This window comes from Pseudomonas sp. MWU13-2517 (genome assembly GCF_023242545.1).
GTDB lineage: Bacteria > Pseudomonadota > Gammaproteobacteria > Pseudomonadales > Pseudomonadaceae > Aquipseudomonas.
In genome coordinates, this window is sequence record NZ_JALMFA010000017.1 from 56814 (window position 1) to 114484 (window position 57671).

4 protein-coding genes and 3 pseudogenes (2 of these 7 cut by a window edge) are annotated in these 57671 nt (G+C 64.4%); all 7 read left to right on the top strand.

Going from position 1 to position 57671, the window contains the following annotated elements; translation table 11 throughout:
- Nucleotides 1-196, top strand: partial view of a cyclic peptide export ABC transporter gene (locus tag M5B97_RS23165; RefSeq protein WP_248732761.1) — the 3' portion only. It extends 1502 nt beyond the left edge of the window; 196 of the gene's 1698 nt are visible here — the last part of the coding sequence; the start codon falls outside the window, past its left edge; its stop codon occupies nt 194-196.
- Nucleotides 197-559: 363 nt separating this feature from the next.
- Nucleotides 560-685, top strand: coding sequence for a hypothetical protein (locus tag M5B97_RS27675; protein ID WP_283101086.1), 126 nt, complete (start codon nt 560-562; stop codon nt 683-685).
- Complete coding sequence (locus M5B97_RS23170) at nt 682-10341, top strand: non-ribosomal peptide synthetase (protein ID WP_248732762.1); 9660 nt, start codon at nt 682-684, stop codon at nt 10339-10341. The genes M5B97_RS27675 and M5B97_RS23170 overlap by 4 nt, the downstream gene beginning before the upstream one ends.
- Nucleotides 10342-10352: 11 nt before the next feature.
- Nucleotides 10353-20168 (top strand): annotated as a pseudogene (locus M5B97_RS23175) (amino acid adenylation domain-containing protein); the annotation flags it as partial.
- Between the two features lie 188 nt (nt 20169-20356).
- Nucleotides 20357-28150 (top strand): annotated as a pseudogene (locus tag M5B97_RS27680) (amino acid adenylation domain-containing protein); the annotation flags it as partial.
- Between the two features lie 183 nt (nt 28151-28333).
- Nucleotides 28334-39670 (top strand): annotated as a pseudogene (locus M5B97_RS27685) (amino acid adenylation domain-containing protein); the annotation flags it as partial.
- 307 nt (nt 39671-39977) lie between these two features.
- On the top strand, nt 39978-57671 hold the 5' portion of the coding sequence (locus M5B97_RS23185) for a non-ribosomal peptide synthase/polyketide synthase (protein ID WP_283101087.1). It continues 3465 nt past the right edge of the window; 17694 of the gene's 21159 nt are visible here — the first part of the coding sequence; it begins with the start codon at nt 39978-39980; its stop codon lies beyond the right edge, outside the window.

Consider the following 57671-nt stretch of genomic DNA (forward strand, 5'->3'; position numbering starts at 1 on the left):
GGCGGCGGATCAAGACCCTCCGTTCAAGCGCTTCTTCTATGAAGAGTTGCTGCCGGAGCTGAAACGTCGCGGAAAGACCGTGCTGATCATTACTCACGACGATCAATACTTCCAATTGGCCGATCGTATCGTCAAGTTGGTCGATGGCCATATCGTCTCCGATGTAAGTCTTGTTGCCGAGGACCGCCGCGCCTGATTCCGGCGCCGCCGACGCCTTTCCCCCCAGCACGACGCCCAACGCTTTTCCAGCACTGGGCTTCGTGCTTTTTTGTTTTAAAAAAACATTGAATATCAACAAGATAATCATGAATTAGCAAAATATTTGCCTGTCCCGTGGTTGTCCGGGATTCGGGTGACATACAGCCAAAAACGCCGGTGCTTAAATTTGCCAATGCGCTTATCAGGTAACGCTGTGGGCGGCTTTTCTATCCGGCGTACAAGGCCGCATCGGCACCTTGAGTTGTCCATTGGCCTGACGTTTTTAACGATTTTTGCCTCAACCTCCCTCGCTGCTGCGCTGTGACCCAGGTGGCACTGACAAAACTCTGAGAAGGCTTTTATGAAACGTTTTTCTGCAGTGGCCGTGGGCGACCTGGTCGCGAAAAAAGTCGCGAAAAAAGTCGCGGGAAAAATTCCGTCAAACAACCCGGCCCATGCTGGGTTCACCGTGCAGGTGATCGCATGAGTTCGCCCGTGCAGTTGCCGCAGACGTTCCCTCTGACCGCTGCGCAGAAAGCCATCTGGCTGGACCAGATCACTCAGGGTGAATCGCCGCTCTATAACATCGGCACCTACCTGGAACTCAACGCGCCGGTCGACGCCGAACGGATGCAGCGCGCCGTTGACGTGCTGGTGGTCAAGCATGACGCCCTGCGCCTCACCTTGGTGGACGCCACCGATGCCGATGGCGTGCCGCTGCAATTCATCGCGCCCACCCTGGCGGTGACGGTGCCGCTGTTTGACGTGTCTGAACAGGCCGACCCCGTCAGCGCAGCGTTGGCGTTGTTGGAAGAACACATGGCTCGCGCGTTTTCGCTGACCCAGGCGCCACTGTTTCGCTTTTTCCTGATCAAGTTGGGGCCGGCGCACTACTACTTCGCCAGCCAGGCGCACCACATCATTCTCGACGGTTGGGCCTTCGGTGAAATGGTGCAATCGCTGGGTGGCATCTACAGCGACCTGACCGAGGCGCGGCAGCCTGAGACGGAGGCCAGCTCCTATGTCGACTTCATCCATGACGACCTGCGCTACCGCGAATCGGCACGTTATGAAAAGGACCGCGAGTACTGGCAGCACAAATATCAGACCCTGCCCGAAGCATTATTTGCCCCGCGCTACCAGGACCAATATGCCAAGGGCAAGGCCCCCGGTCGGCACCACATCCGGCCGTTCCCAGTGGTATTGCATGATCGGATGGGGGAGTTGGCGAAAGCTTGCCAGGCCTCGACCTACCACGTTCTGCTGGCGGCCATGTATGTCTACTTCACGCGCGTGACCCAGCGCGATGAGTGGGTGGTGGGCCTGCCATTGCTCAATCGCTCGGCCAAGTTCAAGACCACCCTGGGCATGTTTACCCAGGTCAGCGCGGTGCGTTTCAGCCTCGGCCGTGAGCTGGCCTTCAGCGCTCTGGTCGGCGCCGTGCGCGATGCACTCAAGCAGGATTACCGCCACCAGCGCTTCCCGCTCAGCGGCATGAACCTGCGCACCGAAGGTGGTCAACTGTTCGACCTGACCCTGTCCTATGAACAGGACGACCACCTGTATCAGTTCGCCGAGCAGCGCGGGCATCAGGTCAAAGTCACCAACAACCACGAACAGATGCCCCTCGCGTTTCACTTGCGGGCGAGCAATCACAAGGACAAGGCGTGGGCGCACTACGTTTACAACGAGGCGTATTTCAACGCCGATGACATCGAGGCCCTGGCCGAGCGCTTTACCCACGTGCTGGAGCAGGCGCTGGAGAATCCCGAGCTGGGCGTGGCAGATTTTTCCTTGACCACCGAGGCCGACCGCGCGCTGTTGCAGCATTGGAACGCCAGCGTTGGCACGTACCCTTGCGATGGCACGATTCATGGGCGGTTCGAGGCGCAGGCGGCATCCCGTCCCACTGCGACAGCGCTGATTTTCGACGGCCAACGCCTGAGCTACGGCGATTTGAACTGCCGCGCCAACCAGGTCGCGCACCGCTTGCTGAGCCTGGGCGTGCGCCCGGATGAGCGCGTGGCGATCTGTGTCGAGCGCGGCCTGGACATGATCATCGGCCTGCTCGGCATTCTCAAGGCCGGTGCCGGTTACGTGCCGATCGACCCGGCGTACCCGCAGGAACGCATCAGCTACACCCTGCAGGACAGCGCGCCGGTGGCGGTGCTGGTGCAGCAGGCGACCCGTGCCCTGGTGAGCGAGGTGTCGGTGCCAGTAATCGAACTGGACGGCGGCGATTGCCAGGCCGAATCCACCGATAACCCGCAGGTCCCGGGCCTGACCTCATCCAGCCTGGCCTACGTGATCTACACCTCCGGCTCCACCGGCCTGCCCAAGGGCGTGATGATTGAGCACCGCAACGTAGCGCGGCTGTTCAGCGCCACCGAGGGCTGGTTCAACTTCAACGAGCAAGATGTGTGGGCACTGTTCCACTCGTTCGCCTTCGACTTCTCGGTGTGGGAAATCTGGGGCGCGCTGATGCATGGCGGGCAACTGCTGGTGGTGCCGCAGCTCACCAGCCGTTCGCCGGACGAATGCTATGCGCTGCTGTGCAATGCTGGGGTGACGATCCTCAACCAGACGCCGAGTGCTTTCCGTTCGTTGATTGCGGCCCAGGGCCAGAGCGAACTCAAGCACTCCCTGCGTCAGGTGATCTTTGGTGGCGAGGCCTTGGAACCGGGGATTCTCAAGCCGTGGTATGCGCGGATGGGTAACGCCGGTACGCAACTGGTGAACATGTACGGCATCACCGAAACCACTGTGCATGTGACCTATCATCCGCTGACTGCCGCTGACGCCCAGCGGGTCGGCACCAGCCCGATTGGCGGGCGTATTCCGGACCTGCGCCTTTACATCCTCGATGCCCAGGGCCAGCCCGTCCCGCACGGCGTGGAAGGCGAGTTGTATGTGGGCGGCGCGGGGGTGGCCCGTGGCTACCTGAACCGGCCTGAATTGAATGCCGAGCGCTTCCTCGACGATCCCTTCGACACGGCCCCGGGCGCGCGCATGTACCGCACCGGCGACCTCGGCCGCAGGCAGGCGGGCGGCAGCATTGACTACCTGGGCCGCAACGACGACCAGGTGAAGATCCGGGGTTTCCGTATCGAACTGGGTGAGATCGAAGCGCGCTTGGCGGCCTGTGAAGGGGTACGCGAAGCAGTGGTGATTGCCCGCGAAGATGAGCCGGGCGACAAGCGCCTGGTGGCCTATGTCATCGCCGCAGAAGGGGCCGAACCGTCGGCTGGCGAATTGCGCACGCAGCTGCTGGTGTCGCTGGCCGAGTACATGGTGCCCAGCGCCTTTGTGATGTTGGCGGATTTGCCGCTGACCACCAACGGCAAGCTGGACCGCAAGGCACTGCCGGCGCCGGATACCAGCGCTTTTGCACGGCGCGAGTACGCCGCGCCGCAGGGGGAACTGGAAACCACCCTGGCGCGCCTGTGGAGCGAACTGCTGGGCGTCGAGCGGGTAGGGCGCCACGACCAGTTCTTTGAGCTGGGCGGCCATTCCTTATTGGCGGTCAAACTGATCGAGCGCATGCGCCAGGTTGGCCTGAACGCCGATGTGGGTGTGCTGTTCGGTCAGCCGACCCTGGTCGCGCTGGCCGCTGCCGCCGGCAGCCGACACCAGGTGCAAGTGCCGGCCAACGCAATCCCGGCCGATTGCACGCGGATCACCCCGGCCATGCTGCCCCTGGCGAGTTTGCCCCAGGAACAGATCGACCGTGTGGTCGCCGCTGTCCCGGGTGGTGTCGCCAACGTACAGGACATCTATGCGCTGGTGCCGTTGCAGGAAGGCATCCTGTTCCACCACCAGACCAGCACCGACGGCGATCCCTACCTGCTGCAGGCGGTGTTGCGCATGCACAGTCGCGAGCAACTGCAGAGTTTTGTCGACGCCTTGCAACAGGTTATCGATCGTCACGACATCCTGCGCACCTGCGTGGCCTGGCAAGGACTCGACGAGCCGGTGCAAGTGGTCTGGCGCGAGGCGCGCCTGCCCGTGCAGGAAGTACAGTTCGAGCCGGCGCTGGGAGCGATTGCCACGCAACTGTCCGAGCGCTTTGACCCGCGCCACACGCGTATGGACCTGACTCGCGCACCGATGATGGCGCTGCATTTCGCCGAGGACCTTGCGGGCAGCGGCTATGTCGCGGTCCTGCAATTCCATCACCTGATCGATGACGCTACCTCGCTGGCGCTGCTGGGTCAGGAAATCGAGGCGGTGATGCAAGGTCGCGGCGATCAGTTGGCACCGTCGGTGCCGTATCGCAACTATGTGGCGCAGACCCGCCTGGGCATCAGCCAGGCCGCCCACGAGGCATTTTTCCGCGAGATGCTGGGCGACGTCGATGAGCCGACCCTGCCGTTCGGCTTGCAGGATGTGCAGGGCGATGGCCAGGGTATCGACCAAGCCAGCTTGCCGGTGGCGTCGCTGCTCGGGCAGCGCCTGCGTACTCAGGCCCGCCGCCTGGGGGTGAGCAATGCCAGCCTGTACCATTTAGCCTGGGGGCAGGTGGTCGGGCATCTGGCGGCGCGCCGCGACGTGGTGTTCGGCACCGTGTTGATGGGCCGCCTGAGCAGTGGCGAGGACGCCGACCGGGCCTTCGGCATGTTCATCAATACGCTGCCGTTGCGCGTTGAAGCGGGCGACCAGGGCGTCGAACGCGCGCTGAAAACCACCCATGCACGCCTGGCCGCCTTGCTCGGCCATGAACATGCGCCACTGTCCCTGGCGCAACGTTGCAGCGGCGTGGCGGCACCGACCCCGTTGTTCAGCGCCTTGCTCAATTACCGGCATGCCGCAGTCGGCGCACAATCGGCCGAAGAGGCCGGCCAGGCGCTGATGTGGGCCGGGGTGGAAATGACCGGCGGCGAAGAGCGCACCAACTTCCCGCTGATGTTGTCGGTGGACGACCTCGGCGATTCCTTCGGCCTGAGCGTGCAGGCCGTGGCCGGCGTCGATCCGCAGCGCGTCTGCGGCTACATGCACCGCGTGCTGGAAGCCATCGCCGACGCCCTGGAACACCAACCGGATCAAGCGTTGCACAGCCTCGCGATCCTGCCGGACGTTGAACGTCAGCTGCTGCTGGCCGACTTCAACGCCTTCGACAGGCAATACCCGGCCACAGCGACCGTGCACACGCTGTTCGAAGCACAAGTGCAGCGCCAGCCTGACGCAATCGCCGTGACCTACCCAGGCCAGTCCCTGAGCTACGGCGACCTGAACGCGCAGGCCAACCGGATTGCCCACCGCCTGATTGCCGACGGCATCGGCGCCAATGACCGTGTGGCGATCTGCGCCGAACGCAGCCTGGAAATGGTCGCCGGCCTGCTGGCGATTCTCAAGGCCGGCGCAGGTTACGTACCGTTGGACCCGGCGTACCCGGATGAGCGCCTGGCGTACATGCTGCAAGACAGCGCGCCCAAGGCGTTGTTGACCCAGCAGCGCCTGGCGCAACGTTTCGACGCGTCCAGCGTGCCGACCCTGTTGCTGGATACCACCGAGGGTCTGGATGCACAGCCCGCGCACAATCCGCATGTACCGGGCCTGGATGCCGAGGCCCTGGCCTACGTGATCTACACCTCCGGTTCCACCGGCCAGCCCAAAGGCGTCGCCATGCCCCACGGGCCGCTGGTCAACCTGATGCAGTGGCAGATTGCACAAACCCTGGCCGATGGCCGTCCGGCCCAACGCACCTTGCAATTCGCCGCACTGGGCTTTGACGTGGCCTTCCAGGAAGTCTTCAGCACCCTGTGCGCCGGCGGTGAGTTGTCGTTGATTCCGGGCGATTTGCGCCTGAATTTCCGCGAACTGTTCCGGCATATCTGCGAGCAGCGCGTACAGCGCCTGTACCTGCCGTGCATCGCCCTGCAAGCACTGGCCGAGGCCGTGGCCGAGACGCCTGAGCTGGGGCGTTTGCCCTGTGCGCTGCAGGATGTGATCACGGCCGGTGAGCAACTGCGTATCAGCGAACCGATGCGTGAACTGTTCCAGGGCCTGTCCGGCTGTCGCTTGCACAACCACTACGGGCCGACCGAATCCCACGTCACCACGGCCCTGACCCTGGAGGGGGATGCGCGGTCCTGGCCGGTGCTGCCCTCGATTGGCGTACCCGTGGCCAACACGCGGATCTACCTGCTCGATGAACACCTGCAACCGGTGCCGCTGGGTGTGGCCGGCGAAATTTATATCGGTGGTGCCTGTGTGGCCCGTGGTTATTTGCACCGCGATGACCTGACCGCCGAACGCTTTCTGGCCGACCCATTCGTGCCCCAGGGCCGTCTGTACAAGACCGGCGATCTGGGACGCTACCAAGCCGATGGGCAAATCGATTACCTGGGGCGCAACGACGGTCAGATCAAGATCCGCGGTTTCCGTGTGGAGCTGGGCGAAATCGAAGCGCGCCTGGCCCAGCACCCGGCCATCCGCGATGCGGCGGTGCTGGTGCGCGAAGACAGCCCCGGCGACAAGCGCCTGGTGGCCTATTTCACCGCCCACACCGAGGCCGTGCCGACGGGTGTCGACGCGCTGCGCGAGCATCTGCAGGCGCTGCTGCCCGACTACATGATTCCGGCTGCCTACGTGCAGCTGGACGCGCTGCCGCTGTCGCCCAACGGCAAACTCGACCGCCGCGCCTTGCCGGTGCCGGATATCGAGGCGTTTGCCAGCCGTGAATACGAAGCGCCGCACAACGCCACCGAGACCACCCTGGCCGAACTGTGGAGCCAGGTGCTGGGCGTGGCTCGCGTGGGGCGCCAGGACAACTTCTTCGAGCTGGGCGGCCATTCGCTGCTGGCGGTCAAGCTCATCGAGCGCATGCGCCAACAGGGCCTGAGCGCCGACGTGCGCGTGCTGTTCGGCCAGCCGACACTGGCGGCCCTTGCGGCAGCGGTAGGCGGCGGCAGTGAAATCCAGGTGCCGGCCAACGGTATCCCGGCCGACTGCACACACATCCGCGCCGACATGCTGAGCCTGATCGAACTCGGGCAGGACACCCTCGACCGCATCGTCGCGCGGGTGCCGGGCGGGGCGCGCAATGTGCAGGATATCTACCCGCTGGCGCCGTTGCAGCAGGGCATTTTGTACCACCACATCACCAGCGAACAGGGCGACCCCTACCTGTTGCAGGCGACGTTCAGTCTGGAAAAACGCGAGCAGCTCGATGCCTTCACCCAGGCGCTGCAGGCGGTGATTGACCGCCATGACATGACGCGCACCGCGATCTACTGGGAGGACCTGCAACAGCCGGTGCAAGTGGTGCTGCGCCGCGCCGAGCTGCCTCTCGAAGAACTGCATTTCGACCCGGCCCAGGGCAGTATGCTGGAGCAATTGCACGCGCATTTCGACCCGCGCCAGGTGCGGCTGGAGTTGAGCCAGGCACCGCTGCTGCGCCTGGCCTACGTGCACGATGAGGCCAACCAGCGCTGGCTGGCGATGCTGCTGTTCCACCACATCGCCATGGACCACACGGCGTTGGATGTGATCAGCGAGGAGGTCCTGGCCTACCGCAGTGGCGGCTTTGCGCAATTGGACGCGGCGATGCCGTACCGCAATTACGTGGCACAGGCGCTGTTGGGCGTCAGTCAGGCTGACCACGAACAGTTCTTCCGCGAGATGCTCGGCGACATCGACGAGCCGACCCTGCCGTTCGGCCTGCAGGAAGTGCAGGGTGACGGGCTGTCGGCGGAGGAAGCCAAGATCCAACTGGATGCCGAGCTGTGCCGGCGCCTGCGTGCGCAGGCGCGCCACTTGGGCGTCAGCGCGGCCAGCTTGCACCACCTGGCTTGGGCTCGCGTACTGGCCAGCGTCAGTGGGCGTGATGATGTGGTGTTCGGCACCGTGTTGCTGGGGCGCATGCAAAGTGGCGACGGCGCCGACCGGGCGCTGGGTATGTTCATCAACACCTTGCCGCTGCGGGTCAGCATCGACGAGCAAGGCGTGCGTGCCGCAGTGCGTGCCGTACACGCCAGGCTTTCGGCACTCCTGGGCCACGAACATGCACCGTTGGTGGTGGCGCAGCGTTGCAGCGCCGTGCCGGTTTCATCGCCGCTGTTCAGTTCAATCCTCAACTACCGGCACAGCCCGTTGCTGGAACGCGAAGGGCCGCAGTACTGGTCCGGCGCGCAGGTGCTGGAGGTGCGCGAGCGCACCAACTACCCGTGCATGCTGTCGGTGGATGACCAGGGCGAGGGCTTCCTGCTCGGCGTGCAGACCAGCGGCGTGGATGCCCAGCGCGTGGCGGGCTACATGCAGACCGCCTTGCAGCAAGTGGTGGAGGCACTCGAGAGCGCGCCGCACACCGCCGTGCAGCAACTTTCGGTGATCCCGGCAGCCGAGCGCGAAACCCTGCTGGTGCGCTTCAACGACACCGCCAAGGATCACGCGTTGCAACAGACGATTCACGGCCTGTTCGAAGCCCAGGTGCAGCGCACGCCGGACGCCATTGCGCTGCAGGCGGACGGCCGACGCCTGAGCTACCGCGAGCTGAACCAGTGCGCCAACCGCCTTGCCCATCATCTGCGCGAACAGGGTGTGGTGCTGGAGTCACGGGTCGGCATCTGCGTTGAACGCAGTGCCGAGATGGTCATTGGTTTGCTGGCGATCCTCAAGGCCGGCGGCGGTTACGTGCCGCTGGATCCGGCCTATCCGCTGGACCGCCTGGCCTACATGCTCGAAGACAGCGCGCCGTCCGTGGTCCTGGTGCAAGGCGCCACCCGCGCCTTGCTCGGTGACGTCGACATGCCCGTGGTCGACCTGGAGCACGTCATCTGGCACCACCAACCGGCCAGCAACCCGCTGATTGCCGAACTGACCCCGCAGCATCAGGCCTACGTGATCTACACCTCCGGTTCCACCGGCAAGCCAAAGGGTGTGATCAACGAACACAGCCCGGTGGTCAACCGCCTGCTGTGCATGCAGGACACCTATGGCCTTGACGCTTCGGATGCACTCCTGCAGAAAACCCCGTTCAGCTTCGACGTGTCGGTATGGGAATTCTTCTGGCCGTTGTTCACCGGTGCGCGCCTGGTCATGGCCCGCCCCGGTGGGCACAAGGACCCGCAATACCTGTGTGAGGTGATCCAGGCCGAACAGATCACCACGGTGCATTTCGTACCGTCGATGCTGGATGTGTTCCTGGCCCACGGCGATGTCAGCCAGGCGGCCGGGCTGGTGCGGGTAATGTGCAGCGGCGAAGCCTTGCCGGGCAGCCTGGTACGCCGCTTCAAGGCGCAACTGCCGGGCAGCGCGCTGTTCAACCACTACGGCCCTACCGAAGCGGCGGTGGAAGTCACGGCGTGGGATTGCAACGGCGCCGTCACCCCGGACAACACACCGATCGGCAAGCCGATTGGCAACGTGCGTATGTACGTGCTCGACGCGCACTTGCAGCTGGTGCCATTGGGCGTCAGTGGTGAGCTGTTCATTGGCGGCGTGCAGGTTGCCCGTGGCTACCTGAACCGTCCCGAGCTGAACGCCGAACGCTTCCTCAAGGACCCTTACAGCGCCGGGCGCATCTACCGCACCGGTGACGTTGCACGCTATCTGCCGGACGGCAATATCGAGTACCTGGGCCGTAACGATGACCAAGTGAAAATCCGTGGCGTACGTATCGAACTGGGGGAAATCCAGGCGCGCCTCGCCGAATTCCCGCAGCTCCAGGAAGCCACGGTGCTGGCGCGTGAGGACGTGCCGGGCGACAAGCGCCTGGTGGCCTATTACACCGGCGTGCCGGCGGCCACCGAGGTGCTGCGCGCGCACCTGTTGGCGCAATTGCCGGACTACATGGTGCCGCAACTGTTCGTGCATCTCGACGCGCTGCCGCTGAGCCCCAACGGCAAGCTCGATCGCAAGGCCCTGCCGGCGCCGGACGTGGCGGCGCTGCGCACCCATGCATACGAAGCCCCCCAAGGTGAAATTGAAACCGCAATGGCCCAGCTCTGGGCGGAGTTGTTGAAGGTTGAGCGCGTCGGTCGCCACGACAACTTCCTTGAGCTGGGCGGGCATTCGTTACTCGCGGTCAGCCTGATCGGGCGCTTACGCCAGGAAGGCATTGAAGCCAACGTCAAGGCGCTGTTCGAGCACTCCACGCTGTGGGAATACGCCGCAATTACGGAAAGAATGGAGATGGTCCTGTGAGTGTTATCGAACTGTTGGCGACACTGAAGGAAAAGGACGTGCAGTTGTCCGTCAAGGGCGATCAACTCGTATTGCAGGGCAACAAGCTGGCCTTGAGCGAGCCGGGCGTGCTGGCGTCGCTGCGCGAGCATAAAGCCGCGCTGATCGCCTTGATCAATGCCGGCGATTACTCGGCGCAGCGGGCCGGGCAGGTCGAGGTACCGGCCAATGCCATCCCCGCCGGGTGCGCCCGGATCACCCCGGCGATGTTGCCACTGGTGAACCTGAGCCAGGCGGCCATCGACCGTATCGTCGCCACGGTGCCCGGTGGCACTGCGAATGTGCAGGATATCTACCCGCTGGCGGCGCTTCAGCAAGGGATTTTCTACCACCACGTCACGGCGCGCCAAGGTGACCTCTACCTGATGCGTTCACAGTTCGCGATCACCACACGGCCACACCTGGAGGCGTTTGCCCAGGCCCTGCAGCAGGTGATCAATCGTCACGACATCCTGCGCACCAGCATTGTCTGGGAAGGCCTGGATGAGCCGGTGCAAGTGGTGTGGTGCCAGTCGCCACTGGTGATCAACGAGCTGGTACTCGACCCGGCCGAAGGGCCGATCACCGAGCAGTTGTACCGGCGCTTCGACACCCGCTCGATGCACATGCACCTGGGCCAGGCCCCCTTGCTGCGCGTGGTTTTCGCCGAAGACCCGGCCAACCAGCGCTGGGTGGCGATGCTGCTGTTCCATCACATCGCCATTGACCATGTGGCCATGCAGGTGGTGTACGAGGAGATCCACGCCTGCTTGTACGGCGATGTCGAACAACTCGGTGCGGCGGCGCCGTACCGCAACTATGTGGCCCAGGCGCGCCTGGGCACCACGGTAGAGGAACACGAGGGGTTCTTTCGCGACATGCTCGGCGATCTGGACGAGCCAACCCTGCCTTTCGGTCATCAGGACGTGCAGGGCTTTGAGCAGGTCAACGAACTGGCCCACGTCCTGGACGCCGACTTGAGTCGGCGCCTGCGTGCCCAGGCCCGGCAGCAGGTGGTCAGCGTTGCCAGCCTGCATCACTTGGCCTGGGCCCAGGTGCTGGGGCGCATTTCCGGACGTGACGATGTGGTGTTCGGCACTGTGCTGATGGGGCGCATGGGCGGTGGAGAGGGCAGTGAGCGCGGGCTCGGGCTGTTTATCAATACCTTGCCGCTGCGCCTGGATGTCGGCGCGCTGGACGTACAGGCGGCTGCCAAAGCCGCCCATGCGCGCTTGACGCGCCTGCTGGGCCACGAACACGCGCCGCTGGCGCTGGCCCAACGCTGCAGCGGCGTGGCCGCGCCTACGCCGTTGTTCAGTGCCTTGATCAACTATCGCCAGAGCCAGGCACCGGCGTCGAACGGGCCTCGATGGGACGGTATCGAATTGCTCGGCGGCGAGGGGCGCAGCAACTATCCGCTGGTGTTGTCGGTGGATGACGTCGGCGAGGATTTCAACCTGACGCTGCAAGGCGTCGCCAGCATGCCGTTGTCGCGCATCCTCGGTTATATGCTCACCGCGCTGCACAGCCTGGCCGATGCACTGGAGCAGGGCCGGACCACGCCGATGCAGGCCTTGCCGATCGTGCCCGCCGAGGAGCGGCACAGCCAGTTGATCGGCTTTAATGACACGGCCAGGGATTACCCGCGCGGGCAGACCATTCACGCTCTGTTCGAGGCCCGCGCGCTGGCGCAGCCCCAGGCGGTGGCCGTGCGCCAGGGCGAGCAGCAACTGAGCTATCAACAACTCAACGAGCGGGCCAACCAGCTGGCCCGCCACTTGATCGAACGGGGCGTGGGCCCCGACGAGCGCGTCGCTATCTGTGCGCGCCGCAGCGTCGACACCCTGGTGGGCCTGGTGGCGATCCTCAAGGCCGGTGCGGCCTACGTGCCGGTGGACCCGGCGCACCCCCAGGAGCGTATTGCCTACCTGTTGCAAGACAGCGCGCCCGTGGCGGTACTGGTGCAGGCGGCGACTGCGCCCCTGGTCGCCGGGCTTGCGGTTCCGGTCATCGATCTGGATTCCAACGCCTGGCACGCCGCGTCGGTCGGCAACCCGCAGGTGCACGGCCTGACCCCGGCGCACCTAGCCTATGTGATCTACACCTCCGGCTCTACCGGCCAGCCCAAAGGCGTGATGGTCGAACACCGGACCCTGGAGAACCTGGTGAACTGGCATTGCGAGGCGTTCGACCTGCACGCCGGCAGTCACACCTCCAGCGTCGCCGGTTTCGGTTTCGACGCCATGGCCTGGGAGGTCTGGCCGGCCTTGTGCGCAGGCGCGACCCTGCATCTGCCGCCCGCGCAGCAAGCCCATGAAGACATTGATGCGCTGCTGCAATGGTGGGTCGCCCAGCCGCTGGATGTGAGCTTCCTGCCGACGCCGGTGGCCGAATACGCGTTCAGCCAGCACCTGCAACACCCGACGCTGAAGACCCTGCTGATCGGCGGCGACCGTCTGCGTCAGTTCAACACGCCCCGGCGTTTCAACCTGGTCAACAACTACGGCCCGACTGAAGCCACGGTCGTCGCCACGTCCGGCTTGATCGAGGCGGGCAAGACCCTGCACATCGGCAAACCGGTGGCCAATGCGCAGGTGTACGTACTCGATGCACATCAGCAACTGCTGCCCCAGGGGGTGGCCGGTGAGCTGTATGTGGCCGGTGCCGGCGTGGCGCGGGGCTACCTGAACCGCCCCGAAATGACCGCCGAACGCTTCCTCCGCGACCCGTTCAGCCGCGACCCGCAGGCGCGTATGTACCGCACGGGTGACCTGGTGCGCTGGCGCGAGGACGGCACCCTTGAATACCTGGGGCGTAACGATGACCAGGTGAAAATCCGTGGCGTACGGATCGAACTGGGCGAAATCGACAGCTGCCTGGCCGTCCATCCCCAGGTTCGCGAAGCGGTGGTGCTGGCCCGGGACGGGCGCCTGGTGGCGTATTTCACCGCCGACGATGCGCTGGACGTCGAGCGCCTGCGTGGCTTTGTCCAGGCGCAACTGCCGGAATACATGGTCCCTGTCGCTTATGTGCGGCTGGACCATATGCCGCTCACGGCCAATGGCAAGCTTGATCGCAAGGCCCTGCCGGAACCGGGGCTGGAGGCGTTGCTCAGCCGCGGCTATGAAGCCCCGCAGGGCGAGGTGGAAAGCACCCTCGCGCAGATCTGGGCGGACGTGCTCAAACTGGAACAGGTGGGCCGCCACGACAATTTCTTCGAACTGGGCGGGCATTCGTTACTGGCAGTCAACCTGGTGGAGCGCATGCGCCAGGCGGGCCTGAGCGCCGATGTGCGCGTGCTGTTCAGCCAGCCCACCCTGGCGGCGCTGGCGGCGGCGGTGGGTGCCGGCAACGAAGTGATAGTGCCGGCCAATCGCATCCCTGCTGGTTGCACACACATCACTGCGGACCTGTTGCCGCTGGTGCAGATCAACCAGGCCAATATCGACCTGATCGTCGCCGCTGTGCCCGGCGGTGCGGCCAATGTGCAAGACATCTACCCATTGGCGCCGTTGCAGGAGGGCATTCTCTACCTGCATTTGTCGGCCGCGCACCGTGACCCGTATGTGCTCACGTCGCAGTTTGAACTGGCTGACAGCGAGCGGCTGCAGGCGTTTTGCCAAGCCCTGCAACAGGTGGTCGAGCGCCATGACATCCTGCGCACCGCCGTGCTCTGGGAAGGGCTGGATCAACCGGTGCAAGTGGTATTGCGCCATGCGCAATTGCCGGTTGAGCGGTTCAAACCGGCCCCAGGCCCCACCCCGGTGGCCGAGCAATTGCGCGCCGAGGTGCAAGCGCGTTATGCCCGTCTCGATCTGAACCAGGCACCCCTGATGCGCGTGGTCTACGCCGAGGATGCGGCACGCGGGAAAATCGTCGCGTTCTTCGTGTTCCACCACTTGGTGCTGGATCACACCGCTGTAGAGGTGGTGCAGCATGAAATGCAGGCGTATCTGCTGGGCGAGGCCGACCGGCTGGGCGCAGCGGTGCCGTATCGCAACTACGTCGCCCAGGCGCGCCTCGGCGTCAGTGAACAGCAGCATGAAACGTTCTTTCGCCAGATGCTGGCGGACATCGAGGAGCCGACCCTGCCGTATGGCTTCCAGATGGTCGAGGATGACGGGGCGAACATCGACGAAGCCGAGCTGACCCTGGACGCGGGCCTGAGCCGTCGGCTGCGTCTCCACGCCCGGCAACTGGGCGTCAGCCCGGCGAGCGTGTTTCACCTGGCCTGGGCGCGCGTGTTGAGTGTGGTCGCGCATACCGACCGGGTGGTCTTCGGCACGGTGATGATGGGCCGCATGCAGGGCGGAGACGGTGCCGACCGGGCACTGGGCATGTTTATCAATACCTTGCCCCTGCGCATCGATATCGATGACCAGGCCGTGCAGGCGGCGGTCAAGGCGACCCATGCCAGCCTGAGCGGCTTGCTCGGCCATGAGCACGCCTCGTTGGCGCTGGCGCAACGCTGCAGCAGCGTCGCACCGTCCACGCCGTTGTTCAGTGCCTTGCTCAACTACCGGCACAGTGCGCTGCCATCAGCGGCCGAGCAGGCCGAATACCAGCGCGCCTGGCGCGGCATTGATGTGGTGGATGTGCATGAGCGCACCAACTACCCGCTGAGCGTCAGTGTCAACGACCTGGGCGAGCAGTTCAGCCTGAGCGCATTGGCGGTTGCCGCGCTGGGCGCAGAGAAAATCTGTATTTACTTCAACACCGTCATCGAGCAACTGGTCGATGCACTGGACCATACGCCGTCCGCGCCACTCAATAGCGTGTCGATGTTGCCGCAGGCTGAGCGTCATCAAGTGCTGCAGGCGTTCAACGACACTCTCAGGGATTACCCGCACACGCACACCTTGCATCGGCGGTTCGAAGCCTGTGCAGCGGCTGAGCCGCAGTCGTTGGCGGCGGTGCATGGCAAGCAATCCTTGAGTTATGCGCAGTTGAACCAGCGGGCCAACCGCCTGGCCCATCACCTGATCGGCCTGGGCGTAGTCCCTGGTGACCGCGTGGCGATCCTGCTGGAGCGTTCCCTGGACCTGCTGGTCAGCCAGTTGGCAATCAGCAAGTGCGCGGCGGTGTATGTGCCGCTGGATGTCAACGCACCGTTGGACCGTCAAGGCTTCATGATTTCCGACAGTGGCGCGCAATGGGTGCTGACGGCAGCTTCCATCGAAGTGCCGACGGGCGCTCGTCGCCTGGACCTGGACACCCTGGACCTGAGCGCTGAGCCCACGCATAACCCGGCGCTGGAGCAATCCGCAGAAACGACGGCGTACATCATGTACACCTCCGGCTCCACCGGTACGCCGAAGGGTGTGCTGGTGCCGCATCGGGCGATCACACGTTTGGTGATCAACAACGGTTATGCCGATTTCAATCAGCATGACCGCGTGGCATTTGCCTCCAACCCGGCGTTCGACGCCAGCACCCTGGATGTGTGGGCGCCATTGCTCAATGGCGGCGCGGTGGTGGTGGTCGATCAGGACACGTTGCTGTCCCAGGCTGATTTTGCCGAGTTGTTGCAGGAGCAAGCGGTCAGCGTGTTGTGGATGACCGCCGGATTGTTCCACCAGTATGCCGAAGGGCTGCTGTCGGTTTTCCCGCAATTGCGTTACCTGATCGTCGGCGGTGATGTGCTCGATCCAAACGTGATCGCCAGAGTCCTTAAGGACGGTGCACCGCAACACTTGCTTAACGGCTACGGCCCGACTGAGGCGACGACGTTTTCGACCACCCATGAGATCACCCGGGCGGATGAAGGCAGCATCCCGATTGGTCGCCCAGTGGGCAACAGCCGTGCCTATGTGTTCGACGCCCGCCAACAACCAGTACCGGTCGGTGTGACCGGCGAGCTGTACATCGGTGGCCAGGGTGTTGCCCTGGGCTATCTGAATCGAGAAGACCTGACGGCAGAAAAATTCCTCACCGACCCGTTCAGCGACGGTGCGCTGATGTACCGCACCGGCGACCTGGTGGCCTGGCGTGCCGACGGCACCCTGCAGTATCAGGGGCGTAACGACCAGCAAGTGAAGATCCGCGGTTTCCGCATCGAACTGGGCGAGATCGAAACCCGCCTGGGCGAACACCCGCAGGTCAAGGATGCAGTGGTACTCGCCCGTCAGGACGAACCGGGGCACAAGCGTCTGGTGGCGTACTTCACCGAACGTGAAAGCCTGGACATCACCGCACTGCGTGACTACCTGTTGACCCAGTTGCCTGACTACATGGTGCCGGCCGCCTACGTACGGCTGGACAGCCTGCCGCTGACCAACAATGGCAAGGTTGACCGCAAGGCCTTGCCTGCACCGGATCAGGACGCACTGCTGAGCCGCGGCTACGAAGCGCCACAAGGTGAAGTGGAAACGGTGCTGGCGCAGATCTGGGCCGACCTGCTCAAAGTCGAGCAAGTCGGTCGCCACGATAACTTCTTCGAACTGGGCGGCCATTCGTTGATGGCAGTCAACCTGATCGAACGCATGCGTCGCGCCGACCTCAGCGCCGACGTGCGCGTGCTGTTCAGCCAGCCGACCCTGGCAGCGCTGGCGGCTGCGGTGGGCAGCGGGCGTGAGGTGGCTGTGCCGGCCAACCTGATCACGCCTGATTGCGTGCGCATCACGCCCGATCTGCTGCCCCTGATCACCCTGGACCAGGCGAGCATCGACCATATCGTCGCCCAGGTCCCGGGCGGCCTGGCCAACGTGCAGGACATCTACGCCCTGGCACCGTTGCAGGAAGGCATCCTGTACCACCACATCACGGCGGAGCAGGGCGACCCGTATTTGCTGCAGTCGCAAATGGCGTTCGACAGCGTGGAGCGTCTGCATCGCTTTGCCCACGCGTTGCAACGCGTGATTGACCGTCACGACATCCTGCGCACCGGGATTGTCTGGGAGGGTTTGAGCACCCCGGCGCAAGTGGTGTGGCGCAAGGCCGAACTGGCGGTGCAGGAGCTGGCCCTCGATCCGGCCGACGGCGACATTCTGGGCCAACTGCATGCGCGTTTTGATGCGCGGCACTACCGTCTCGATGTCAGCCAGGCACCACTGATGCGCCTGGCCTATGCCCGGGACGAACTCAACGACCGCACGGTAGCGGTGCTGCTGTTCCACCACACGGCGCTGGACCACACGGCGCTGGAGGTGGTCAGTTGGGAAATGGCGGCCAGTCTGCTGGGTTCCACCGAACCGCCGGCTGCACCGGTGCCTTACCGCAACTACGTGGCCCAGACGCGCCTGGGCGGCGTAGAACAGGAGCACGAAAGCTTCTTCCGCGAGATGCTCGGTGATGTCGACGAACCGACCTTGCCCTTTGGCTTGAAGGACGTGCAGAGCGACGGCAACACGGTGGCCGAAGTGACGCAGGCGCTGCCGGCAGACGTGAGCCAACGTCTGCGGCGGGCGGCACGCACCTTGGGGGTCAGTGTCGCCAGCCTGTTCCACCTGGCCTATGCCCAAGTGTTGGGTGCGGTGTCGGGCAAGCAGGATGTGGTGTTCGGCACGGTGCTGGTCGGGCGCATGCAGGGCGGCCAAGGCGCCGACCGCGCGCTGGGCATGTTCATCAACACCTTGCCATTGCGCGTCGAGCTCGGTCTGCACAGTGCACGAGACGGCGTGCGTATGACTCACGCGCGGCTGTCGGCGCTGCTGGGGCACGAGCATGCCTCACTGTCCCTGGCCCAGCGTTGCAGCGGCGTGGTCGCGCCGGCGCCGTTGTTCAGTGCGATGCTCAACTATCGTCACAGCGCCCGCGATGGCGTGATGCACCAGACCCGTGACGCCTGGGTCGGCATCCAGACCCTGGCCAGCGAGGAGCGTACCAACTACCCGTTGGCGTTGAACGTGGATGACCAAGGTGACAGCTTCCGCCTGAACGTGCAGGCCATCGCGGTGGATGCCCAGCGTGTGCTGGACTATGTACAGACGGCGTTGTGCAACCTGGTCCACGCGCTGGAGGACGCACCGCATACGGCCTTGCAGCAACTGTCGGTACTGCCGGCGGAGGAGCGCGAAACGCTGCTGGTGGCATTCAACGACACGGCCCGCGACTACCCGTTGCAACAAACCCTGCATGGCCTGTTCGAAGCCCAGGTACAACGCACGCCGGACACCATCGCGTTGCTGTCCGACACTCGGCAGCTGAGCTATCGCGCGCTGAACGAGCACGCCAACCGCCTGGCCCATCACCTGCGTGAGCTGGGTGTGCAGCCGGATTCGCGGGTGGCGATCTGCGTCGAGCGCAGCATCGAGATGGTCGTCGGCCTGCTGGCGATCCTCAAGGCCGGTGGCGGTTATGTGCCGCTGGACCCGGCTTACCCGCTGGAGCGCCTGGCCTACATGCTCGAAGACAGCGCGCCGGCGGTGCTGCTGGTGCAAGGCGCCACCCGCGCCTTGCTCGGTGATGTAAGTGTGCCGGTGGTCGACCTGGAGCACGTCACCTGGCACCACCAGCCGGCCAGTAACCCGCTGATTGCCGAATTGACCCCGCAACACCAGGCCTACGTGATCTATACCTCCGGTTCCACCGGCAAGCCCAAGGGTGTGATCAACGAACACAGCGCGGTCGTCAACCGCCTGCTGTGGATGCAGGAAGAGTACGGTCTCGACGCCGGCGACACGGTGTTGCAGAAAACCCCGTTCAGCTTCGATGTGTCGGTATGGGAATTCTTCTGGCCGTTGTTCACCGGTGCGCGCCTGGTCATGGCCCGCCCCGGTGGGCACAAGGACCCGCAGTACCTGTGCGAAATCATCCAGGCCGAACGGGTCACCACGCTGCACTTTGTGCCTTCGATGCTCGACGTATTCCTGGCCCATGGCGATGTCAGCCAGGCGGCCGGGCTGGTGCGGGTGATGTGCAGCGGTGAGGCACTGCCCGGCAGTGTGGTGCGACGCTTCAAGCAGCAACTGCCGGGCAGTGCTTTGTTCAACCTCTATGGGCCGACCGAAGCGGCGGTGGACGTCACTGCATGGGACTGCGCGGGGCCGATCACCCCGGACAACACGCCGATCGGCAAACCCATTGCCAACACCCGCATGTACTTGCTGGACGAACACTTGCAACCGGTGCCCCTGGGCGTCAGCGGTGAGCTGTTTATCGGTGGCGTGCAAGTCGCCCGTGGCTACTTGAACCGCCCGGAACTGACGGCCGAACGCTTCCTCGACGACCCGTTCAACACCGGGCGCATGTACCGCACCGGTGACGTTGGACGCTTTCTGCCCGATGGCAACATCGAGTACCTGGGGCGTAACGATGACCAGGTGAAGATCCGCGGCCTACGCATCGAACTGGGGGAAATCCAGGCGCGCCTCGCTGAATTCCCGCACATCCAGGAAGCCACGGTGCTGGCCCGCGAGGACGTGCCGGGCGACAAACGCCTGGTGGCCTATTACACCGGCGTGCCGGCCGAGGTCGAGGCGTTGCGCGCACATCTGCTGGCGCAATTGCCGGACTACATGGTGCCGCAGCTGTTTGTGCATCTCGATGCGCTGCCGCTGAGCCCCAACGGCAAGCTCGATCGCAAGGCCCTGCCGGCGCCGGACCTGGCGACCCTGCGGGTGCGCGCATATGAAGCGCCGGTGAGCGACACGGAAATGGCCCTGGCCCGGCTCTGGGGCGAATTGTTGAACGTTGAGCAAGTCGGTCGACACGACCACTTTTTTGAACTGGGCGGCCATTCACTACTGGCCGTCAGCCTCATCGGGCGCTTACGCCAGGAAGGCATCGATGCGAACGTCAAGGCGCTGTTCGAGCAACCCACGCTCTGGGAATACGCCGAAATTACAGAAAGAATGGAGATGGTCCTGTGAGTGTTCTCGAACTGTTGGCGACATTAAAAGAAAAAGACGTTCAACTTGCGGTCAAGGGTGAGCAGCTGGTAGTGCAGGGCAATAAGCAAGCGCTGAAGGAACCCAGCGTGCTGGCTTCGCTGCGTGAGCACAAGGCCGCGTTGATCGCTTTGATCAACGCCGGCGAGTACCGCGCAGAGCGTGCCGGGCAAGTCACCATTCCGGCCAACCGCATCCCCGCCGATTGCACACGCATTACCCCGGACATGCTGACGCTCGCCACGCTGGACCAGGCGGCTATCGAGCGCATTGTCGCGTGCATCCCCGGCGGTGCGGCCAACATCCAGGACATCTACCCGCTGGCACCGTTGCAATCTGGCCTGCTGTTCCATCACCTGTCCGAGCAACAGGGCGACCCTTACGTCTTGCAATGCATGATCGGCATGGACAATCGCCAATGCCTGGACAATTTCAACCAGGCCCTGCAACACGTGATTGACCGGCATGACAGCTTCCGCACGGCGGTATTTTGGGAAGGGCTCGACGAGCCCGTGCAAGTGGTTCTGCGCCAGGCCCGCCTGCAGGTCGAAGAGGTCGCCCTGGACCCGGCCGCCGGCGATATTCGCCAGCAACTGGAACAACACTTCGACAACCGGCATTACCGCCTGGACATCAGTCAGGCACCGCTGATCCGCATCGCCTGCGCCGAAGACCCGGTAAACGGGCGCTGGCTGGCTTTGATGATGTTGCATCACATCGTGTCCGACCATGCCGCGTTGGCCGTGGTGCAGCATGAAATCCAGCAATATTTGCTGGGCCAGGCTGCGCAACTGGGCAGGCCGGTGCCGTACCGCAATTATGTGGCGCAGGCGCGCCTGGGGGTCAGTGAGCAGCAACACGAAGCGTTTTTCCACGAGATGCTGGGTGAGGTCGATACGCCGACGCTGCCGTTGGGCCTGGCGGATGTGCAAGGTGACGGGCATTTGCTGCAGGAGGCCGCGCTGGTGATACCGGCGGCATTGGGGCAACGCCTGCGGGCCCAGGCGCGGCAGCAGGGGGTCAGTACGGCCAGTGTGTGCCACTTGGCGTGGGCCCAGGTGCTGGCGGCCGTTACCGGCAATGAGCGGGTGGTGTTCGGCACGGTATTCCTCGGGCGTATGGAAAGCGGCGAAGGGGCCGAACATGCGCTGGGCATGTTGATCAATACCTTGCCGCTGCGCGTGGACATCGGCGACCAGGATGCACGGGCTGCGCTCAAGGCCACCCATGCACGGCTTACGGCGTTGCTTGGCCATGAGCACGCGCCTCTGGTGCTGGCTCAGCGTTGCAGCGGTGTGGCTGCGCCGCAACCGTTGTTCAGCGCCTTGCTCAACTATCGCCACAGTGCGCATGACCTGGGGTCCGAGCAGGCCCGGGCCGCCTGGCGCGGTATTGAATTCTTCCATACCGAAGAGCGCACCAACTACCCGCTGACCCTGAGTGTCGATGAGCTGACTGATGGCTTCTCTTGCACCGTGCAGGCATTGCCGGTTTTGGGCGCGCAACGTTTCTGCGAGCGCATGCACACGGCCCTGGAGCATCTGGTGCAGGCGCTGGAGCAGGGCTCACCGGTGTCGGTCAATCAGCTGCCGGTGCTGCCGAGCGCCGAGCGTCAGCAGGTGCTTGAAGGTTTCAACCAGACCCAGGTCGACTACCCACGCGGGTTGACTATCCACCAGCGTATTGAACAGCAAGTGCAGCGCAACCCGCAGGCGGTCGCAGCGGTGTACGACGGACAGACGCTGTCCTATGCCCAGCTGAACCAACAGGCCAATCACCTGGCCATTCAACTGATCGAACTAGGCGTGCAGCCTGACGACCGTGTGGCCATCTGCGCGCGACGCAGCCTGGAAACCCTGGTCGGGCTGGTGGCGATTCTAAAGGCCGGTGCGGCGTATGTACCGGTCGATCCGGCGCACCCGCTGGACCGTATCGGCTACTTGCTCGAAGACAGCGCCCCGGTTGCCGTGCTGGTGCAACCCGGCTTGGCCGAGCGTTTGCCGACGCTGCAGGTGCCGGTGCTCGAACTCGACGGTCGCCTGCTGCATGGCGGTGCCTGTGACAATCCGCAGATCGCCGGCCTGACCCCGGCGCACTTGGCCTATGTGATTTACACGTCCGGCTCCACCGGCCTGCCCAAGGGCGTGATGGTGGAACACCAGACCCTGGAAAACCTGGTCAACTGGCATTGCGAGGCGTTCGACCTGCATGCCGGCAGCCACACCTCCAGCGTCGCCGGTTTCGGTTTTGATGCGATGGCCTGGGAAGTCTGGCCGGCCCTGTGCGTGGGGGCGACCCTGCATCTGCCGCCGGCGGCGCAGGGCAACGAAGACATCGATGCCTTGCTCGCCTGGTGGCTGGCCCAGCCGCTGGATGTGAGCTTCCTGCCGACGCCGGTGGCCGAATACGCCTTCAGCCAGCACCTGCAACACCCGACCCTCAAGACCCTGCTGATCGGCGGCGACCGTCTGCGCCAGTTCAGCCAGGCGCAACGCTTCACCCTGGTCAACAACTATGGCCCGACCGAGGCCACGGTGGTGGCGACCTCGGGCGTGATCACGGCAGGGCAGACCTTGCACATCGGCAAACCGGTGGCCAATACCCAGGCGTACTTGCTCGACGCCCAACTCAAGCCGGTCCCGCTGGGCGTGACCGGTGAGCTGTACGTGGGCGGTGCCGGGGTAGCGCGGGGTTACTTGAACCGTGCACAAATGACCGCTGAACGCTTTCTCAAGGACCCGTTCAGCGCCGACCCGCAGGCGCGGATGTACCGCACCGGCGACCTGGCGCGCTGGCTGCCCGACGGCAACCTTGAATACCTGGGGCGTAACGACGACCAGGTGAAAATCCGTGGCGTACGTATCGAACTGGGCGAAATCGACAGCTGCCTGGCCGCCCATCCTCAAATCCGTGAAGCGGTGGTACTGGCCCGTGACGGGCGCCTGGTCGCCTATTTCACCGCCCGCGATGCGCTGGACGTCGAGAGCCTGCGCGGCTTTGTCCAGGCGCAACTGCCGGAGTACATGGTGCCGGCCGCCTATGTGCGGCTGGACCATATGCCGCTGACCGCCAACGGCAAGCTGGACCGCAAGGCCCTGCCGGAGCCGGACCAGGACGCTATGCTCAGCCGCAGCTATGTGGCGCCCCAGGGCGAAGTGGAAACGGTGCTGGCGCAGATCTGGGCCGATGTGCTCAAGGTCGAGCGCGTGGGGCGGCATGACCATTTCTTTGAGTTGGGCGGGCATTCGTTGCTCGCGGTGGGGCTGGTCAGTCGTATGCGTCAGGCCGGTTTGAATGCAGACGTGCGCGTGCTGTTCAGCCAGCCGACCCTGGCGGCGCTGGCCGCGGCTGTCGGCCATGGCCGTGAAGTGACGGTTGAACCCAACCGTATTCCAGCGGATTGCCAACGCATTACCCCGGACCTGTTGCCGCTGATCACGCTGGACCAGAGCAGCATTGACCGCATTGTCGACAGCGTGCCGGGTGGTGTCGGCAATGTGCAGGATATCTACCCGCTGGCGCCGTTGCAGGAAGGTATTCTTTACCATCACCTCAGCGCCGCGCAGGGCGACCCGTACTTGCTGCAGGCGCGTTTCAGCTTTGCCGACACGCAGCGTTTGCAGGCGTTCGCCGAGGCGCTGCAGGCGGTGATCGATCGTCATGACATTCTGCGCACCGCCATCGTGCTCCAGGGTTTGCAGGCGCCAGTGCAAGTGGTCTGGCGCAAGGCCGAGCTGGACGTGCAAGGTGTGGCGGTGGACGCGGCCAAAGGCGACGTGCTGGCGCAACTGGAGCAGCGTTTTGGTGCCCGCCACCATCGCCTGGACCTGGCCCGCGCGCCGCTGATGCAACTGGTGTATGCCGAAGACCCGCTCAATCAGCGGGTGGCGGCGATCCTGCTGTTTCACCATATTGCCCTTGACCACACCGCGCTGGAGGTGGTGAGCCAGGAAATGCAGGCGTACCTGCTGGACCCGGCGGCCGAACTGCCCGCGCCGGTGCCGTATCGCAATTACGTGGCTCAGGCCCGCCTGGGTGTCAGTGAACAAGAGCACGAGACGTTCTTTCGCGAGCTGCTGGGGGATATCGAGGAGCCGACGTTGCCCTTTGGCTTGCAGGATGTGCAAGGCGATGCCCAGGCGATCGAAGAGGCCAGCCTGCGTGTCGACCCCGAGTTGAACCGGCGCCTGCGTAGCCAGTTGCGCCACCTCGGGGTCAGCGCCGCCAGTGTCTTTCACTTGGCCTGGGCCCAGGTGTTGGCCGGGGTGACCGGTAAGCAAGATGTCGTGTTCGGCACGGTGCTGATGGGCCGCATGCTCGGTGGCGAAGGCGCCGAGCGGGCGCTGGGTATCTTCATCAACACCTTGCCGCTGCGCATCGATGTGGATGGCCGTGATGTTCGCGCCGGTGTGCGCCAGGCGCACTCGCGCCTGAGCGCGCTGCTGGGCCATGAACATGCAGCGCTGGCCCTGGCGCAACGTTGCAGCCAGGTGCTGGCGCCGTTGCCGTTGTTCAGTGCGCTGCTCAACTATCGCCACAGCAGTATCGCTGGCGGGGCGGCGCAGGATCAGGCCTGGCAGGGTATGGAAGGGCTCGGCGGCGAAGAACGCACCAACTACCCGTTGACCTTGAACGTCGACGAATGGGGCGACGGTTTCAGCCTTACGGTGTTGACCCTGCCCCAGGTCGGCGCGCAACGGCTGTGCGCTTTTGTGCATCAGGCGTTAGAACACTTGGTACAGGCACTGGAGCAAGCCCCCGCGACTGCATTGCACGCACTGACAATCTTGCCGGCGGATGAGCGCGAACAAGTGTTGACCGCCTTCAACTCCACGACACGGGAGTACCCGGTTGCGCAAACCGTCCACGGGGTTTTCGAAACGCATGCTGCCGCACAACCGACCGCATTGGCGGCCGTGCACGCAGAGCAACGGGTGACCTATGCCGACCTGAATGCGCGGGCCAACCGCCTGGCCCATCACCTGCTCGGCCTGGGCGTAGCCCCCGGCGACCGTGTGGCGATCCTGCTGGAGCGCTCCGTGGACCTGCTGGTCAGCCAGCTGGCAATCAGCAAGTGCGCGGCGTTGTATGTGCCGCTGGATGTCAACGCACCGTTGGACCGTCAGGGTTTCATGATTTCCGACAGTGGCGCGCAATGGGTGCTGACGGCAGCCTCGATTGAAGCGCCGACGGGCGCTCGTCGCCTGGACCTGGACACCCTGGACCTGAACGCCGAGCCCGCGCATAACCCGGCGCTGGGGCAATCCGCCGAGACGGCGGCGTACATCATGTACACCTCCGGCTCCACCGGCACGCCAAAGGGTGTGCTGGTGCCGCACCGTGCAATCACGCGCCTGGTGATCAACAACGGCTATGCCGATTTCAATCAGCATGACCGCGTGGCATTTGCCTCCAACCCGGCGTTCGACGCCAGCACCCTGGATGTGTGGGCACCATTGCTCAATGGCGGCGCGGTGGTGGTGGTCGATCAGGACACGTTGCTGTCCCAGGCCGATTTCGCCTCTCTGTTGCAGGAGCAAGCGGTCAGCGTGTTGTGGATGACCGCCGGGTTGTTCCATCAATACGCCGAAGGGCTGCTGCCGGTGTTCCCGCAACTGCGTTACTTGATCGTCGGTGGCGATGTACTGGACCCGAACGTGATCGCCAGAGTCCTTAAGGACGGTGCACCCCAGCACCTGCTTAACGGCTACGGCCCGACTGAGGCGACGACGTTCTCGACCACTTATGAAATCACGCGGGCGGATGAAGGCAGCATTCCGATTGGCCGTCCGGTGGGCAACAGCCGTGCCTATGTGCTCGACGCCCGCCAACAACCGGTACCGGTCGGTGTCACCGGCGAGCTGTACATCGGTGGCCAAGGGGTTGCCCTGGGCTATCTGAACCGAGCTGATCTGACGGCGGAAAAATTCCTCGTCGACCCGTTCAGCGACGGTGCGCTGATGTACCGCACCGGGGACCTGGTGGCGTGGCGTGCCGACGGCACCTTGCAGTATCAGGGGCGTAACGACCAGCAGGTGAAGATCCGTGGTTTCCGCATCGAACTGGGCGAGATCGAAACCCGCCTGGGCGAACACCCGCAGGTCAAAGACGCAGTGGTACTCGCCCGGGAAGACGAACCGGGGCACAAGCGCCTGGTGGCGTACTTCACCGAGCGTGAAAGTGTCGATATCCAATCATTGCGTGAGCATCTGCAAGCGCAGTTGCCGGACTACATGGTGCCGGCCGCCTACGTACGCCTGGACAGCCTGCCGCTGACCAACAACGGCAAGGTCGACCGTAAAGCTTTGCCCGCGCCGGACCAGGATGCGCTGCTCAGCCGTGGCTATGAGGCGCCGCAGGGTGAAGTGGAAAGCGTGCTGGCGCAGATCTGGGCGGATGTGCTCAAGGTCGAGCAGGTCGGCCGTCATGACAACTTCTTTGAGCTGGGCGGGCACTCGTTGCTGGCGGTCAGCCTGATCGAACGCATGCGCCAGGCTGACCTCAGCGCCGACGTGCGCGTGCTGTTTCGCCAGCCCACCCTGGCGGCGCTGGCGGCAGCCGTGGGCAGCGGGCGTGAGGTGGCCGTGCCGGCCAACCTGATCACGCCTGACTGCGTGCGCATCACTCCCGATCTGCTGCCCTTGATCACTCTGGATCAGGCGAGCATCGAGCATATCGTCGCCCAGATCCCGGGTGGTGCGGCGAACGTGCAGGATATCTACCCGTTGGCGCCGTTGCAGGAAGGTGTGCTCTATCACCATATCCGTGCCGAAGCCGGCGACCCCTACCTGCTGCAATCGAGCTATGGGTTCGACAACCTGGAGCGCTTCCAGGTGTTTGTCGAGGTGCTGCAGGCGGTGATCGATCGCCATGACATCTTGCGCACCAGCCTCGTCTGGCAAGGACTGGAAAGCCCGGTGCAAGTGGTGTGGCGCAAGGCCGCGCTGGTGGTGCAGGAAATGCTCGCGCAGCCAGACGGCGGTGATGTCGCCAGCCAGTTGCGTGAGCGTTTCGACGCCCGCCACTATCGCCTGGACCTGACCCAGGCGCCGTTGATGCGCATCATCTATGCCCATGACGAGGCCAACCAGCGTGTCGTCGCGTTGCTGATGTTCCATCACTTGGTCATGGACCATACCGCCCTGGAAGTGGTGCAACAGGAAATGCACCTGTTACTGCAGGGGCAAGTGGAACAACTCAAGCATGCGGTGCCCTACCGCAACTATGTGGCGCAGGCGCGCCTGGGCAGCAGTGATGCGGAGCACGAGCGGTTTTTCCGCGAGATGCTCAGTGATATCGACGAGCCGACCTTGCCGTTCGGTTTGCAGGATGTGCAGGGCGACGGGCATGGCGTGGGCGAAGCCGCGCACCTGCTCGACAGGGGCTTGAGCCTGCGTCTGCGCGAACAGGCGCGCCAGGCCGGTGTGAGCGCCGCCAGCCTGTTTCACCTGGCTTGGGCGAGTGTGTTGGGCAGCGTCTCGGGCCGTCGGGAAGTGGTGTTCGGCACCGTACTGCTCGGCCGCATGCAAGGCGGGGAAGGGGCGGATCGCGGGCTGGGGATGTTTATCAATACCTTGCCGCTGCGAGTCGATATCGACGCTGCAGGCGTGCGCTCGGCCGTCAAGGCAACCCATGCGCGCCTGACGGCGTTGCTGGGGCACGAGCATGCGTCACTGGCCTTGGCCCAGCGTTGCAGTGGCGTGCCGGCGAGCGTGCCGTTGTTCAGCGCCTTGCTCAACTACCGGCACAGTAGCGTTGCAGAAAACATTGCCGAGCTCGAAGCGGTATGGCACGGCATGTACTTCCTGCATGCCGAAGAGCGCACCAACTACCCGATCACCCTGAGCGTGGATGACCTGGGCGAGCAATTCAATCTCAATGCGCTGGTGGCTTCGCCGCTGCAGGCGCAGCGCATCTGCGACTACCTGCTCACCGCCGTGGAACAACTGGTACAGGCGCTGGAACAATCGCCCCACCTGCCATTCGAGCAGTTGTCGGTGTTGCCGGCGGCCGAAGTCCGCCAGGTACTGGTCGAGTTCAACGCAACCACCCGTGCCTTCCCCGAAACGCAGATGCTGCATGCATTGTTCGAAGCCCATGCAGCGGCTGAACCGCAGGCGTTGGCGGCGGTGCATGGCAAGCAATCCTTGAGTTATGCGCAATTGAACCAGCGGGCCAACCAGTTGGCCCATTACCTGATCGGCCTGGGCGTAGCCCCCGGCGACCGCGTGGCGATCCTGCTGGAGCGCTCCGTGGACCTGCTGGTCAGCCAACTGGCAATCAGCAAGTGCGCGGCGGTGTATGTGCCGCTGGATGTCAACGCACCGCTGGACCGTCAGGGTTTCATGATTTCCGACAGTGGCGCGCAATGGGTGCTGACGGCAGCCTCCATCGAAGTGCCGACGGGCGCCCGTCGCCTGGATCTGGATACCCTGGATCTGAGTCTCGAGCCGGATCACAACCCGGCGCTGGAGCAATCCGCCGAGACGGCGGCGTACATCATGTACACCTCCGGCTCCACCGGCACGCCGAAGGGCGTGCTGGTACCGCATCGGGCAATCACACGTTTGGTGATCAACAACGGTTATGCCGATTTCAATCAGCATGACCGCGTGGCATTTGCCTCCAACCCGGCGTTCGACGCCAGCACCCTGGATGTGTGGGCGCCATTGCTCAATGGCGGCGCGGTGGTGGTGGTCGATCAGGACACGTTGCTGTCCCAGGCCGATTTCGCTTCTCTGTTGCAGGAGCAAGCGGTCAGCGTGTTGTGGATGACCGCTGGGTTGTTCCATCAATACGCCGAAGGGCTGTTGCCGGTGTTCCCTCAACTGCGTTACCTGATCGTCGGCGGCGATGTACTGGACCCGAACGTAATCGCCAGAGTCCTTAAGGACGGTGCACCCCAGCACTTGCTCAACGGCTACGGCCCGACCGAAGCCACCACCTTCTCGACCACTTATGAAATCACCCGGGCGGATGAAGGCAGCATTCCAATCGGTCGCCCGGTAAGCAACAGCCGTGCCTATGTGCTCGACGCCCGCCAACAACCAGTACCGGTCGGTGTCACCGGCGAGTTGTACATCGGAGGCCAGGGTGTTGCCCTGGGCTATCTGAACCGAGCTGATCTGACTGCGGAAAAATTCCTCATCGACCCGTTCAACGACGGTGCGCCGATGTATCGCACCGGCGACCTGGTGGCCTGGCGTGGCGACGGCACCCTGCAGTATCAGGGGCGTAACGACCAGCAGGTGAAGATCCGCGGTTTCCGCATCGAACTGGGCGAAATTGAAACCCGCCTGGGCGAACACCCGCAGGTCAGGGACGCAGTGGTACTCGCGCGGGAAGACGAACCGGGGCACAAGCGCCTGGTGGCGTACTTCACCGAGCGTGAAAATGTCGACCTCCAGGCACTGCGTGAGTATCTGCAAGGGCAGTTGCCGGATTACATGGTGCCGGCGGCCTATGTGCGCCTGGACAGCCTGCCGCTGACCAACAACGGCAAGGTCGACCGTAAAGCCTTGCCTGCACCGGATCAGGACGCACTGCTGAGCCGTGGCTACGAAGCGCCGCAGGGGGAAGTGGAAAGCGTGCTGGCGCAGATTTGGGCGGATGTGCTCAAGGTCGAGCAGGTCGGTCGCCACGATAACTTCTTCGAACTGGGCGGCCATTCGTTGATGGCAGTCAACCTGATCGAACGCATGCGTCGTGCCGACCTCAGCGCCGACGTGCGCGTGCTGTTCAGCCAGCCCACCCTGGCGGCGCTGGCGGCAGCCGTGGGCAGCGGGCGTGAGGTGGCCGTGCCGGCCAACCTGATTACGCCTGATTGCGTGCGCATCACCCCGGACCTGCTGCCCCTGGCGAACCTGGACCAGGCAGCGATTGACCGGATTGTCGCCAGCGTGCCGGGCGGACTGGCCAATGTGCAGGACATCTACGCCCTGGCACCGTTGCAGGAAGGCATCCTGTACCACCATATCGCGGCGGAGCAGGGCGACCCGTATTTGCTGCAGTCGCAACTGGAATTCGACGACATCGGACGTCTGCAAGCATTCGCCCAGGCGTTGCAGGCGGTGATCGATCGCCATGACATCCTGCGCACCGCCGTGGTCTGGGAGGACCTGGCCACTCCGGCCCAGGTGGTCTGGCGCAAGGCCGAGCTGCCGGTAGAAGCCGTGAGCCTTGACCCGGCCGCCGGCGATATTCTGAGCCAACTGCATGCGCGTTTTGATGCGCGGCATTACCGTCTCGATGTCGGCCAGGCCCCGCTGATTCGCCTGGTGTACGCCGAAGACCGCGCCAACCAGCGGGTTGTGGCGATCCTGTTGTTCCACCATCTGGCGCTGGACCATACCGCCCTGGAAGTGGTCAGCCAGGAAATGCAGGCCAGCCTGTTGGGGGAGGCCGAGCCATTGGCGGCGCCGACTCCGTACCGCAATTATGTGGCCCAGGCGCGCCTGGGGCTCAGTGAGCAGGAACACGAGGCGTTCTTCCGCGACATGCTCGGCGATATCGATGAACCGACCTTGCCGTTCGGTTTGCAGGACGTGCAAGGCGAAGGCCATGCCATCCGTGAAGCCTCGGTGGCCCTGGACAGCGATTTGAGCCGGCGCCTGAGGGCGCGGGCGCGACTGCTGGGGGTCAGTGCCGCCAGCGTGTTCCATCTGGCGTGGGCGAAGGTGCTGAGCTGCGTATCCGACTCCCGGCAGGTGGTGTTCGGCACCGTCCTGATGGGGCGCATGCAGGGCGGAGACGGAGCCGACCGGTCGCTGGGCATGTTTATCAATACCCTGCCGTTACGGGTCGACACCGAAGGGTTGGGGGTGCAGGCCGCGGTCAAGGCGACCCATGCACGCTTGACTGGCCTGCTGGGGCATGAACATGCGTCGCTGGCCCTGGTGCAGCGTTGCAGCGGGGTTGCGCAGTCGACCCCGCTGTTCAGTGCACTGCTCAACTATCGCCATACCCCGGCGGCCCATACCGGCCTGACGGCCGAGATGGAGCAAGCGTGGCGCGGCATGCGCTTCCTGACTTCCGAGGAGCGCACCAACTACCCGGTCAGCCTGAGCGTCAACGACCTGGGCGAAGACTTCAGCCTGGACGCGCTGACGGTTGCATCGGTCGATCCGCAACTGATCTGCGGCTACCTCGTGACCCTGCTCGAACAACTGGTCGACGCCCTGGAACAAGCGCCACAACGGCCTTTGGAGCAGCTGTCGATCCTCTCGCCGGCGCAGACCCGTCAGTTGCTCTCGGACTTCAACGCCACCGATGCAGATTACCCACGGGACCTGACCGTGGTGCAGATGATCGAGGCGCACGCCTTGCACACCCCACACGCCGTCGCGGTGGTGCTGGGTGAGCAGGTGTTGAGCTATCGCCAACTGAACGAGCAGGCCAACCAGGTCGCGCATCACCTGCGCGGCCTTGGGGTGCAGGCCGATACGCGCGTAGCCATCTGCATGGAGCGCAGCCTGGCGATGATTGTCGGGCTGCTGGGGATCCTCAAATCGGGAGCCGCTTACGTACCGCTCGACCCCGAGTACCCGGCGCAGCGTCTGGCCTTGGCCCTGCAAGACAGCCAGCCGCTGGCGGTGCTGGTCCACGCACACACTCGCACGGTGCTGGGTGATACCCACATCGCACAGGTGGACCTGGACGATGCCTCGTTGAGCGCGCAGCCACGGCATAACCCGGCCGCGGTGGCCGGGCCGAATGACCTGGCCTACGTGATCTTCACTTCCGGCTCCACCGGCCGCCCCAAAGGGGTAATGGTGGAGCATGGTTCGCTGGTCAACCACGTCACCTGGCAGACCCGTGCGTTTGGTTTTGATGCCAACGAGCGGATCTTGCAGCGTACCTCGGTGGCCTTTGACGCCTCCGTCTGGGAAATCTGGACGCCGTTGGCGATTGGCGCGCGCCTGGTGCTGTTGCCGGCGCACGCCTCGAGGGATGTCGAGCAAATGGCGCAGACCCTGGTGGAACACCAGGTCAGCGTCGCGCAGTTTGTGCCGAGCCTGCTGCGTCTGTTGGTGCAACTGCCTGCCAGCGGGGTGCGGTGCCGTTACCTGTTCAGCGGCGGTGAAGTGCTGGACCCACAGCTGGCGATGCAGGCGCGGGCGCTGACCACCCACGGGATCGTCAACCTATATGGGCCGACTGAAGCCACTATCGACAGCACATCGTGGACCTGTGACGGCAGCGCGCCAGTTGAGTCAGTGCCGATCGGCAAGCCCATCGCCAATGCCCGGGCCTATGTGCTCGACGCTCGCCATGAACCGGTGGCGCTGGGCGTGGTGGGTGAGTTGTACATCGGTGGCGCCGGTGTGGCCCGCGGGTATCTGGGCCGGGATGACTTGACGGCCGAGCGCTTCCTGGCGGACCCGTTCACCGGCCGCGGGCGCCTGTATAAAACCGGCGATCTGGTGCGCTACCTGGCCGACGGTACCCTGGAGTACGTGAGGCGCAATGACGATCAGGTCAAGTTGCGTGGCTTGCGCATCGAACTGGGTGAAATCGAAGCCCACCTGACGGCGCGTGCCGATGTCCAGGAAGCCGTCGTGCTGGTGCGCGATGAGCGCCTGGTGGCGTATTGCACGCGGCGCGAGGCGCAATCGGACATCGATATCGAAGCCCTGCGCGAGCATGTGCAGCAGTACGTGCCGGCCTACATGGTGCCGCAGGCGTATGTGGTGCTGGATGCGCTGCCGCTGAGCCCCAATGGCAAGCTGGACCGCAAGGCGCTGCCGGAGCCGGGCATGGAGGCGGTGATTGCGCGGGGTTATGAAGCGCCGAGCGGTGCGGTCGAAACCCTGCTGGCACAGATCTGGGCCGATGTGCTCAAGGTAGAAAAGGTCGGTCGCCACGATCACTTCTTCGAGTTGGGCGGGCATTCGCTGCTGGCCGTCGGCCTGATCGGACGCATGCGCCAGGCCGGTCTCAACGCCGACGTGCGCGTCTTGTTCAACCAGCCGACTCTGGCGGCGCTCGCCGCTGCCGTGGGCAGCGGGCGCGAGATCGAGGTGCCGGCCAACGCTATCCCGGCGGATTGCACGCACATCACGCCGGACCTGCTGCCGCTGCTGACACTCGACCAGCCGAGCATCGACCGTATCGTTGCCACGGTCGCAGGCGGTGCGGCCAACGTGCAGGACATCTACCCGCTGGCGCCGCTGCAGGAAGGTATTCTTTACCACCACATCAGCGCCGAACAGGGCGACCTGTATGTGCAGCAAGGGCAGTTCGCGTTTGCCGATCTTGCGCGTATGCAGCAGTTTGTCCAGGCCTTGCAACAGGTCATCGACCGCCACGATGTGCTGCGTACCGGGTTTGTCTGGGAAGGCCTGGAACAGCCGGTGCAGGTGGTCTGGCGCCAGGCGCGGATGATCACCCGGGCGGTGCAGTTCGATCCGCGCGGCGGCGACATCGCCGCGCAACTGGCGGCGCATGTCGACCCGCGCCGCCATCGCTTGAACGTGACCCAGGCGCCACTGATGCAACTGGTGTATGCCGACGATGAGGCGGGCCAGCGGATCGTCGCCACGTTGCTGTTCCATCACACGGTCATGGACCACATGGCCATGGACGTGGTGTGGCGGGAAATGGAAGCGTTCCTGCTCGGCAAGGGTGATGAACTGGTCGCCTCCGTGCCTTACCGCAACTACGTGGTGCAAACGCGCCTGGCGAGTCGCGAGCAGGAACACGAGAGCTTCTTCCGCGACATGCTGGGGGATATCGACGAGCCGACCCTGCCGTTCGGGCAACAGGATGTCCGCGACGACGGCTACGATATCGACGAGGTCGACCTGACCCTGGATGCCGGCCTGAGCCGACGCCTGCGCGCGGTGACCCGCCAGAATGGCGTCAGTCCGGCCAGCCTGTTCCATTTGGCCTGGGCACGGGTGCTGGGCGTGGTTTCCAGCACCGAGCGGGTGGTGTTCGGCACGGTGATGATGGGCCGCTTGCAGGGTGGAGAGGGCGCCGACCGTGCGGTGGGCATGTTCATCAATACCTTGCCGCTGCGGGTCGATATCACCGGCCAAGGGGTGAGGGAGGCGGTCAAGGCCACCCATGCACGGTTGTCGGGTCTGCTTGCCCATGAACTGGCCTCTCTGGCCCAGGTGCAGCGTTGCAGCAGTGTGCCGCAATCGCTGCCTTTGTTCAGTGCGTTGTTCAATTACCGCCATACGCCGAGCAACGCTGCTGAAGTTTCTGAAGCGTCGCTGCGCGCGTGGCAAGGCATGCAGTTGTTGCAGGCGCGGGAGCGCTCCAACTATCCGCTGACCTTGAGCGTCAACGATTTGGGCGAGGCTTTCAGCCTGAGCGCGCTGGCGCTGGCGTCGATAGGTGCAGAACGCCTTTGCGACTACGTGAACCGGGTCGTCGAGCAGTTGGTCGAGGCCCTGGAGCACGCGCCGCAGACCGCAATGAACAGCCTGTCGATTCTGCCCGCCGAGGCCCATCGACAGTTGGTCGAAGGCTTCAACGCTACCCGTGTCGACTACCCTCGCGGCTTGACCATTCACCAACGCTTCGAGCAGCAGGTCGAGTTGTACCCGCATTCGCTGGCGGCGGTGTACCAGGGTCAGAGCCTGACCTACGTCGAACTCAATCGCCAAGCCAACCGACTGGCACACCAGTTGATCGAACTGGGGGTGCAACCGGATGATCGCGTGGCGATCTGTGCACAGCGCAGCCTGGAAATGCTGGTAGGCCTGGTCGCGATTCTCAAGGCCGGCGCGTGTTATGTGCCGATTGATGCGGCGCACCCGGTCGAGCGCCTGAGTTACCTGCTCGGCGACAGCGCACCGGTGGCCGTGCTGATCCAGCCGGCACTGGCGCAGCGTTTGCCGACCGTGACCGTGCCGGTCTTGGAGCTGGACAGCCGCCTGTGGCAAGGCCCGTCCAAAGGCAACCCGCAGATCGCCGGCCTGACCCAGGCCCACCTGGCGTACGTGATCTACACCTCCGGTTCCACCGGCTTGCCCAAAGGCGTGATGGTGGAGCATCACACCTTGGAAAACCTGGTGAGCTGGCACTGCGATGCATTTGAACTGGGCCACGGCAGCAAGACGTCGAGCGTCGCCGGTTTTGGTTTCGACGCCATGGCCTGGGAAGTCTGGCCGGCGTTGTGCACCGGTGCGACCCTGTATATGCCGCCGGCCCATGACGGCAGTGAAGACATCGATGCGCTGCTGCAGTGGTGGCTGGCCCAGCCGCTGGATGTCAGCTTCCTGCCGACGCCGGTGGCGGAATACGCCATCAGTCAAGACCTGCAACACCCGACGCTTAAGACCCTGTTGATCGGCGGCGACCGCCTGCGTCAGTTCAACAAGCCGCAGCGTTTCAACCTGGTCAACAACTACGGCCCGACCGAAGCCACGGTGGTGGCGACCTCCGGGCGCGTCGAAGCCGGGCAGGTGCTGCATATCGGCAAGCCGGTGAGCAATGCCCAGGTCTATCTGCTCGATGAATGCTTGCAGCCGGTCCCTCTGGGTGTCGCGGGTGAGTTGTACGTGGCGGGCGCCGGTGTGGCGCGGGGTTACCTGAACCGTCCGCAGATGACCGCCGAACGCTTCCTCAAGGACCCGTTCAGCGAGGATCCGCAGGCACGCATGTACCGCACCGGCGACCTCGCGCGCTGGCTGGAGGACGGTACGCTCGATTACCTGGGGCGTAACGATGACCAGGTGAAAATCCGCGGTGTGCGCATCGAGCTGGGTGAAATCGAAACCCGCCTGGGCGAACAGGCCGGTGTCCGCGAAGCCGTGGTGCTGGCCCGTGAAGGGCGCCTGGTGGCGTACTTCACCGAACACGTCACGCACCAGCCGCCACTGGATATCGAAGCCCTGCGCAGCGGCTTGCAAGCCTGCCTGCCGGAGTACATGGTGCCGGCCGCCTATGTGCGCCTGGACCATATGCCGCTGACCGCCAACGGCAAGCTCGACCGCAAGGCCCTGCCGGAACCGGGGCTGGAGGCGCTGGTCAGCCGAGGCTATGAAGCCCCGGAGGGCGAGGTGGAAAGCACCCTCGCGCAGATCTGGGCGGATGTGCTCAAGCTGGAACAGGTGGGCCGTCACGACAACTTCTTCGAGTTGGGCGGGCATTCGTTGCTGGCCGTGGGCCTGGTGGAGCGTATGCGCCAGGCGGGCTTGCAGGCGGATGTGCGCGTGCTGTTCAGCCAGCCCACCCTGGCGGCGCTGGCGGCGGCGGTGGGCGCCGGCAACGAAGTGGCGGTACCGGCCAATCGCATCGACGCCGGTTGCACGCAGATCACCCCGGAGCTGCTGCCCTTGGCCACGCTGGATCAGGCGAGCATCGACCGGATCGTCGCCAGCGTGCCGGGTGGCGTGGCCAACGTGCAGGACATCTATGCCTTGGCGCCGCTGCAGGAAGGCCTGTTGTATCACCACATCAGCGCCGAACACGGCGACCCGTACCAGCAACATGCGCTGTTCGCGTTCGACAGCCGCCAACGGCTGGACCGGTTCGCCCAGGCCCTGCAACAGGTGATCGGCCGCCACGACATCCTGCGTACCGGGCTGTTCTGGGAGCAACTGGAAGCGCCGGTGCAAGTGGTCTGGCGCGAGGCTCCGCTGGCGGTGGGCGAACTCATCCCGCAAGCCGGTGATGTGCTGGCGCAACTGCGTGAGCACTTCAGCCTCGGCCGCCATCGCATGGATATCCGCCAAGCGCCGATGATGCACCTGGGCTTTGCCCATGATCCGCAGCACCAGCGCTGGATCGGCATGCTGTCCTTCCACCACCTGGTCAACGACGCGACGTCCATGGGCGTGCTGATGGCGGAAATCGAGGCGCACATGACCGGTCGCGAGCAGCAATTGGGGGCTTCGGTGCCGTACCGCAACTACGTGGCCCAGACCCGTCAGGGCAAGGACCGCGCCGCCCATGAAACATTCTTCAGCGACATGCTTGGCGATGTCGACGAACCGACCTTGCCGTTTGGCGTGCAGCGCATTGACAGCGAGCGAGATGCCACCGAGGAGGTCGATCACTGGCTGGGCGCGGCCTTCAGCCAGCGTCTGCGGCGCCAGGCTCGGCACCTGGGGGTGAGTGCCGCCACGCTGTATCACTGGGTCTGGGCGCAGGTCATCGGCACGGTGTCAGCGCGCGATGACGTGGTGTTCGGCACGGTATTGATCGGCCGCCTGCAGGCCGGTGACGGTGCGGAACGTTCCCTGGGGATGTTCATCAACACCTTGCCGCTGCGCGTGCGCCTGAAAGATGAAAGCCTGACTGCGGCGGTCAAGAATACCCATGTCGCGCTGAGCCAGTTGGTGGCTCACGAGCATGCGTCGCTGACGTTGGCACAACGCTGCAGCGGCGTGGCCGCACCGGCGCCGTTGTTCAGTGCCTTGCTCAACTATCGTCACGCGACGGCCACCGTCAGTGAGGCCAGCCGCGTTGCCTGGGACGGCATCGAGATGCTCGCCAACGAAGGGGTCAACAGTTTTCCGCTGATTCTCTCGGTGGATGATGTGGGTGAGGACTTCCGGGTCAATGCCCTGGCGCCGCGCTCGGTGGGCGCGCAGCGGGTATTGGGGTACGTGTGCACGGCGCTGGCCGGGCTGGTCGAGACCTTGGAGCAGGCACCGCATTCGGCGGCCAACCGCCTGTCGATCCTGGGCGGCGACGAGCGCCGGCAATTGTTGCAGACGTTCAACGAGACGGCGCGCAGCTACCCGCACACCTGCACCTTGCATCGGCAGTTCGAAGCCCATGCGGCGGCTGAACCGCAGGCGTTGGCGTCGGTGCATGGCAAGCAATCCTTGAGTTATGCGCAATTGAATCAGCGGGCCAACCGTTTGGCTCATCACCTGATCGGCCTGGGCGTGACCCCCGGCGACCGCGTGGCAATCCTGCTGGAGCGCTCCGTGGACCTGCTGGTCAGCCAGTTGGCGATCAGCAAGTGCGCGGCGGTTTATGTGCCGCTGGATGTCAATGCACCACTGGACCGTCAAGGTTTCATGGTCGTGGACAGTGGCGCGCAATGGGTACTGACGGCGGCCTCCATCGAAGTGCCGGCGGGCGCTCGTCGCCTAGACCTGGACACCCTGGACCTGAGCGCTGAGCCCGCGCATAACCCGGCGTTGGAGCAATCCTCGGAAACGGCGGCGTACATCATTTACACCTCCGGCTCCACCGGCACGCCGAAGGGTGTGCTGGTGCCGCACCGTGCAATCACGCGCCTTGTGATCAACAACGGTTATGCCGATTTCAATCAGCACGACCGCGTGGCGTTTGCCTCCAACCCGGCGTTCGACGCCAGCACCCTGGACGTGTGGGCACCATTGCTCAATGGCGGCGCAGTGGTGGTGGTCGATCAGGATACGTTGCTGTCCCAGGCTGATTTTGCCCAGCTGTTGCAGGAGCAAGCCGTCAGCGTGTTGTGGATGACCGCCGGGTTGTTCCACCAGTATGCCGAGGGGCTGCTGCCGGTGTTCCCTCAGCTGCGTTACCTGATCGTCGGTGGCGATGTGCTCGACCCGAACGTGATCGCTCGCGTACTCAAGGACGGCGCACCGCAGCACCTGCTTAACGGCTACGGCCCGACTGAGGCGACGACGTTCTCGACCACCCATGAGATCACCCGGGCGGACGAAGGCAGCATTCCAATCGGCCGCCCAGTGGGCAACAGCCGTGCCTACGTGTTGGACGCCCGCCAGCAACCGGTACCGGTCGGTGTCACCGGCGAGTTGTACATCGGTGGCCAGGGTGTTGCCTTGGGCTATCTGAACCGGGCTGACCTGACGGCGGAGAAATTCCTCACCGACCCGTTCAACGACGGTGCGCTGATGTACCGCACCGGTGACCTGGTGGCCTGGCGTGCCGACGGCACCTTGCAGTATCAGGGGCGTAACGACCAGCAGGTGAAGATCCGCGGTTTCCGCATCGAACTGGGCGAGATCGAAACCCGCCTGGGCGAACACCCGCAGGTCAAGGATGCAGTGGTACTCGCCCGTCAGGACGAACCGGGGCACAAGCGTCTGGTGGCGTACTTCACCGAGCGTGAAACGCTGGATATCGACGTGCTGCGTGCGTACCTGCAAGCGCAGTTGCCGGAGTACATGGTGCCATCGGCCTATGTGCGCCTGGACAGCCTGCCCCTGACCAACAACGGCAAGGTCGACCGCAAGGCCTTGCCCGCGCCGGACCAGGACGCGTTGCTCAGCCGCGTATACGAGGCTCCCGAGGGGCCGACGGAAGTGGCGCTGGCGCAACTGTGGGAGAAGGTGCTCAACGTCGGGCAGGTGGGGCGGCATGACCACTTCTTCGAGCTGGGTGGGCATTCGCTGTTGGCGGTGAGCCTGGTTGAGCAGATGCGCAAACAAGGCATGGACGCTGACTTGCGGGTGCTGCTCGCGCAACCGACGCTGGCTGCAATGGCTGCGGCGGTGGGGCAGGTCGAGCATGTGGTTGTGCCGCAATCGAGCGTGCCCACGTTCGAGCGCAAACGCCGGATCTGATCGGCACACACTCGGCAGTCGGCGCGGGTCATCCGCACCGATCTGCCGGGCGTGCGCGCTTGTTGCAGTCGCGTGTCACCCCTGCGTTGTCCCTGCTTCCTATGACATACACCTCTCCGTGGATGTTTTAGTTTTCCAGCCCTGTGGGAAGCCCTGGGGCACGCATTCAACCCATCACTTTTGAACCTGGCGACGACGGTGTCGAGCCCATGAGGGGCCGAGCGCTGCTGTTCGATAGCGGGTGCTCAGGTTGCAATTGAAGCCGGACTTTCTCGTCACTGTTTTCGAATCTTAAGCAGGTCACAACATGCACTTCAGCGAATTGATGGCAGTTCTTTCGACTCACGCGATCCACTTGCAACGTGAAGAGGATGACCTCGTCATCCTGGGCGACGATGAAGGGCTCGACGATGAGTTGATCGACCACTTGCGCGAACACAAAGCGCAATTGCTTGAGTTGATCGCGCGCAATGGGGGGGACTGGTTGAGCCCGGCCTACCGCATCACTCCGCAGATGCTGCCGTTGACGAGCCTGGACCAGGCGACCATTGACCGGATTGTCGATGCCGTGCCGGGCGGCCTGGCCAACGTCAAGGATATCTACCCGCTGGCGCCGCTGCAGGAAGGCATGTTGTACCACCATTTGACGGCGGAGCAGGGCGACCCCTATTTGCTGCAATCGCAGTATGCCTTCGACAGCCGTGCGCGGCTGGAGCACTTCACCCAGGCGTTGCAATACGTGATCAAGCGTCACGACATTCTGCGCACCACGGTGGTCTGGGAAAGCCTCGATGAACCGATGCAAGTGGTGTTGCGCAAGGCCACGCTGATCAGTGAAGAACTGCATCTGGACCCGCGCGACGGCGATGTGCTTGGTCAATTGCGCAGCCGCTTCGACGCACGTCACTACCGCCTGGATATCCGCCAGGCGCCGATGATGCGCGTGGCCTTCGCCCTGGATTCGCCGAACCAGCGCTGGGTGGCGGTGCTGTTGTTTCACCATATGGCCCTGGACCATACCGCCATGGAGGTGGTGCAGCATGAAATGCAAGCCTTCCTGCTGGGGCAGACCGAACACCTGGGCGAGCCGGTGCCGTATCGCAATTATGTGGCCCAGGCGCGCCTGGGGATGACTGAACAGCAGCACGAAGCGTTCTTTCGCGAGATGCTCAGTGACATCGATGAACCGACGCTGCCTTTCGGTTTGCAAGACGTACAGGGTGACGGTCACGGCATCGAAGAAAGTCATCGGATGCTGGACAACGCCTTGAGCAAACGGCTGCGCGTGCAGGCCCGGCAGTTGGGGGTGAGTGCGGCCAGTGTGATGCACCTGGCACTGGCCCAAGTGTTGGGTAAGGTTTCCGGGCGCCAGGAGGTGGTGTTCGGCACCGTATTGCTGGGCCGGATGCACGCGGGCGAGGGCTCGGACCGCGCCCTGGGGATGTTCATCAATACCCTGCCGCTGCGCGTGAGCGTGGGCAGGCAGAGCGTGCGCAGCGGCCTGAAGCTGACCCACCAGCGGTTGACCGCCTTGCTCCAGCACGAACACGCCTCGTTGGCCCTGGCCCAGCGTTGCAGCGCCGTGGCGACACCCACGCCGTTGTTCAGCGCCATGCTCAACTATCGCCACAGTGCCACCGGTGGCAATGCTGAGGCCCAGACGGCGTGGGCCGGCATGCAAGCCCTGGGTGCTGAAGAGCGCACCAACTACCCGCTGACCGTCAACCTCGACGACCTGGGTGAAGATTTTCATATCACGGTACTCGCGGATGCCGACATCGGCGCCGCGCGTGTCGCGGAGTATTTGCATGCCGCCCTGGAAAGCCAGGTGGCCGCGCTGGAGCGCAGCCCCCAGGCCGAGCTGCAAACCCTGGGCATCCTGCCGACGGCCGAGCGCGAGCACCTGCTGCACCACTGGAACAGCAGCGATGTCGTGTTTGCCGACGATGCCCTGATCCATCAGCAGGTCGAAGCCTGGGCGGCGGCGACCCCTGACGCTACTGCGGTGATATTTGAAGATCGGCACTTGAGCTATGGCGACTTGAACCGCCGCGCCAACCAGGTCGCGCACCGCTTGCTGAGCCTGGGCGTGCGCCCGGATGACCGCGTGGCGATCTGTATCGAGCGCGGCCTGGACATGATGGTCGGCCTGCTGGGTATCCTCAAGGCCGGTGCCGGTTACCTGCCGATCGACCCGGCGTACCCGCAGGAGCGCATCAGCTACACCCTGCAGGACAGCGCGCCGGTTGCGGTGCTGGTGCAGCAGGCGACCGGTGCCCTGGTCACCGGGTTGTCGGTGCCGGTGATCGAACTGGACGGCGGCGATTGCCAGGCCGAATCCACCGATAACCCGCAGGTCCCGGGCCTGACCTCGTCCAGCCTGGCCTACGTGATCTACACCTCCGGCTCCACCGGTCTGCCCAAGGGCGTGATGATTGAGCACCGCAACGTAGCGCGGCTGTTCAGCGCCACCGAGGGTTGGTTCAACTTCAACGATCAAGATGTGTGGGCACTGTTTCACTCGTTCGCTTTTGACTTCTCGGTGTGGGAAATCTGGGGCGCGCTGATGCATGGCGGCCAACTGCTGGTGGTGCCACAGCTCACCAGCCGTTCGCCGGACGAATGCTATGCGCTGCTGTGCAGTGCCGGGGTGACGATCCTCAACCAGACGCCGAGCGCCTTCCGTTCGTTGATTGCGGCCCAGGGCCAGAGCGAACTCAAGCACTCCCTGCGCCAGGTGATCTTTGGTGGCGAGGCCTTGGAACCGGGGATTCTCAAGCCGTGGTATGCGCGGGTGGGTAACGCCGGTACGCAACTGGTGAACATGTACGGCATCACCGAAACCACCGTGCACGTGACCTATCGCGCCCTTGCGGCGGCGGATGCGCAATTGGTCGGCGTCAGCCCGATTGGCGGGTGCATTCCGGACTTGCAACTGTATGTGCTCGACGACCAGGGCGAACCCGTGCCGGTCGGTGTGGAAGGCGAGTTGTACGTGGGCGGCGCGGGGGTCGCCCGTGGCTATCTGAATCGTCCGCAGTTGAATGCCGAGCGTTTTATCGCCGACCCTTTCAGCGGTCGTGCCGAGGCACGCCTGTACAAGACGGGTGACTTGGGCCGCAGGCAGGCGGACGGCAGCATTGACTACCTGGGCCGCAACGATGACCAGGTGAAAATTCGTGGTTTCCGTATCGAACTGGGGGAAATCGAAGCACGGCTGGCGGCCTGTGAGGGCGTACGCGAGGCGGTGGTGATTGCCCGTGAAGATGAGCCGGGCGACAAGCGCCTGGTGGCCTATGTCATCGCCACAGAAGGGGCCGAACCGTCGGCTGGCGAATTGCGCACGCAGTTGCTGGTGTCCCTGGCGGAATACATGGTGCCCGCCGCGTTTGTGCTGGTGGCGCAGTTCCCGTTGACCACCAACGGCAAGCTCGACCGCAAGGCCCTGCCGGTACCGGATGCCGACGCATTGGCGCGTCGCCAGTACGAAGCGCCCGAGGGCGAGGTGGAGGCCACGATTGCCGCGATCTGGCAAGACTTGCTCGGGGTTGAACAGGTGGGCCGCCAGGATCACTTTTTCGAATTGGGCGGTCACTCCTTATTGGCGGTCAAGCTGATCGAGCGCATGCGCCAGGTCGGGCTGGGCGCCGATGTGCGCGTGCTGTTCGGCCAGCCTACCCTGGCCGCATTGGCGGCCGCCGTGGCCGGTGCGAGCAAGGACGTGGTGGTGCCCGCCAATCGTGTTCCCGAAGGCTGCGAATACATCACCCCGGACATGCTGCCCCTGGCCGAGCTGGATCAGGCCGCCATCGACCGGATCGCCGCGACCGTGCCGGGCGGCGCACGCAACATCCAGGAAATCTACAGCCTGGCGCCCCTGCAAGAGGGGATTTTGTACCATCACCTCGCGGCTGCCCAAGGCGATCCGTACCTGCAATACGTGACCTTCAGCTTTGACAGCCGGGAACGCCTGCAACGTTTTGCCGCCGCACTGCAAGGCGTGATTTCGCGACATGACATCCTGCGCACCGCAGTGGTCTGGGAACGCCTCGACGAGCCGGTGCAAGTGGTCTGGCGCGAGGCTGAACTGGGGATGGATGAGATTCACCTGGACCCGGCCGCCGGTGATATCGCCGCGCAATTGACCGAGTGCCTGAACCCCCGTCATCACCGCCTGGATATTCGCCAGGCGCCCATGATGCGCATCGGTTACAGCGAGGATGCGCCCAACCAACGCTGGGTCGCGGTGTTGCTGCTGCACCATCTGGTGGATGACGCCACCTCGCTGCGTATGCTGACCTCGGAAATCGAAGCGCATATCCGTGGCGAAGAGGCACTGCTGCCACCGTCAGTGCCGTACCGTAACTATGTGGCTCAGGCGCGACAGGGGGTGACCCGCGAAGAGCATGAAGCGTTCTTCAGCGAGATGCTCGGGGATATCGATGAACCGACCCTGCCATTCGGTCTGCAGGACGTGCAGGGCGATGGCCACGGGGTCGAAGAGGTCACCCTGATGTTGGATGACCGCCTGAGCCAGCGCTTGCGCGCGCAGTCCCGCCGGTTGGGGGTTACCCCGGCGAGCCTGTATCACTTGGCGTGGGCGCGGGTGCTGGGCGGCGTCTCGGGGCGCACGGATGTTGTATTCGGCACCGTGCTGCTGGGGCGTTTGCAGGGCGGTGAAGGCTCCGACCGTGCCTTGGGTATGTTCATCAATACCTTGCCGCTGCGCGTCAGCCTCACTGAAGCCGGCGTGAGCGCCATGGTCAAGAGCACCCACACGCGCTTGACCGGCTTGCTCGGCCATGAGCACGCCTCGCTGGTGCTGGCGCAACGCTGCAGCAAGGTGGCGGCGTCGACGCCGCTGTTCAGTTCGCTGCTCAACTATCGCCAGCTCGGTGGCGCGGATGTCTCGGCCGAGGCGGTGACGGCCTGGGAAGGCATTGCGGTGCTCGACAGCAAGGAGCGCACCAACTACCCGCTGACCCTGTCGATCAACGACATGGGTGAGGCGTTCAGCCTGTCGGTCATGGCTGACGGCTCGATTGGCGCGGCGCGGGTGTGCGGTTACATGCAGTGCGTCCTGGAGAACCTGGTACAGGCCTTGGAGCAGACCCCGCAGGCTTCGCTGCAAGGCTTGGCGATGCTGCCGGCAGACGAGCGCGAGCAATTGTTGCAACACTGGAACGCTACCGACAGCCTGTTCGCCGACAGCGCATTGATTCATCACCAGGTTGAGCTTCAGGCCGCTGTGCGGCCCGACGCTACGGCGGTGCTGTTTGAAGACCAGCGCCTGAGCTATGGCGATTTGAACCGCCGCGCCAACCAGGTTGCGCACCTTTTGTTGAGCCTGGGCGTGCGCCCGGATGACCGCGTGGCGATCTGTGTCGAGCGCGGCCTGGACATGATCATCGGTCTGCTCGGCATCCTCAAGGCCGGTGCCGGTTACGTGCCGATCGACCCGGCGTACCCGCAGGAACGCATCGGCTACACCCTGCAGGACAGCACCCCGGTGGCGGTGCTGGTGCAGCAGGCGACCCGCGCGCGGGTCACCGGGCTGTCGGTGCCGTTGATCGAACTGGATGCCGGCGATTGCCAGGCCGAATCCACCCAGAATCCCCACGTGCCGGGCCTGACTTCGGCCAACCTGGCGTACGTGATCTATACCTCCGGTTCAACCGGCCTGCCCAAGGGCGTAATGATCGAACACCACAACGTGGCCCGGTTGTTCAGCGCCACCGAAGGCTGGTTCAACTTCAACGATCAAGATGTGTGGGCACTGTTCCACTCGTTTGCCTTCGACTTCTCGGTATGGGAAATCTGGGGCGCGCTTATCCATGGCGGGCAACTGCTGGTGGTGCCGCAACTCACCAGCCGTTCGCCGGACGCGTGTTATGCGCTGCTGTGCAGTACCGGGGTGACGATCCTCAACCAGACGCCGAGTGCCTTCCGTTCGCTGATTGCGGCCCAGGGCCAGAGTGCCCTGAAGCATTCCCTGCGCCAGGTGATCTTCGGCGGCGAAGCCCTGGAACCGGGGATTCTCAAACCGTGGTATGCACGTACCAGTAACGCCGGTACGCAACTGGTGAACATGTACGGCATCACCGAAACTACCGTGCACGTGACCTATCGCGCCCTTGAGGCGGCGGATGCGCAACGGGTTGGCGTCAGCCCGATTGGCGGGCGCATTCCGGACTTGCAGTTATATATTCTCGACGACCAGCGCGAACCGGTGCCGGTCGGTGTGGTGGGCGAGTTGTACGTGGGCGGCGCGGGGGTCGCCCGTGGCTACCTGAACCGTCCACAGTTGAATGCCGAACGTTTTATCGCCGACCCCTTCAGCGGTCGTGCCGAGGCCCGCCTGTACAGGACGGGCGACTTGGGCCGCTGGTTGGCGGATGGCAGCATTGACTACCTGGGCCGCAACGACGACCAGGTGAAGATCCGTGGTTTCCGTATCGAACTGGGTGAGATCGAAGCGCGCCTGGCTGCTTGCGAGGGTGTGCGCGAAGCTGTGGTGATTGCCCGCGAAGACACCCCCGGTAACAAGCGCCTGGTGGCTTATGTGATCGCCGCCGAGGGGGCTGAGCCGTCCGCCGCCGAGCTGCGTACGCAGTTGCTGGTGTCGCTGGCCGACTATATGGTCCCCAGCGCGTTCGTCATGCTTGAGCGCTTCCCCCTGACCACCAACGGCAAGCTTGACCGCAAGGCGTTACCGGCGCCCGATGGCGATGCCCTGGCGCGTCGCGAATACGAGCGCCCTGAAGGTGAGATGGAACTGACCCTCGCCGCGCTGTGGCAGGAATTGCTGGATGTGCAGCGCGTGGGGCGCCACGACAACTTCTTTGAACTGGGGGGGCACTCACTGCTGGCGGTCAAGCTGATCGAACGCATGCGCCAGATTGACTTGAGCGCCGACGTGCGCGTGCTGTTCGGCCAGCCCACCCTCGCGGCACTGGCGGCAGCGGTCGGTGGTCATCAGGCGCTGGAGGTACCGGCCAACCGCATTGGCCTGGACTGCCAACGCATCACCCCGGACATGCTGCCCCTGGCCGACCTCGACCAGGCCGCCATCGACCGGATCGTTGCGAGCGTGCCGGGCGGTGTGCGCAACGTGCAGGACATCTACGGCCTGGCGCCGCTGCAGGACGGCATGCTCTACCACCACCTGGCGGCGCCGCAAGGCGATGCCTACCTGCTGCATATGCTGTTCACCTTTACCGGCCCGGAGCCGGTGAACCTGTTTGCCAAGGCGCTGCAAAGCGTGATCGAACGCCACGATATCCTGCGTAGCAGCATCGCCTGGGAAGGGCTTGAGGACCCGGTGCAAGTCGTTTGGCGCCAGGCAACCCTGGGGCTGGAAGAGGTGGTGATCGACCCGGCGGACGGTGACGTGCTGACGCAACTGCACGACCAGTTTGATCCACGCCATTACCGCCTGGACCTGAGCCATGCGCCGCTGATGCACCTGGCCTATGCCCAGGACAACGCCCAGCAGCGCTGGGTCGGCATCCTGCTGTTCCACCATATGATGCTCGACCATACCGCGCTGGAGGTGCTGATCGAAGAAGTCCAGGCCAGCCTGAAGGGCCAAACCGGACACTTGGCGCCGTCGATCCCCTATCGCAACCATGTGGCGCAGTCGCGCTTGGGCGCGGATCGTCAGGCCCATGAACGCTTCTTCAAGGAAATGCTCGGCGACATCGATGAACCGACCTTGGCGTTCGACCTGCGTGATGTGCACGGCGACGGCAGTGGTGTCGAAGAAGCCCACCTGTTGCTTGACAGCCAATTGAGCGGGCGCTTGCGTGAGCAGGCGCGCCTGCTCGGTGTCAGCGCCGCCAGCCTGATGCACCTGGCCTGGGGTCAGGTGTTGGCACAGGTCGCGGGGCGTGAGGAGGTGGTCTTCGGTACGGTGCTGCTCGGCCGCCTGCAAGGCGGTGAAGGTGCCGGTCGTGCCTTGGGGCTGTTCATCAATACCTTGCCACTGCGCGTCAACGTCGGCGGGCAGGGCGCCCGCGAGGCGGTGCGTGTCACTCACGAGCGGCTGTCGCAATTGCTCGCCCATGAACACGCGTCACTGTCCCTGGCCCAACAGTGCAGCGGCCTGCCGGCGACGCAGGCGTTGTTCAATACCTTGCTCAACTACCGGCACAGTGCGCCGGTCGAGGCCAGCAGCGCCGATATTGCCGCGTGGGATGGCATCCAGGCCGTGAGCATGGAAGAGCGCACCAACTATCCGCTGGTGTTGAACGTCGATGATTTTGGCGCCGGCTTCCAGCTCAACGCCCAGGCACTGGTGAAAATCGGTGCGCAACGGGTCTGCGGTTTTATGCAGATGGCCCTGGCGCACCTGGTCAATGCGTTGGAGCACACGCCCCAGCTGGCGTTGAATCAGTTCTCGGTGCTGTCGGCTGCCGAGCGTGATGCCGTGCTGCTCGATGTCAACGCCACCGCTGTGCATTACCCCGAGGCCCAGACCATCCACCGCCTGTTCGAGGCCCAGGTCGAACGCCAGCCGGATGCCACGGCTGTGCGCCAGGACGACCAGCACATCACTTACCGCCAGCTTAATCAGCGCGCCAATCAGCTGGCCCACTGCCTGCTCGAAGCGGGCGTGCGCGCGGAAGATCGGGTTGCCATCTGCGCGCGCCGCAGCCTGGAAACCCTGGTCGGCCTGGTGGCTATCCTCAAGGCCGGTGCGGCCTATGTGCCGATTGATCCGGCGCACCCGCAGGAGCGCATCACTTACCTGTTGCAGGACTGCGCCCCGGTGCTGGTGTTGGCGCAATCGAGCACGCGCTCGCTGCTGAGCCACACCGAACTGCCGGTGATCGAACTGGACAGCGACCAATGGCACCGCCGCCCGACGCTCAACCCGAATGTGGCAGGCTTGACGCCGGCCAACCTGGCCTACGTGATCTACACCTCCGGTTCCACCGGCTTGCCCAAAGGCGTGATGGTAGAACACCGTACCTTGGAAAACCTGGTGCACTGGCATTGCCAGGCCTTCAACCTGCACGCGGGCGGGCACACCTCCAGCGTCGCCGGGTTCGGTTTCGATGCCATGGCCTGGGAAGTCTGGCCGGCCCTCTGTGTGGGGGCGACGCTGCACCTGCCACCTGCCAAGCAGGGCAGCGAGGACATCGACGCGCTGCTGCGCTGGTGGCTGGCGCAGCCGCTGGATGTGAGCTTCCTGCCGACCCCGGTGGCGGAGTACGCATTCAATCAGCAGTTGCAGCACCCGACCCTGAAAACCTTGCTGATCGGTGGTGACCGCCTGCGTCAGTTCAGCACGCCGCAGCGTTTCAATGTGGTCAACAACTATGGCCCGACCGAAGCCACGGTGGTCGCGACCTCCGGCCTGATTGAAGCCGGTAGCGTCCTGCACATCGGCAAACCCATCGCCAACACCCAGGTCTACCTGCTCGACGCGCACCTCAAGCCGGTGCCGCAGGGTGTCGCCGGTGAGCTGTACGTCGGTGGCGCCGGTGTGGCGCGGGGTTACCTGAACCGTGCGGAACTGACCGCCGAACGCTTTTTGCAAGACCCCTTCAGCCAGGACCCGCAAGCCCGCCTGTATCGCACCGGCGACCTGGCGCGCTGGCTGGAGGACGGCACGCTGGAGTACCTGGGACGCAATGACGACCAGGTGAAAATCCGTGGTGTGCGGATCGAGCTGGGCGAAATCGAAGCCTGCCTGGCCGAGCATCCGCATGTCGGCGAAACCGTGGTGCTGGCCCGTGACGGGCGCCTGGTGGCGTACTTCACCGAACATCAAGCCCTTGACCGTCAGGCCCTGCGCAGCTGGTTACAGGCGCAATTGCCGGAGTACATGGTGCCGGCGGCGTACGTGCGCCTGGACAGCCTGCCGCTGACCGCCAACGGCAAGCTCGACCGCAAGGCCCTGCCGGTGCCCGACCAGGACGCCTTGCTCAGCCGTGGTTATGAAGCGCCCCAGGGCGAGGTCGAAACCGCCCTGGCGCATATCTGGAGCCAGGTGCTCAAGGTCGAACAAGTCGGGCGTGAGGACCATTTCTTTGAACTGGGCGGGCACTCGTTGCTGGCCATGCGCTTGATCTCCCAGGTGCGCCTGCACCTGGGCGTGGAGCTGGATCTGGCGGACTTGTTTGCACATCCGCAATTGACGGCTCTGGCGCACGTGGTGGGCAAGGCCGGGCGCAGCAGCCTGCCGCCGATTGTGCCGGTGCCCCGGGATGAATCCCTGCCGTTGTCGTTTGCCCAACAGCGCCTGTGGTTCCTGGCGCAGATGGACAATGCGGGAGCGGCCTACAACATGCCGATCGGCCTGGGCCTGCGCGGTGCGCTGGACACCCTGGCGCTGGAGCGCGCGCTGGCACAGATCGTCAGTCGTCACGAGGTGCTGCGCAGTGCCTTCGTGATGGATAACGATGAGCCGCAACTGGTGATCACGCCAGTCGAGGGTTCATTTGTGCTGGAGCAGGATGACCTGCGCGAGCTGGCCGATGCACCACAGCGGTTAAAGGTGTTGACCGAATATGAAGCGTTGACGCCGTTCGACCTGGTCAATGGCCCGCTGCTGCGCGCACGCCTGGTACGTATGGGCGACGAGCACCATGTGTTGTTGCTGACCGTGCACCATATCGCCGCTGACGGCTGGTCGATGGGCGTGCTGAGCCGCGAAATGGTGACGCTGTATGGTGCCTTCAGCCAGGGTCTGGCCGACCCGTTGCCGCCGCTTACGTTGCAATACGCCGACTTTGCCGTGTGGCAACGCCGTTGGTTGAGTGGCGAGGTCTTGCACAGGCAAAACCTGTATTGGCAGCAGACCCTGGCCGGAGCGCCGGCCATACTGACCCTGCCGACAGACCGGCCGCGCCCGGCGCAACAGGACTTCTCCGGCGCAGTGCTGGCGTTTCAACTGGATGAGGAAGTGACCCAGGGCCTCAAGCGCCTGAGTCAACGGCATGGAACCTCGTTGTACATGAGCCTGCTGGCGGCATGGGGCGTGTTGTTGGCGCGCTTGTCCGGGCAGGATGAAGTGGTGATCGGCTCGCCGGTGGCCAACCGCAACCAGGTGGAGCTGGAAGGTCTGATCGGCCTGTTCGTCAACACGCTGGCGATGCGGATTGATACCTCGGGCGAACCGACGGTGCAAACCTTGCTGGCGCGGGTCAAGGCCCGGACGCTGGGCGCGCAGGCGCATCAGGACCTGCCGTTCGAACAAGTGGTAGACATCGTCAAGCCGGTGCGCAGCATGGCCTACAGCCCAGTGTTCCAGGTCATGTTGACCTGGCAGGGCAGTGCAGAAGGGGGCGCGCCGGTAGTCGGCGACCTGCTCATCGAAGACGGTGGTCAGGTCAACACATCGGCGAAGTTCGATGTGTCCCTGGAGTTAAGCGAAGCCCAGGGCCATATCATCGGCTCCCTGAGCTATGCCACGGCGCTGTTCGATGAAGCGACCCTCAAGCGTCACCTGGGTTACTTCGAGCGCCTGTTACGCGCGATGGTTGCCGACGATCAATGCGTACCGGCGCGTGTACCGCTGCTGGATGAGCAGGAGCGTCAACAACAGTTGGCCGGTCTCAGCGGCATGCGCACGCCGCTCAACCCCGGGACCGTGCACAGCCTGTTTGAAGCCCAGGCCATGCGCACGCCCGATGCGGTGGCGGTGCAGGCGGCCGGTGCGGCGCTGACCTACCGTCAGCTCAACGAGCGCGCCAACCAGTTGGCCCATCACCTGCGTGACCTCGGCGTGCAGCCGGATGCGCGCGTGGCGATTTGCGTGGAGCGCAGCGCCGAGCTGATCGTTGGTTTGCTGGCGATTCTCAAGGCCGGTGGCGCCTATGTGCCGATCGACCCGAATTACCCGCTGGAACGCATTCACTACATGCTCAAGGACAGCGCACCGGCGGCGTTGCTGGTGCACGGCGCGACCACGCAATTGGCTGCCGCAGCGGACTTGCCGGTCGTCGACCTTGACCGTGAGGACGGGCGCGGGCACGCATTGGACAACCCGCAGGTGGCCGGTCTGAGCGCAACACATCTGACCTATGTGATCTACACCTCGGGTTCCACCGGACAGCCCAAAGGCGTCATGGTCGAACACCAGGGCGTGGTCAACATGCTCGACTGGTACCTCGCGGACGTCGGGCTGGACGCCGACGATGCGGTGTTGCTGCTGACGTCCCACAGCTTCGACCTGACCCAGAAAAACATCTTCGCCAGCCTGGCCGTCGGTGCCACCTTGCACCTGGCGGACAGCCCGTTCGATCCTTCGAGCATCGTGCGCCAGATCGGCGCGCAGGCGATCACCCACATCAACCTGGCGCCGAGCGCGTTTTACACGTTGATCGACGCCGATCAACAGCACGTCTTGAGCCGCCTGCGCCGGGTGGTGCTCGGCGGTGAACCGATCAAACTGTCGCAGTTGGAAAAACTGCAGGCGCCGCGTCCGCAATTCATCAACAGCTATGGCCCGACCGAGTGCAGCGACGTGGTGGCCTGGCACAGTGTCAATGCCGACCTTGCCGGCTATGGGGCGGGGGATATTCCGCTGGGCCGGCCGTTGCGCAACCTGACGCTCTACGTGCTGGACGCCTGCGGGCAACAGGTACCCACCGGCAGTGTCGGCGAGTTGTACATCGGCGGTGCCGGCGTGGCGCGCGGCTACCTCAACCGCGAAGACCTGACGGCCGAACGTTTCCTCGACGACCCGTTCACCGCCCAGGGCCGCATGTACCGTACCGGCGACCTGGCGCGTTACCGGGCGGACGGCACCCTCGAGTACCTGGGGCGTAATGACGACCAGGTCAAGATTCGCGGCCTGCGCATTGAGCTGGGTGAAATCGAAGTCTTGCTCGCGGCCCATCCCGAGGTGCTTGAAGCGGCCGTCCTGGTGCGCGATGAGCGCCTGGTGGCGTATTTCACCGCGCACATGGCGGGGCAGGCACCTCAGATCGAGGATTTGCGAACCTACCTGCAAAGCGAACTGCCGGAATACATGGTGCCGTCGGCCTATGTTCAACTGCTGACACTGCCGCTGAGCCCCAACGGCAAGCTGGATCGCAAAGCGCTGCCGGCACCGGGGCTCGATGCGGTGGTCAGTGGGGTGTATGAAGCGCCGGAAGGCGAAATTGAAACCACGCTGGCGCAGATCTGGCAGGACCTGCTGGGGCTTGAACAGGTAGGCCGCCAAGGACATTTCTTTGAGTTGGGCGGGCACTCGCTGTTGGCGATGCGCCTGATTTCCCAGGTGCGTCAGCGCCTGGGTGTCGAGTTGGCGCTCGCCGAGTTGTTTGCCCATCCGCAGTTGGCGGCATTGGCTCAGGTGCTGGCCCAGGCGGCACGCAGCACCTTGCCGGCGATCTTGCCTGTGCCACGGGACCAGGATTTACCGCTGTCGTTTGCCCAGCAGCGCTTGTGGTTCCTGGCGCAGATGGAAGGTGTCAGCACCGCCTACAACATGCCGATTGCCCTGGGGCTGCGCGGGCATCTGGATGCCCAGGCGCTGGAGCGCGCGCTGGCTGCCATTGTGGCGCGGCATGAAGCGCTGCGTAGCCGGTTTGTGCAACACAACAATGAGCCGCTGGTACGTATCGAACCGGCCGAGCGGGCGTTCGCGCTCAAGCGCCTGGAGGTGGACAACGATGCCGACCTGCAGCTGCACGTCAGCAATGAGGCCCTTGAACCGTTCGACCTGGAGCAGGGACCGCTGATTCGCGCGCGCTTGTTGCGGCGCGCCGACGATCACCACGTGTTGCTGCTGACCATGCACCACATCGTTTCCGATGGCTGGTCGATGGGCGTCCTGACCCGTGAATTGATGGCGCTGTATGAAGCGTTCCGCCTGGGGCAGGCCGATCCGCTGCCGCCGCTGGCCCTGCAATACGGCGATTTTGCCGTGTGGCAACGGCGCTGGTTGAGTGGCGAGGTGCTGCAGCAACAGAGCCAGTACTGGCAACAGGCTTTGGCGGATGCACCGGCCTTGCTGTTGTTACCCACCGACCGCCCACGGCCGGCCCGCCAGGACTACAGCGGCGCGACCCTGAGCCTGTTGCTCGATGTCAACCTGACCGCCGGGCTCAAGGCCTTGAGTCAGCGTCACGGCACCACGCTGTACATGACCATGATGGCCGCGTGGGGCGCGTTGCTCTGCCGGCTGTCCGGCCAGGAGGAGGTGGTGATCGGCTCGCCGGCGGCCAACCGCATGCGTGCCGAAGTCGAAGGCCTGATCGGCCTGTTCGTCAACACCCTGGCAGTGCGTATCGGCGCAGGCGAAGAGCTGACAGTGGCAGCGTTGCTGGCCCACGCGAAAGACCGCACCCTGGCCGCGCAGGCCCATCAGGACTTGCCGTTCGAGCAAGTGGTGGAAGTGCTCAAGCCGGCGCGTAGCCTGGCCCACAGCCCGCTGTTCCAGACCTTGCTGACCTGGCAGAGCAGCGACGCCCCGAACCTGGTGATGGGCGATCTGCAGTTCGAAGGGGTCGGCGAGGCCAGCAGCTTTGCCAAGTTCGACCTGTCCCTGGACCTCAGCGAAGTGCAGGGGCACATTGCCGGTGCCCTGGAGTACGCCACGGCCTTGTTCGACGAGACCACCGTGCAACGTTACCTGGGGTATTTCGAGTGCCTGCTGCACGCCATGGTTGCCGATGACCAGGCCTTGCTGACGCAGATTCCCCTGATCGATGAAGACGAGCGCGACTACCTGTTGCACGGCCTTAACCACACCCAGGTGGCCTATCCGCAGGACAGCACCATTCACCACCTGTTCGAAGCCCGGGTCGAGGCACATCCGGATGCCATCGCCGTGGCGTTCGAACAGCAGCGCATCAGTTACGCTGAACTGAACCGTCGGGCCAACCGCCTGGCGCACCACCTGATCGGCCTGGGCATCGGCCCGGATGACCGCGTGGCGATCTGCGCCGAGCGTGGCGATGAAGTATTGGTGGGCCTGCTCGGGGTACTCAAGGCCGGCGGCGCCTATGTGCCGCTGGACCCCAATTACCCGCCGGAGCGCCTGGCCTACATGATTGCCGACAGTACGCCGTCGGCGGTCTTGACCCAACGCGCGTTGCAGGACCGGCTGCCGCCGCTGGAGGTTGCGCAAGTGCTGCTGGACGAGCCGTGCAGCGGTGCCGAGCACAACCCGCAGGTACCGGGGCTGACTGCCCGTCACCTGGCGTATGTGATCTACACGTCCGGTTCCACCGGCAATCCCAAGGGCGTGATGATCGAACATCGCGGGCTGGTCAACTACAGCCTGGACGCCGCGCGCCTGTTCGGGCTGACCGCGCGGGACACGGTGCTGCAGCAGAACACCCTGAACTTCGACCTGTCGGTGGAGGAGATCTTCCCGGCCTGGCTGGCGGGCGCGACGCTGGCGCCAAGCCGTTATGTGTTTGGCACTGAAGCCGCGCGGGACCCGGCGATCACGCCGACCTTCCTGCACCTGACGGCCGCGCACTGGCACACCTTGGCCGCCGAATGGCACCACAGCCCGGAGCAGGCCCAGGAGCATTTGCGCCATGTGCGGTTGATCAACGTGACCGGTGATGCGTTGTCGGCGCAGAAATTGAAGCTGTGGGACGAGGTCCGCCCGGCCCATACCCGGTTGATCAACACCTATGGCCCGACGGAAGCGACGGTGTCCTGCACCACCGCTTATGTGACCCACACGGGCGATGCCACGGGCAATACCACCATCGGTAAACCGATGGCCAACACCCGTATCTACCTGCTCGATGGCCAGCAGCAACCGGTGCCGTTCGGCGTGGCGGGGGAGATTTTCATCGGCGGTGACGGTGTCGCGCGTGGTTATCTGAACCTCGACCAGATCAGTGCCGAGCGCTTCCTCGCCGACCCGTTCAACGACGCGCCGGGAGCGCGGATGTACAAGACCGGTGACCTGGCGCGTTACCTGGCGGACGGTTCAATCGAGTACCTGGGCCGCAACGACTTCCAGGTCAAGGTGCGCGGGTTCCGTATCGAACTGGGCGAGATCGAATCACGCCTGGGCAACTGCGCCGGCGTCAAGGAAGCGGCAGTGATCGCCCGTGAAGATCGCCCTGGCGAGAAACGCCTGGTGGCCTACGTGGTGCCGCACGCCGGGGTCAGCCTGACGGCGGCCGGTCTGCGCAGCTACCTGGCGCCGTTGCTGGCCGAGTACATGATCCCGTCGGCGTTCGTCACCCTCGACGCGTTGCCGCTCACGCCCAACCGCAAACTGGACCGCAAGGCCTTGCCTGTACCGGATCAGTCGGCGGTGGCCAGCCGCGATTACCAGGCCCCCGAGGGACGCATTGAGCGCAGCCTGGCGCAGATCTGGGCGCAGGTCCTGCAACTGGAGCAGGTTGGCCGGCATGACAACTTCTTCGAGCTTGGCGGCCATTCGTTGCTGGCAGTCAAGCTGGTCGAGCGCATGCGCCAGGACGACCTGCGGGTCGACGTCGGTGCCTTGTTTACCCACCCGACCCTGGCCGGCCTGGCCAAGGTCGTGGGCAGCAGCCGGGCGCTGGTGATCCCGGCCAATGGCATCACCGCCGAGTGCCGGCGTATCACGCCGTCGATGCTGCCGCTGGCCAGTCTCAACCAGGACGAAATCGACCGCCTTGTCGCCGGCGTGCCGGGCCAATTGGCCAACGTGCAAGACATCTACGGCATGACGCCGTTGCAGGAAGGCATCCTTTACCACCACTTGCTGGCCGATGAGGGCGACCTGTACCTGGAGCAGGCCTCGTTCAATTTCGACAGCCGCGAGCGCCTCGAAGCGTTCGCCCAGGCTTTGCAGGGCGTGGTTGAGCGCAACGACATTTTGCGCTCCACGATGCGTTGGGAAGGCTTGAGCGAGCCGGTGCAGGTGGTCTTGCGCCATGTGCCGTTCGCGCTGGAAGAGATCAGCCTGGACGGCGACGACGAGGCCGGAGCGCAACTGCGTGAGCGTTTCAACCCGCAGCATTTCCGCATGGACCTGCGCGACGCACCGTTGATGCGCCTGGTGTGCGCCTATGATCGGTCGCAACAGCGCTGGGCTGCGTTGCTGATGTTCCATCACATGCTGTTCGATCACGTCGCCATGGACCTTCTGCAATACGAGTTGCAGGCGTTCCTTGCGGGCCAGGAAGCCCGCCTGAGCGCGCCGGTGCCGTACCGCAATTACGTGGCCCAGGCGCGTCTCGGGATGACCGAGCAGGAGCACGAAGCGTTCTTCAGCGCGATGCTGGCGGACATCGATGAACCGACCCTGCCGTTCGGCCTGCACAATGTGCAGGCCGGTGGCACCCTGGAACTGGCGCAGCTGCTGGTGGAAGAGGGCCTTGGCCAGCGCCTGCGCAGCTGTGCGCGGCAAGTGGGGGTGAGCGCCGCCAGCCTGATGCATGTGGCTTGGGCTCAGGTATTGGCGCATGTCTGTGGTCAGGATGAGGTGGTGTTCGGCACCGTGCTGATGGGCGGCATGCAGGGCGGCGAACGCGCCCTGGGGCTGTTTATCAACACCTTGCCGTTGCGCGTCAGCGTCGGCGCTGAAGGCGCACAGGCCGGGGTCAAGGCCACGCATGCGCGTCTGAGCACTTTGTTGAGTCATGAGCACGCCTCCCTGGCCCTGGCGCAGCGTTGCAGCGGCGTGGCCGCGCCGGCACCGCTGTTCAGTGCCTTGCTCAACTACCGTCACAGCGCGGGCGCTGCCTCCAGTGACGACATGGCCGTATGGGCCGGTATCCAGGCCCTGGGCGGTGAAGAGCGCAGCAACTACCCGCTGTCGCTGGACGTCGATGATTTCGGCCAGGCCTTTGCCCTGACCGTCCAGGTCAGCCCGGATGTCGGCGCGCAGCGGGTGTGCGCGTACATGCACGCTGCGCTGGACAGCCTGGTGGATGCCCTGGAACGCACGCCGGACGCGTCGTTGAGCAGCCTGGAGGTCCTGCCGCTGAGCGAACGCCGCCAAGTGTTGCTGGACTTCAACCAGACCAGCACCGCTGACGCACAGGACCAACTGATCCATGCGTTATTCGAGCAGCAGGTGCTG

Bases quoted from the DNA above. Each gene is read 5' to 3' on its own strand.
- M5B97_RS23170 (WP_248732762.1), top strand. From the start codon at position 682: ATGAGTTCGCCCGTGCAGTTGCCGCAGACGTTCCCTCTGACCGCTGCG.
- M5B97_RS27675 (WP_283101086.1), top strand. From the start codon at position 560: ATGAAACGTTTTTCTGCAGTGGCCGTGGGCGACCTGGTCGCGAAAAAA.